Here is a 57,671-nt window from a genome sequence, read left to right as displayed (position 1 = left end):
TCACGCGGTTCCGCCGTTGAGCCGTGCTGTTTCCGTCCGGTTTGGGCCTGGCTTGAAGTTGGTTCGCCGCCCCCGGTTCGTGCTCCCATCAATATGACCGATCAGAATCGGGCGAGCGCGTCTTCCGTTCCTTTCGTCTGTTTGTTGATCCGGTTCGTTTGACCACAGGGTCTGGCCTAGCTGCATGAATACCCAAGAGGCGAAGATCGTCCTCGAGACTGCTTTGATCTGCGCGCAGGAACCGCTGAAGCTCGGCGATTTGCGCAAGCTCTTTGCCGACGGCGTGTCGGCTGACACGGTCCGCACGTTGCTCGAAGATCTGAAACAGGATTGGTCCGGCCGCGGCGTCGAACTGGTGGCGCTGGCAACCGGGTGGCGTTTCCAGAGCAAGCCGGCGATGCGCCATTATCTGGATCGCCTGCATCCCGAGAAACCGCCGAAATATTCGCGCGCGGTGCTCGAAACGCTCGCGATCATTGCCTATCGGCAGCCCGTCACACGCGGCGACATCGAAGAGATTCGCGGCGTCACGGTCAATACGCAGGTGGTCAAGCAGCTCGAGGATCGCGGCTGGATCGAAGTGATCGGACATCGCGACGTGCCGGGGCGCCCGGCGCTGTACGCGACGACCAAGCAGTTCCTCGATGATCTCGGCCTGAAGGCGCTCGACGACCTGCCCGCGCTCGAGGAGCCTGCCGCGAACATCGAGGCCGCGCTGCTCGCGCAGCAGGCGATGGACTTCGACGGCGATGTGCCGGTTGTCGACGATCTGCCGGAAGCAGGCGAAGCAGCGGCCGATGAGCAGTTGAACGACGCCGCGGCCGACGTCGCGGCGACGCAGGAAATGCCGAACCGCGATACGCTGGAAGTTGATCGCGGGCAAACGGAACAGGGCGGCGCCGAAGCAGCGCCGGCCGGCGTGCGGCCCGAGCCGCTGCGCGCGGAATGGAACGAGGAAGATCGCAAGCCGGCCGCCGACGCGGTTGCCGGAGATGGAGCAGATGCGGCCGGCGACATGCCGGACAAGGCTGGTCAGGCCGACGCCTCGCGCTCCCGTCCCGCGGACGGCGAGATGCTGGACGATCCGTCCGATAGCCTTGCCGATGCCGTACGCAGTGCCAGCGCGCCCATCGGCGCCGACGCGCTGCCGGACGACGAAGCAGAACCCGAACAGCGCCGCGCCTGATCGCGGCCGACTTCTTGCCGCGCCCCCGCCGGGCGCGAGACCTGACATTTTGAGGTTGTTTTGACAGATATCCACGATATTGAATCGTCCGCGCCTGCCGTGCAGGCTGCGCGTGCCGACGATGCGCCGGAGCAGGACGCTCCGGCCGCGGGTGGTGACGAGCGTCCCCGCCGCGGTCTGCGACGCGGCCCGCGCAGCCTGATCGCACGTCGCCGCGCGGCGGCCAAGTCGAAGGGCGCCGATGGCGAGCCGCAAGGCGGCGAAGGCGCGGAAGCGCAGCCGGTCGAAGCCGCTGAACCACAACAGCCCGCCCGCGCACCGCGCAAGGAAGGCGCGGCCCGCGGCGCGCGCAAGCCGGCCGGCAAGCGCGAAGGCGCGGCGAAGGGTGCCCAGGGCGCGCTAGGCGGCCAGGGGCGGCGCGGCGGCGCGGCGAAAGCCGAAGGCGGTGCAGCGAAGGCCGACGGCGATGCGCCGCAGGACGATCTGTTCGCCTATGTGACGTCGCCCGCCTTCGACGCGGACAATTCGGCGGCTGGCAGCGGCGTACGTGCGCCGATGCTGCGTCGCGGCCGCGCTCAGCCCGCGAACAAGCGCGTGCTATCGCCGGACGACGATGCGCCGAAGCTTCACAAGGTGCTCGCGGAAGCGGGCATGGGCTCGCGCCGCGAAATGGAAGAGCTGATCGTCGCCGGCCGCGTGTCGGTGAACGGCGAGCCGGCGCATATCGGCCAGCGCATCATGCCGACCGACCAGGTCCGGATCAACGGCAAGCCGGTCAAGCGCAAGCTGCCGAACAAGCCGCCGCGCGTGCTGCTGTACCACAAGCCGACCGGCGAGATCGTCAGCCATGCGGACCCGGAAGGCCGTCCGTCGGTGTTCGACCGCCTGCCGCCGATGAAGACGGCGAAATGGCTCGCGGTCGGCCGTCTCGACTTCAATACCGAAGGTCTGCTGATGCTGACGACTTCGGGCGATCTCGCGAACCGCTTCATGCATCCGCGCTACAGCGTCGAGCGCGAATATGCGGTGCGCGTCGTCGGCGAGCTGTCCGAAGGCATGCGGCAGAAGCTGCTGCACGGCGTCGAGCTCGATGACGGTCCGGCCAACTTCCTGCGCATCCGCGATGGCGGCGGCGAGGGCACGAATCACTGGTATCACGTCGCGCTGGCCGAAGGCCGCAACCGCGAAGTGCGCCGGATGTTCGAGGCGGCCGGCCTGATGGTGAGCCGCCTGATCCGTACGCGTCACGGCCCGATTCCGCTGCCGCGCGGCCTGAAGCGCGGCCGCTGGGAAGAGCTCGACGAGGCGCAGGTGCGCAAGCTGATGGCGACCGTCGGCCTGAAGGCGCCGACCGAGGAAAAGGGCAAGCGCGGTGCGGGTGGCCAGGCCGAGCGCCGCCAGCCGGATCCGATGCAGACCTCGATGGGCTTCATCAGTCGTGAGCCGGTGCTGACCGCGCACGGTCAGCTCGATCAGCCGCGTCGCGGCGGTGGTGGTCGTCGCGGTGGCCCGGGCCTGCCGGGTCTGAGCGGCTACGGCAGCCTGCCGGTTTCGCCGTCGGGTTACGGCAATCGCTCGGGCGGCGGTCGCGATGTCGACGGCAACCGCGCGTCGTATGGCGCCGGCCCGAAGCGTGAAGGCGCTGGCGCCAAGCGCGGCGGCGGCAAGGGCGGCAACCGCAATCCGAACGGCAATCGCGCCGAAGGCGCCGGTAACGGCGGCGGTGGCGGCGCACGCGGCGGTCAGCAGCGTCCGCAGCGCAATCGCTCGCGCGGTCGCTGAGCGCTTCTGGCGTACCGCGGCGTGAAGCCGCGGTGCGCCGACGGAATCGACGTCGTTTCGGTTTCGTCGGCACGTCGCTGACTATATCTATGTCGCGCAGCCGGATTGTTCCGCTCCGTCGGACGGTCCGGTTTTGCATTTTCGGTCGGTAAAGGCGGGCAGGGCGCCGCATTTACCGGCTGGCTTGGCGTTTGCGCCAAAAATCGCTATAATCGCAGAGTCGCTGGGCGTACGGATTCAATGTGCGGCTCAGGTGCGACCACCAGTAAGAAGATGGGCGTTCCGCCCATTTTTTTTTGCTGAAACGGTTAGGCATCTCGGGTAGCGCTTCCTGCGCCGGCTAAGGCGCGCGCCCGCGGGTGAATCGCGAGCGGCGGGCGCGAACACCTGAGAGGACACTGTGCAACTGACGGAACTGATAGAAACCACGGTCACCGGGCTCGGCTACGAGCTGGTGGATCTTGAGCGCACCGGGCGCGGCATGCTTTGCATCTATATCGATCAGCCTGCCGGCATCTCGCTCGAAGATTGCGAAAAGGTCACGCGTCAGCTCCAGCACGTCTTGACGGTCGAAAACATCGATTACGAACGGCTCGAAGTCTCGTCCCCGGGGCTCGACCGCCCGTTGAAGAAGCTGGCCGATTTCGAGCGCTTCGCCGGCAGCGAAGCATCCGTGACCTTGAAAAAGCCGCTGGACGGGCGCAAGACGTACCGGGGCGTTCTGCACGCGCCGAATGGCGAAACGATCGGTTTGGAATTTGAGAGGGAGAAGGGCGAGGCAGCCATGCTGGATTTCACGCTGGCCGATATCGATAAAGCCCGCCTGATTCCGCAAGTTGACTTTAGGAGCCGCAAATAATGAGTCGCGAAGTGTTGATGCTGGTGGATGCGCTGGCGCGCGAGAAAAACGTCGACAAGGATGTGGTGCTGGGCGCCCTCGAGGCTGCGCTCGCGTCCGCTTCCAAGAAGCTGTTCGACGAAGGCGCCGAAATCCGCGTCCATATCGATCGCGAAAGCGGCGAGCACGAAACCTTCCGTCGCTGGCTCGTCGTGCCCGACGAGGCAGGCTTGCAGGAGCCGGATCGCGAGATCCTGCTGTTCGAAGCACGTGACCAGAAGCCCGACGTCGAAGTCGGCGAATTCATCGAGGAGCCGGTGCCGTCGATCGAGTTCGGCCGCATCGGTGCGCAGGCCGCGAAGCAGGTGATCCTGCAGAAGGTGCGCGACGCCGAGCGCGAGCAGATCCTGAACGACTACCTCGAGCGCGGCGAGAAGATCATGACGGGCACGGTGAAGCGCCTCGACAAGGGCAACTTCATCGTCGAATCGGGCCGTGTCGAAGCGCTGCTGCGCCGCGACCAGCTGATCCCGAAGGAAAACCTGCGCGTCGGCGACCGCGTGCGTGCGTACATCGCGAAGGTCGACCGCACCGCGCGCGGCCCGCAGATCGAACTGTCGCGTACGGCGCCCGAATTCCTGATGAAGCTGTTCGAGATGGAAGTGCCGGAAATCGAGCAGGGCCTGCTCGAGATCAAGGCAGCCGCTCGCGATCCGGGCGTGCGCGCGAAGATCGGCGTGATCGCCTACGACAAGCGGATCGATCCGATCGGCACCTGCGTCGGCATCCGCGGCTCGCGCGTGCAGGCCGTGCGCAACGAGCTCGGTGGCGAAAACATCGACATCGTGCTATGGTCCGAGGATCCCGCCCAGTTCGTGATCGGCGCGCTCGCGCCGGCAGCTGTCCAGTCGATCGTCGTCGATGAAGAAAAGCACTCGATGGACGTCGTCGTCGACGAGAACGAGCTGGCTGTCGCGATTGGCCGCAGCGGTCAGAACGTTCGCCTTGCCGGCGAACTGACCGGCTGGCAGATCAACATCATGACGCCGGACGAGTCCGCCCTGAAGCAGGGTGAGGAACGCGACCGCCTGCGTGCGCTGTTCATGGCGCGTCTCGACGTCGACGAAGAAGTTGCCGACATCCTGATCGACGAAGGCTTCACGAGTCTCGAAGAAATCGCTTATGTGCCGCTCAACGAAATGCTCGAAATCGAGGCATTCGACGAGGACACCGTGCATGAGCTGCGCAACCGCGCACGTGACGCATTGCTGACGATGGCGATCGCGAACGAAGAAAAGGTTGAAAATGCCGCGCTGGATTTGAAGGGCCTCGACGGCGTCACGCCGGAGTTGCTCGCGAAGCTGGCCGAACATGGCATGCAGACGCGGGACGATCTCGCGGAGCTGGCTGTGGATGAACTGGTCGACATGACCGGGATGGAAGAGGATGCCGCTAAGGCGTTGATCATGAAAGCACGTGAACATTGGTTCCAGTGAGAAATGACCATGGCGCACTGATTTGATGGCGGCCGTATGGCCTGACCCGATGCTAACCGCAAGGAATCGGTCCTTGCACTAAGAGGAATGAATGGCGAGTAACAACGTAGCCCAATTTGCCGCGGAACTGAAAATGCCTGCTGGTGTGCTGCTCGAGCAGCTGCAGGCAGCGGGCGTCCAGAAAGCGAGTGAAGACGATGCGCTGTCCGAAGCGGACAAGGCGCGTCTGCTCGATCATTTGCGCAAGTCGCATGGCGCAACCGACGGCGACAAGCGCAAGATCACGCTGACCCGCAAGCATACGTCGGAGATCAAGCAATCTGACGCGACGGGCAAGGCTCGCACCATTCAGGTCGAGGTCCGCAAGAAGCGCACGTTCGTCAAGCGCGACGAAGTGAGCGACGGTGCGGAACAGGGTCAGGCGCAGGTCGCCGAAGCGGACGACGACGCAGAACTGAAGCGTCGCGAGGAAGAGGCGCGCCGCGAGGCCGAGCTGCTCGAGAAGCAGGCGCAGGAACTGCGCGAGCGTCAGGAGCGCCTCGAGCGCGAAGAAGCCGAGCGTCGCGCCCGCGAGGAAGCGGCGGAAGCCGAGCGTCGTCGCGCCGAGGAAGAAGCTGCGGCGAAGCGTGCCGCGGCCGAAGCCGCCGCCGCTCAGCAGGCTGCTGCCCAGCAGGCCGCCGAGGCCAAGCAGGAAGCGGCAGGTGCGCAGTCCGCGCAGGACGAAGCACGCGCGGCCGCAGAACGTGCGGCACAGCGCGAAGCGGCGAAGAAGGCCGAAGACGCTGCCCGCGAGGCGGCGGACAAGGCGCGCGCCGAGCAGGAAGAGATCAGCAAGCGTCGCGCGGCGGCAGAAGCCGAAGCACGCGCGATCCGCGAAATGATGAACACGCCGCGCAAGGCAGTGGTCAAGGCAGTCGAACCGCCGAAGCCGGTGGAACCGCCGAAGCCGGCCGAAGCGAAGGGCACGCTGCACAAGCCGGCCAAGCCGGCTGGCGCAGGCACGCAAGCACGTCCGGCCGTGAAGAAGCCGGCAGGTGCAGCGCCGGCGACGACGGCGCCGGCAGGTGCGGGCGACCGCAACAAGAAGCCGGGCGGCGGCAAGGGCGGCTGGCAGGACGACGCAGCGAAGCGCCGCGGCATCAAGACGCGTGGCGATTCGAGCGGCGGTGTCGACCGCGGCTGGCGCGGCGGCCCGAAGGGTCGCGGCCGTCACCAGGACAGCGCATCGTCGTTCCAGGCGCCGACCGAGCCGATCGTGCGTGAAGTGCACGTGCCGGAAACCGTTTCGGTTGCCGATCTCGCGCACAAGATGTCGATCAAGGCGTCGGAAGTCATCAAGGTGATGATGAAGATGGGCCAGATGGTCACCATCAACCAGGTGCTGGACCAGGAAACGGCGATGATCGTCGTCGAGGAACTGGGCCACCGTGCGGTCGCGGCAAAGCTGGACGATCCGGAAGCGCTGCTGGTCGAAGGCGAGACCACGACCGATGCGGAGCAACTGCCGCGTCCGCCGGTCGTCACGGTGATGGGTCACGTCGACCACGGCAAGACCTCGCTGCTCGACCACATTCGCCGCGCGAAGGTTGCAGCGGGTGAAGCGGGCGGCATTACGCAGCATATCGGTGCTTACCACGTCGACACGCCGCGCGGCGTCATCACGTTCCTCGATACGCCGGGTCACGAGGCGTTCACGGCAATGCGTGCACGCGGCGCGAAGGCGACCGACATCGTGGTGCTGGTGGTGGCTGCCGACGACGGCGTGATGCCGCAGACGAAGGAAGCCATCGCTCACGCGAAGGCCGGTGGCGTGCCGATCGTCGTGGCGATCAACAAGATCGACAAGCCGGAAGCGAACCCGGACCGCGTCAAGCAGGAACTGGTCGCCGAAGGCGTCGTGCCGGAAGAATACGGTGGCGATTCGCCGTTCGTGCCGGTATCGGCCAAGACGGGTGCCGGTATCGACGACCTGCTCGAGAACGTGCTGCTGCAAGCCGAAGTGCTGGAGTTGAAGGCACCGGTCGAAGCGCCTGCCAAGGGCATCGTGATCGAAGCGAAGCTCGACAAGGGCAAGGGCCCGGTCGCGACGATCCTGGTGCAGTCCGGTACGCTGAACCGTGGCGACATCGTGCTGGCAGGCACGGCTTATGGCCGCGTGCGTGCAATGCTCGACGAGAACGGCAAGCCGACGAAGGAAGCCGGCCCGTCGATCCCGGTCGAAATCCAGGGTCTGTCGGAAGTGCCGGGTGCGGGCGAGGAAGTGATCGTGCTGCCGGACGAGCGCAAGGCGCGCGAAATCGCGCTGTTCCGTCAGGGCAAGTTCCGCGACGTCAAGCTGGCGAAGCAGCAGGCCGCGAAGCTGGAAAGCATGCTCGAGCAGATGGGCGAAGGCGAAGTTCAGAACCTGCCGCTCATCATCAAGGCAGACGTGCAGGGTTCGCAGGAAGCACTCGTGCAGTCGCTGCTCAAGCTGTCGACCGACGAAGTGCGCGTGCAGATCGTGCACAGCGCGGTCGGCGGCATCAGCGAAAACGACGTCAACCTTGCAACGGCATCGAAGGCGGTCATCATCGGCTTCAACACGCGTGCGGATGCTCAGGCACGCAAGCTGGCCGAGGCGAACGGTATCGACATCCGTTACTACAACATCATCTACGACGCAGTGGATGAGGTGAAGGCGGCGATGTCGGGCATGCTGGCGCCGGAGAAGCGCGAAGTCATCACCGGTATGGTCGAGGTGCGCCAGGTGTTCAAGGTGCCGAAGATCGGTACGGTCGCCGGCTGTATGGTCACCGACGGTATCGTCAAGCGCTCGTCGTCGGTTCGCGTGCTGCGCAACAACGTCGTGATCTTCACGGGCGAACTCGAATCGCTGAAGCGCTTCAAGGACGACGTGAAGGAAGTCAAGCAAGGCTTCGAGTGCGGTATGTCGGTGAAGAACTTCAACGACGTCATCGAAGGCGACCAGTTCGAAGTATTCGAAGTGACCGAAGTCGCACGTACGCTGTAAGCGTCGCGTATCGGCTCATGGGGCGGGGCAGGCTTGGGCCTGTCCCGCCCATTTTCATGGTGGCGTGCCAACGGCGCGCCGCTTTATCCTGATAAACGGATCACGGATCGATCATGTCCAGGAAACGGACTTCCCCCAATCGCAACGTTCAGATTGCCGACCAGATTCAGCGCGATCTGTCCGAACTCATCATGCGCGAGGTCAAAGACCCGCGTATCGGCATCGTGACCATCCAGAGCGTCGAGCTCACGCCGGACTACGCGCACGCGAAGGTCTATTTCACGGCGCTCACCGGCGATCCCGAAAAGACGCAGGAGGCGCTGAACCATGCGTCGGGTCACCTGCACAACCTGCTGTTCAAGCGCCTGCACATTCATACCGTGCCGACGCTGCATTTCCATTACGACCAGACGATCGAGAAAGCGGTGGAAATGTCGCGCCTGATCAAGGAAGCCAACTCGACGCGCGCGAAGGACGACGACGAAGCCGACGCGCCCGCGAAGGACGACTGAGTTCGCGCGCCCTATGACGACTGCAGCAAACCAGCGTCCACGCGTGCCGCGGCGCGCGCTGGACGGCGTCCTTCTGCTCGACAAGCCGGTCGGTCTGTCGAGCAACGATGCATTGATTCGCGCGAAGCGCCTGCTTCTCGCGAAGAAGGCCGGTCATACCGGCACGCTCGATCCGCTGGCCTCGGGCCTGTTGCCGCTGTGCTTCGGCGAGGCGACGAAGTTCTCGCAGGACTTGCTCGAAGCCGACAAGACCTACGAGGCGACGATGCGTCTCGGCGTGCGCACGACTACCGGCGACGCGGAAGGCGACGTGCTCGACACGCGTGCCGTCGAATGCGACCTCGCGGCGGTCGAAGCCGCGCTTGCGCGCTTTACCGGTGCGATCGTGCAAGTGCCGCCGATGTATTCGGCGCTCAAGCGCGACGGCAAGCCGCTGTATGAATACGCACGCGCGGGCCAGACCGTCGAACGGGAAGGCCGCAACGTGACGATCCATGCGCTCGATCTGCTCGCCTGCGAGCTGCCGGACGTGACGTTTCGCGTGACCTGCAGCAAGGGCACCTACGTGCGTACGCTCGCGGAAGATATCGGTGAAGCACTCGGCTGCGGTGCGCATCTGACGATGCTGCGCCGCACGGGTGTCGGCGCGCTGACCCTCGAGCATGCGGTGACGCTCGACACGCTGTCCGACGCCGCCGAAGCGGCACGCGATGCGTGGCTCCAGCCGGTCGACGCACTGCTGTCGACGTTTCCGCTGGTGCGTCTCGACGAAGCCAGCGCGAAGCGCTTCCTGCACGGGCAGCGCCTGCCGCTGTCGGCGCTTGATTCGATCGACGCGGCGGAAGGCGACCGTGTGCGCGTGTACGACGCCCAACGCCTGCTTGGCGTCGCGCGCAAGGCCAATGGCGTGCTCGCGCCCGAACGTCTCGTCGTGACGGCCGAGTGATGCGGCGCGCGCAAGCGCCGCCGTCGGAACGAAAAAAGCCCGGTCGATTTCGACCGGGCTTTTTGCTTGGTGCGTTGCGTTGAACGCGGCGCTCAGTGCGCAGCCGACGCCGCCGCACCCGCGTCGCCGCCGCCCGCGCGTTCGGGCTTCGTGATCCAGATCAGTCCGATCAGCAGCACGAAGATCGCCGCGGAAATATAGAACAGATCGTTCACGCCGAGTTGGGCGGCCTGCTGCGTGGCCATGTTGTTGATCAGGCCGTGTGCCTGGTCCCGCGTAAGTCCGAGGTTGCCCATCTGCGTGACGGCCTGGTTGAACGTCGGGTTATACGGATTGGCCTGCTCGACCAGTTGCGCGTGATGGAAGTTGTTCCGATGATCCCACGCGGTCTGGAAGATCGACGTGCCGATGCCGCCGCACATGATCCGCACGAAGTTCGACAGGCCGGACGCCGCGGGAATGCGGTGGCCGGGCAGGCCGGACAGCGTGATCGACACGAGCGGGATGAAGAAGCCGGCCATCGCGATGCCTTGCACGAGCGTCGGCAGCGTGAGCGACCATTCGTCGACGCCGGTCGTGTAGCGCGAACGCATCCAGAAGCACAGCGCGAACGTGAGGAACGCGGCGGTCGCGATGTAGCGCGGGTCGGTGCGCGGCAGGAACTTGCCGGTCAGCGGCGACAGCAGGATTGCGAACAGCCCGACGGGCGCCATCACGAGGCCCGCATCGGTCGCCGTATAGCCGATCTGGGTCTGCAGCCACAGCGGCAGCAGCACGAGGTTGCCGAAGTAGAGCCCGTAGCCGACCGCGAGCGCGATCGTGCCGCCCGTGAAGTTGCGCATCCGGAACAGCGACAGGTCGACGACCGGATGTTCCGCGGTCAGCTCCCAGATCACGAAGAACGCGAACGAGATGATCGCGATCAGCGCGAGCACGACGATCGTGGTGGACGCGAACCAGTCGAGATCCTTGCCCTTGTCGAGCATGATCTGCAGCGAGCCGACCCACAGCACGAGCAGCCCGAGCCCGACACCGTCGATCGGCGCGCGGCGCACCGTCGATTCGCGCGTGCGGTAGATCGACCACGTGGCAAGCGCGGCGGCGATGCCGACGGGGATGTTCACGTAGAAGATCCACGGCCACGAATAGTTGTCGGAGATCCAGCCGCCGAGGATCGGCCCGGCGACCGGTGCGATCAGCGTCGTCATCGACCACAGCGCGAGCGCCATCGGCGCTTTCGCGCGGGGGTAGCTCGACAGCAGCAGCGATTGCGACAGCGGAATCATCGGCCCGGCGACCGCGCCCTGGAGCACGCGCGACGCGAGCAGGAACGGCAAGGTCGGCGCGAGCCCGCACATCCACGACGAGATGACGAACAGGATGATCGACGCGAGGAACAGGCGAACCTGCCCGAAGCGGTCGGTCAGCCAGCCCGTCAGCGGCACCGAGATCGCGTTCGCGACCGCGAACGACGTGATGACCCACGTACCCTGGTCGGAAGACACGCCGAGGTCGCCCGAGATGGTCGGGATCGCGACGTTCGCGATGGACGTGTCGAGCACGTTCATGAACACCGCGAGCGATACCGCGATCGTCCCGAGCACGAGTTGCCCGCCCTGCAGGGGCGGGTGGGAGACAGGAGCCTGTGCCATGTCGGTAGTTTTCCGGAATCGAGCCGTTACATCATCTTGGCGGTGCCGTTCGGCTTCGCCGCGGCCGGTGCCGCCGCTGCGTTGCCGCCGGCGTTCGCCGCGATGATGCGGGCGATTTCGGCGTCGGCTTCGTCGCCGTACTTTGCGAACACGTCGGTCTCGTAGACCGTGTTCCGCGCGTTTGCGAGCTGCTCGCCGTGCTCGTCCTTGATGTTGACGTCGACCTGCATCGACAGGCCGATGCGCAGCGGGTGCTTCTCGAGATCCTTCGGATCGATTTCGATGCGCACCGGCAGGCGCTGCACGACCTTGATCCAGTTGCCCGTCGCGTTCTGCGCCGGCAGCAGCGAGAACGCCGAGCCCGTACCGGCCGAGAAGCCGACGACCTTGCCGTGGTACACGATCGACGAGCCGTAGATGTCGGCCGTCAGTTCGACCGGCTGGCCGATGCGCATGTGATTGAGCTGCACTTCCTTGAAGTTCGCATCGACCCACACCGCGTTCAGCGGGACGACCGACATCAGCGGGTTGCCCGGCGACACGCGCTGGCCGACTTGCACCGAGCGCTTCGCGACATAGCCGGTGACCGGCGCGGGCAGCACGTTACGTGCGTTCGCGAGGTACGCGTCGCGCACCTTCGCCGCGGCCGCCATCACGTTCGGGTGCGATGCGATCGTCGTGTTCGCGGTCAGCGCGCGGTTCGATGCGAGCTGTTGCTGTGCCGCGTCGACCGACGCCTGTGCGGCGCGCACGGCGTCGCGTGCGTGGGAGATCTCTTCCTGCGACACGGCGCCCGTTTGCGCGACGGCGACGCGGCGGCGCAGGTCGTCCTGCGCCTTCGACAGGTCGGACTGGCGCAGCGCGACTTGCGCACGGTACTGGTCGTCGTTGACGAACAGGCCGCGCACCTGGCGCACTGTCTGCGCGAGGTTCGCTTCGGCCTGCTGCAGCGCGACTTGCGAGTCGGCCGGGTCGAGCACGACGAGCGGATCGCCGGCCTTGACCGTCTGCGTATCGTCGGCCTTCACGGCGATCACGGTACCCGTGACCTGCGGCGTGATCTGCACGACGTTGCCGTTCACGTATGCGTCGTCCGTCTCTTCATGGAAGCGCGCGACGAGGAAGTAGTACAGACCGTACGCGATGGCCGCGATCACGATGACCGCGATCAGCAGCGTCATCATCCGTTTGCGCTTCCCGTTGTTCTGCGGCTGTGCGCTCGCGGCGTTTTGTTGAGGGTCGCTCATGGCGATTTTCTCCGTCCGTTATTTCGAGTGTCTGCGTAGTGTTGGCGCCGGATCAGTTGGCGGCCTGTTTGGTCTGCTTGCCGGTGTCGGGCGCGTCAGGCGCGTCAGGCGCGGCGAGCCGCGTGCCGGTCGCGTCGAACCCGCCGCCGAGCGCCTTGATCAGCGCGAGCTGCATGTCGCGCCGGCGCATCTTCAGGTTGGTCACGGTCTGTTCCGACGCGAGACGGTTGCTGTCCGCGGTCAGCACCTGGAGCTGCGGCGACAGGCCGGCCTTGTAGCGGATCACGGCGAGGTCGTACGCACGCGTCGACGCGTCGAGTGCACGCTGCGCATCGTCCATCTGGCGATCGACCGCGCGGATCGACGCGACCTGCGTCGCGACGTCGTTCAGCGCGTTGATCAGCGTCTGGTTATAGTTCGCGACCGACAGGTCGAAGTCCGCGTAGCGGCCCTTGAGCTGCGCGCGCAACGCGCCGGCATCGAAGATCGGCAGGTGGATGGCCGGGCCGAACTGCGCCTGGCGGCTCGCGAAGTTCAGGAATTTGCCCCAGCCGAATGCGTCGAAGCCGAAGCCGGCCGCGAGGTTCACGTCCGGGAAGAATTCCGCCTTGGCTTCCTTCACGTCGTGCATCGCGGCCTCGACCTGCCAGCGCGCGGCGACGATGTCGGGGCGGCGCGACACGAGGTCGGCCGGCAGGTTGCCGGGCAGCGCCACCTCGGCGGTCGGGTTCATCACCGGCGCGGCGATCTGCAGCCCGCGGTCCGGACCCTTGCCGAGCAGGGCGGCGAGCTGGTAGCGCACCGTCGTGATCTGGCCGTCGAGGTCGGACAGCGACGCCTGGGTCGTCGCGATATTGCCGCGTGCGGTCTGGCGCTCCACGTTGGTGTCGAGGCCGGCCGACACGCGCCCGTCGGTGATCTTGCCGACCGTCTGGCGGTTGCTGATTTCGCGTTGGGCGATGTCGCGCAGCGCATAGAGTTGCGCGAGCGAGTTGTAGGTGCGGGCGACCGACGACGCAAGCGTGATGCGCGCCTGCTGCATGTCGGCTTCGGCGGCCTTTTCCTGCGACACGGCCGTGTGCAGGCGTTCGCGGTTCTTGCCCCACAGGTCGAGATCCCACGACGCACTCGCGAGCGCATTGTTCTCGCTGTACCACTGTCCGCCGTACGGCGGCGGGAACAGCGCATTCGACGAATACAGCTCGCGCGTCCACGAGTAGCTGGCCTCGGCCTTCGGCATCAGGTTGGAGCGCGACGTCTCGATGTACGACGACGCTTTCGCGATACGCGCCTGCGCCTGCGCGATCGACGGGTTGCCCTGGAGCGCCTCGTCGATCAGCTTCGGCAGCTGCGGATCGCCGAACTGGTTGGCCCAGTCGAGCGCCGGCCATTGCCCGCCCTGGGCCGGCAGGCTTTGGGCGGTTTCGAATTGCGACGCGGGCGCGATCTGCTTGTCGCTCTTGATGCCGATGTAGTTCGCGCAGCCCGCCAGCGCCAGCGCGGCGACCGCGGCGGCGACGGCGGCGCGGCACGACCCGGCGCGCACGGACAACGGGGAGGATTTCATCGCGCTGATTTCTGACTCGGAATGAATGATGGACACTGCAAGGATTTCCTTACATTGATCTGTCAAAAGTAATTGTTATGGCAACTATTACGTGACGCTGCCGCCCGCCGTCTCGCAATAGTTGCTGAGAATGCGGCGCAGCATGCTCTTCAGGAACCCGACTTCCTCCGGCGTGAATCCGCCCAGCAATTCGTCCAGCACGCTACGGAACACCGGCGGCAGCCGCTCGGCGAGCGCGCGGCCTTCGTCGGTCAGTTCGAGCCGCACGACCCGCCGGTCCTCGATGCTGCGCACGCGGCACAGCAGGCCGCGCTTCTCGACGCGGTCGAGCAGGCGAGTGACCGCGCTCGCGTCGATCCCGTATTCCCGCGCGAGCTCTGCGGCCGTCGAGCATTTGCCGACCGCGATCATGAACAACATGCTCGCCTGCGTGCCGGTGATGCCGAGCTCTTCCTGCGTACGCTGCGTGACGAGGTTGGTCATGACCGACTTTACGCGCGACATCAAATAGCCGACGCTGTCGTTGATCTGATACGACGAAAGCGGCGAAACGGGCGATTGGGAAGGAGAATCGGACATAAAACCCTGAAGCTGCAATAGTTGACTAGGCAGCAGTATAGGCACAATTGCTTGCCGCGGCAAATGTTAATCCAACGGGCCACGGTGTGCTCCGCGTGCCGGAATGCCCTCGTCGCAGTAATGGTTTTCGGTCGGCGGCCGGGCTTCGAATGGCCGATCCGGCGTGCGAGGCAAGGGGCGCAGGTGCGCCGTTTGTTGCGTTGCAGCGCGCAGTCGGCCGTCGACACTCGCACGTGCTATAATTTGTGGTTTCCAAGCTGCAATGCGCGCGCACGTGTCGAACGAGCGTGCGCGTTTGCGCGTTCAACGATTTCCAGGTTTCTATGACCCGCGCCCTTCGCAATATCGCCATCATCGCTCACGTCGACCACGGCAAGACCACGCTCGTCGACCAACTGCTTCGCCAGTCCGGCACCTTCCGCGAGAACCAGCAGATTGCCGAACGCGTGATGGACTCGAACGACATCGAAAAAGAGCGCGGGATCACGATTCTCGCGAAGAACTGCGCGGTCGAATACGAAGGCACGCATATCAACATCGTCGACACGCCGGGGCACGCGGACTTCGGTGGCGAGGTGGAGCGCGTGCTGTCGATGGTCGACTCGGTGCTGCTGCTGGTCGACGCCGTCGAAGGCCCGATGCCGCAAACGCGCTTCGTCACGAAGAAGGCGCTGGCGCTCGGCCTGAAGCCGATCGTCGTCGTGAACAAGATCGACCGTCCGGGCGCGCGGATCGACTGGGTCATCAACCAGACCTTCGATCTGTTCGACAAGCTCGGCGCAACCGAAGAGCAGCTCGACTTCCCGATCGTCTACGCGTCGGGCCTGAACGGCTACGCGTCGCTCGACCCGGCTGCTCGCGAAGGCGACATGCGCCCGCTGTTCGAGGCGATCCTCGCGCACGTGCCGGTTCGCCCGGCCGATCCGGAAGCGCCGCTGCAGCTCCAGATCACGTCGCTCGACTTTTCGACGTACGTCGGCCGGATCGGCGTCGGCCGCATCACGCGCGGCCGCATCAAGCCCGGTCAGCCGGTCGTGATGCGCTTCGGCCCGGAAGGCGACGTGCTGAACCGCAAGATCAACCAGGTGCTGTCGTTCAAGGGCCTCGAGCGCGTGCAGGTCGACTCGGCCGAAGCGGGCGACATCGTGCTGATCAACGGTATTGAAGACGTCGGCATCGGCGCGACCATCTGCGCGGTCGACACGCCGGAAGCGCTGCCGATGATCACGGTCGACGAACCGACGCTGACGATGAACTTCCTCGTGAACTCGTCGCCGCTGGCCGGCCGCGAAGGCAAGTTCGTGACGAGCCGCCAGATCCGCGATCGCCTGATGAAGGAACTGAACCACAACGTCGCGCTGCGCGTGAAGGACACGGGCGACGAAACAGTGTTCGAAGTGTCGGGCCGCGGTGAGCTGCACCTGACGATTCTCGTCGAGAACATGCGTCGTGAAGGCTACGAGCTGGCCGTGTCGCGTCCGCGCGTCGTGATGCAGGAGATCGACGGCGTGCGCCACGAGCCGTACGAGCTGCTGACCGTCGACGTCGAAGACGAACACCAGGGCGGCGTGATGGAAGAGCTCGGCCGCCGCAAGGGCGAAATGCTCGACATGGCATCGGACGGCCGCGGCCGTACGCGTCTGGAATACAAGATCTCCGCGCGCGGCCTGATCGGCTTCCAGAGCGAATTCCTGACGCTCACGCGCGGCACGGGCCTGATGAGCCACATCTTCGATTCGTACGCACCGGTCAAGGACGGCTCGGTGTTCGAGCGCCGCAACGGCGTGCTGATCTCGCAGGACGACGGCGCAGCGGTCGCGTACGCACTGTGGAAGCTGCAGGATCGCGGCCGCATGTTCGTGAAGCCGGGCGACGCGTTGTATGAGGGCATGATCATCGGCATTCACAGCCGCGACAACGACCTCGTCGTGAACCCGATCAAGGGCAAGCAGCTGACCAACGTGCGCGCGTCGGGTACTGACGAAGCCGTGCGTCTCGTGCCGCCGGTCCAGATGTCGCTCGAATACGCGGTCGAATTCATCGACGACGACGAGCTCGTCGAAGTGACGCCGCAGTCGATCCGTCTGCGCAAGCGCTTCCTGAAGGAGCACGAGCGTCGTCGCGCGAGCCGCGAAGGCGCGGTCGACTGAGCATCGATCGTTTCCGTGCATCACGCAAGAAAGGTCGCCTTCGGCGGCCTTTTTTGCGTCTATGAAATGCGCGACCGCGCAGACTGCAAAACACTGTTCCGGCCGGTCGCGGCAATCCGGCAAAACCCCGTCGCGCCGTGCTTTCAAGCGCATTTCGCCGTGAACTCCGGTAACGGTTCTGTGATATGCTGCGCGCACGCAAGTTTTAGGTCCTTCCAAGCAAGACTTGATTCGCAATCCGCTAAACGGTCAGGCCGTGTCGCGGAAGGTTGAGTAACCCGCTATTTCTCGAGAAGCTCGAAGAAAGGTGAGCGTAAAATGTCAGATGTAATGAAGCAGTTTCAGCTGAACTCCTATCTGTTCGGCGGCAATGCTTCGTACGTTGAAGAACTGTACGATGCATACCTCAACAATCCGGCATCGGTGCCGGAGAACTGGCGCGAGTATTTCGACGCGTTGCAGAACGTTCCTGCAACCGACGGCTCGAATGCCAATGACGTCGCTCACTTCCCGATCGTCGAATCGTTCGCCGAGCGTGCGAAGGCCAATGCCTTCATCCCGCGCGAAAGCACCAGCAATCTCGCGACCGCACGCAAGCAGGTGCACGTCCAGTCGCTGATCAGCGCCTACCGCTTCCTCGGCTCGCAATGGGCCAATCTGGATCCGCTGAAGCGTCGCGAACGTCCCGCCATTCCCGAACTCGAACCGGCTTTCTACGACTTCTCGGAAGGCGACCTCGACCAGACGTACAGCGCAAGCAACCTGTACTTCGGTTTCGACCAGGCTTCGCTGCGCGACATCGTCAAGGGCCTGCGCGACACCTACTGCGGCACGATCGGCGCCGAGTACATGTACATCAGCGATCCGGAGCAGAAGCGCTGGTGGCAGGAGCGCCTGGAGTCGACCCGCGCGACGCCGTCGTTCTCGATCGACAAGAAGAAGCATATCCTGAATCGCCTGACGGCCGCCGAAGGCCTCGAGCGCTACCTGCACACCAAGTACGTCGGCCAGAAGCGCTTCTCGCTCGAAGGCGGCGAAAGCTTCATCGCGGCGATGGACGAAGTCGTCCAGCACGCGGGCAAGCGCGGCGTGCAGGAAATCATCATCGGCATGGCTCACCGCGGCCGTCTGAACGTGCTGGTCAACACGCTGGGCAAGATGCCGGCCGACCTGTTCGCCGAATTCGAAGGCAAGCACGTCGACGACCTGCCGGCCGGTGACGTGAAGTACCACAAGGGCTTCTCGTCGGACGTGTCGACGGAAGGCGGCCCGGTCCACCTGTCGCTCGCGTTCAACCCGTCGCACCTCGAAATCGTGAACCCGGTGGTCGAAGGTTCCGCGAAGGCGCGGATGGACCGTCGCGGCGACGAAGACGGCCTGCAAGTGCTGCCGGTGCAGATCCACGGCGACGCGGCCTTTGCTGGCCAGGGCGTCGTGATGGAAACGCTGAACCTCGCGCAGACGCGCGGTTACGGCACGCACGGCACGCTGCACATCGTCATCAACAACCAGATCGGCTTCACGACGTCCGACCCGCGCGACGCGCGCTCGACGCTGTACTGTACCGACGTCGTCAAGATGATCGAAGCGCCGGTGCTGCACGTGAACGGCGACGATCCGGAAGCTGTCGTCCTCGCGATCCAGATCGCGATCGACTACCGGATGCAGTTCCACAAGGATGTCGTGATCGACATCGTCTGCTTCCGCAAGCTGGGTCACAACGAGCAGGACACGCCGGCGGTCACGCAGCCGCTGATGTACAAGAAGATCGCGCAGCACCCGGGCACCCGTGCGCTGTACGCCGAGAAGCTCGTGCAGCAGGGCGTGATCACCGCGGAAGACGCCGACAACTACGTGAAGGCGTACCGCAAGGCGATGGACGACGGCCACCACACCGTCGATCCGGTCCTGTCGAACTACAAGAGCAAGTACGCGGTCGACTGGGTGCCGTTCCTGAACCGCAAGTGGACGGACGCAGCCGACACGGCCGTGCCGCTCGCCGAACTGAAGCGCCTGGGCGAACGCATCACCACGGTGCCGGAAAACTTCAAGGTTCACCCGCTCGTCGAGCGCGTGATCAACGACCGCCGCAACATGGCGCGCGGCGACCAGCCGCTCGACTGGGGCATGGGCGAACATCTCGCGTTCGCGTCGCTCGTCGCATCGGGCTACTCGGTGCGCCTGACGGGCCAGGACTCGGGCCGCGGCACGTTCACGCACCGTCACGCGGTGCTGCACGACCAGAACCGCGAGCGCTGGAACGACGGCACGTACGTGCCGCTGCAGAACATCGCCGACGGCCAGGCGAAGTTCACGGTGATCGACTCGGTGCTGTCGGAAGAAGCGGTGCTGGGCTTCGAATACGGTTACTCGACCGCCGAGCCGAACACGCTCGTGCTGTGGGAAGCGCAGTTCGGCGACTTCGTCAACGGCGCGCAGGTCGTGATCGACCAGTTCATCTCGTCGGGCGAAGTGAAGTGGGGCCGCGTGTCGGGTCTCACGATGCTGCTGCCGCACGGCTACGAAGGCCAGGGTCCGGAACACTCGTCCACGCGTATCGAGCGTTTCCTGCAACTGTGTGCCGACCACAACATGCAGGTCGTCCAGCCGACGACGCCGGCGCAGATCTTCCACCTGCTGCGTCGCCAGATGATCCGCCTGTTCCGCAAGCCGCTGATCGTCGCGACGCCGAAGTCGCTGCTGCGCCACAAGGAAGCGGTGTCGGACCTGTCCGAACTCGCGAAGGGTTCGTTCCAGCCGGTGCTGGGCGAAACCGACGGCGGCATCGACGCGAAGAAGGTCAAGCGCGTGCTGGCATGCTCGGGCCGCGTGTATTACGACCTCGTCGCGCACCGTCGCGAAGCGAAGGCGAACGACGTCGCGATCATCCGTATCGAGCAGCTGTATCCGTTCGCGCACAAGCAGTTCGAAGCCGAAATGAAGAAGTACGAGAACGCGACTGAAGTGGTCTGGGTGCAGGACGAGCCGCAGAACCAGGGCCCCTGGTTCTACGTCGAGCACCACCTGAAGGAAGGCATGAAGGAAGGGCAGAAGCTGGCATACAGCGGCCGTCCGGCTTCGGCCTCGCCGGCGGTTGGCTACTACGCGAAGCACTACGAGCAGCAGAAGGCCCTCATCGAAGGTGCATTCGGCCGCCTGAAGAGCGCATCGATCGCGAAATAACCGACGGAAGCGAAACGGGAAGGCGCACGGCGCTTTCCCGTCCCTTTGGGCCCGCCGGGCGCGTCGCGCGCCGCACCGGCCGAAGGAATCGCACGAACCTCGTCACACCCCAGATTAAGCATCCAGGAAAATCACATGGCTATCGTAGAAGTCAAAGTCCCCCAGCTTTCGGAGTCGGTGTCGGAAGCCACCATGCTGCAGTGGAAGAAGAAGCCGGGCGAAGCAGTCGCGCAGGACGAAATCCTGATCGAGCTCGAGACCGACAAGGTCGTGCTCGAAGTGCCGGCACCGGCAGCGGGCGTGCTCACGCAAGTGCTGCAGAACGACGGTGACACCGTCGTTGCCGATCAGATCATCGCGACGATCGACACCGAAGCGAAGGCAGGTGCTGCCGAAGCAGCGGCAGGCGCCGCCGAAGTCAAGCCGGCGGCAGCGCCTGCTGCAGCCGCACCGGCAGCCCAGCCGGCTGCCGCAACCGCATCGAGCTCGGCTGCCGCATCGCCGGCCGCAGCGAAGCTGCTGGCCGAGAAGGGCCTGTCGGCAGGCGACGTCGCAGGTTCGGGCCGCGACGGCCGCGTCACGAAGGGCGACGCGCTGGCAGCAGGCAGCGCACCGAAGGCTGCGCCGGCCGCCGCACCGGCGAAGACCGCCGCGGCGAAGCCGTCGCTGCCGGAAGTGAAGGTGCCGGCGTCGGCGACGACGTGGCTGAACGACCGTCCGGAACAGCGCGTGCCGATGTCGCGCCTGCGTGCGCGTATCGCCGAGCGTCTGCTCGAATCGCAGCAGACCAACGCGATCCTGACGACGTTCAACGAAGTGAACATGGCTCCGGTCATGGAGCTGCGCAACAAGTACAAGGACAAGTTCGAGAAGGAACACGGCGTGAAGCTCGGCTTCATGTCGTTCTTCGTGAAGGCCGCCGTGCACGCGCTGAAGAAGTTCCCGCTCGTGAATGCGTCGATCGACGGTAACGACATCGTCTACCACGGCTACTTCGACATCGGTATCGCGGTCGGTTCGCCGCGCGGCCTCGTCGTGCCGATCCTGCGCAACGCGGATCAGCTGAGCCTCGCTGAAATCGAGAAGAAGATCGCCGAATTCGGCCAGAAGGCGAAGGACGGCAAGCTGTCGATCGAAGAAATGACCGGCGGTACGTTCTCGATCTCGAACGGCGGCGTGTTCGGCTCGATGCTGTCGACCCCGATCATCAACCCGCCGCAATCGGCAATCCTCGGCGTGCACGCGACGAAGGAGCGTCCGGTTGTCGAAAACGGCCAGATCGTGATCCGCCCGATCAACTACCTGGCGCTGTCGTACGACCACCGCATCATCGACGGCCGCGAAGCGGTCCTGTCGCTCGTCGCGATGAAGGATGCGCTGGAAGATCCGGCACGCCTGCTGCTCGACCTGTAAGCCGAGTCTCACTGCATTGACCCGTTCCGCACGCTCGCGCACATGCGCGCGCGTGCGGACGCACAAGTAGAAAGGATAGTCATGTCCAAGGAATTTGACGTCGTCGTGATCGGCGCCGGCCCCGGCGGCTACATCGCCGCGATTCGCGCCGCGCAGCTCGGCAAGACGGTTGCCTGTATCGAGAAGTGGAAGAACCCGGCCGGCGCGCTGAAGCTCGGCGGTACGTGCCTGAACGTCGGCTGCATCCCGTCGAAGGCGCTGCTCGCATCGTCGGAAGAGTTCGAGAACACGTCGCATCACCTGGCCGACCACGGCATCACCGTCGACGGCGTGAAGATCGACGTCGCGAAGATGCTCGGCCGCAAGGACGCGATCGTCGAGAAGATGACGAGCGGGATCGAGTTCCTGTTCAAGAAGAACAAGATCACCTGGCTGAAGGGCCATGGCAAGTTCACCGGCAAGACCGACGCCGGCGTGCAGATCGAAGTGAGCGGCGAGGGTGAAACCGAAGTCGTCACCGCGAAGAACGTGATCATCGCGACGGGTTCGAAGGCGCGTCACCTGCCGAACGTCCCGGTCGACAACAAGATCGTGTCGGACAACGAAGGCGCACTGACGTTCGACGCGGTGCCGAAGAAGCTCGCCGTGATCGGCGCAGGCGTGATCGGCCTCGAGCTCGGCTCGGTGTGGCGTCGCCTGGGTGCCGAAGTGACGGTGCTCGAAGCGCTGCCGGCGTTCCTCGGCGCAGCCGACGAAGCGCTCGCCAAGGAAGCGGCGAAGCTGTTCAAGAAGCAGGGCCTCGACATCCATCTCGGCGTGAAGATCGGCGACGTGAAGACGACCGCCGACGGCGTGTCGATCGCCTACACGGACAAGGACGGCAACGCGCAGACGCTCGACGCCGACCGCCTGATCGTGTCGGTCGGCCGCGTGCCGAACACCGACAACCTCGGCCTCGAGGCGATCGGCCTGAAGGCGAACGAGCGCGGCTTCATCGACGTGGACGACCACTGCCGTACGGCCGTGCCGAACGTGTACGCGATCGGCGACGTGGTGCGTGGCCCGATGCTCGCGCACAAGGCGGAAGACGAAGGCGTGCTGGTCGCGGAAGTGATCGACGGCCAGAAGCCGCACATCGACTACAACTGCATTCCGTGGGTGATTTACACGTACCCGGAAATCGCATGGGTCGGCAAGACGGAACAGCAGCTGAAGGCCGAAGGCCGCGAGATCAAGTCGGGCAAGTTCCCGTTCTCGATCAACGGCCGTGCGCTCGGCATGAACGCGCCGGACGGCTTCGTGAAGATGATCGCTGACGCGAAGACGGACGAACTGCTCGGCGTGCACGTGATCGCCGCGAACGCGTCGGACCTGATCGCGGAAGCCGTGGTGGCGATGGAATTCAAGGCGGCGTCGGAAGACATCGCCCGCATCTGCCATCCGCACCCGTCGATGTCGGAAGTGATGCGCGAAGCGGCGCTCGCCGTCGACAAGCGCTCGCTGAACAGCTGAGCGCGGTATAGCGCCGGCCGGCTTTTCGCCGGCGCAGCCGTCTCATGACGAAGGCGGGCGGGTTTTTCCCGCTCGCCTTTGTTTTTTCCGGTTTGCCCTGATGAACGTCACCGAATACTACACGCGCGAATTGACCACGCGCGGCTATCAGTCCGATCCCGCCCAGCGTGCGGCGGTCGATCGTCTGCAGCAATGCTTCGACGAGTGGGTCGCGTACAAGGCGCGTCGCTCGAATGCGTTCAAGAAGCTCATCAACCATCCGGAGCCGCCGCGCGGCGTCTACATGTGGGGCGGCGTCGGCCGCGGCAAGAGCTTCCTGATGGACAGCTTCTACGCGGTGGTGCCCGTGCAGCGCAAGACGCGCCTGCATTTCCACGAATTCATGCGCGAAGTGCACCGCGAACTCGAGGAGCTGAAAGGGCAGGCCGATCCGCTCGACGAACTCGCGCGGCGCATCGCGAAGCGTTACCGGCTGATCTGCTTCGACGAGTTCCACGTGTCGGACATCGCGGACGCGATGATCCTGTACCGCCTGCTCGATCGCCTGTTCAACAACGGCGTGCAGTTCGTGATGACGTCCAACTACGATCCCGACGATCTGTATCCGGATGGCCTGCATCGCGATCGCATGCTGCCGGCCATCGCGCTGATCAAGGACAAGCTCGACGTACGGAACGTCGACGCGGGCGTCGACTATCGTCAGCGCACGCTCGCGCAGGTGAAGATGTATCACACGCCGCTCGGCGCGGACGCCGATCGCGAGCTGCGCCATGCGTTCGCGCAGCTGGCCGCGGTACCGGACGAAAGCCCGATCCTGCATATCGAGAAGCGCGAGCTGAAGGCGTTGCGCAAGGCCGACGGCGTCGTGTGGTTCGACTTCGCGACGCTGTGCGGCGGCCCGCGTTCGCAGAACGACTATCTGGAACTCGCCAGCCGCTTCCATGCGATCGTGCTGTCCGAGGTGCCGCAGATGTCGCCGCGGATGGCGTCCGAGGCACGCCGCTTCACGTGGCTCATCGACGTGCTGTACGACCACAAGGTCAAGCTGCTGATGTCCGCGGCGGTGCCGGCGGAACAGCTGTATGTCGAAGGTCCGATGGCGAACGAGTTCGCGCGCACGGTATCGCGGATCGTCGAAATGCAGTCGAAGGAGTACATCGAAACGCCGCGTCGCATCGTCGATACGTCGCTGACCTGAGCGCCGCCTTCGGCATTTGACGCGCTTCAAACAGCAATTCCGGTCAGATTCTGCTGATCTCGGGGTATTTTCGGACTTGTCTTATATTCGTCGGTGAGGTCAGCCGATATCGTTGTGCCATGGTTCCTAAGGCTGGAGATACCCATGACACCGTATCGCGATCTGACCGATCATGAATGGCGCCGCGTCGTGCCGCTTTTGCCCGAAATGCAGCCGCGCACCGAATTGCGCGGCCGGCCGCTGGCCAATACGCGGGCTGTGCTGAATGGCGTGCTCTGGGTGATATACAGCGGCGCGACATGGTCTGCCATGCCGCGTCGCTACCCGTCGTACCAGACCTGCCATCGCCGCTTCAAGGCGTGGCACGACACGGGCACGCTGATGCAGGTGATGCACGCGCTGTACGGCGACGCAGGCGTGAATCTTTGCAACGAGTTGTCCACACGAATGCGCAAGCACGCGCAGTCGAAAGCGGCGCAGGCGCGTAGCGCAGCACCGACCTATCGTGCGCCGGGCAGCTATGCGTCGAACCCGTTGGAGCACGCGGCGTGATCACGGCGCGCTTCATTGCCATGCACGCCGAAACAAAATCGGCCTGACGACATCGTCGCAGGCCGATTTCTCAGCATCGCGCGCGTTGCGTGCGAGGCGTTATTGTGCGCGAACCCACGTCTGCGAGCGGCCGAGCAGCGAAACGCCGATGTAGCCGCGTACGACGAGCTTCTGGCCGCCGTCTTCCAGCGTCATCTTGCACTTGTAGACTTTCCCGTTCTCCGGATCGAGAATGTTGCCGCCATCCCACTGGTCGCCGTCCTTCTTCATCGCCTTGATGATCGTCATGCCCTTGATGAGCTGATCCTTGCGCTCGTCCGTGCATGCGGTGCAGCGGCGATCGGGCGTGTCGTTCGGGCCGAGGCCTTTGACGACCTTGCCCGACAGCGAACCGTCGCCGTCGTCGGCGATCTGCACGAGTGCCTTCGGCTGATGGGTGTTGTCGTCGATCGTCTGCCACATGCCGATCGGGCTGTCGGCTTGCGCGAACGACGGAGCGGCACAGGCAATCAGTGCGCCGGCAATTGCCAATGCGCGCACGGGGCGGGTCATTTGAATCATTGTCTTCCTCCTTGTTTCACGTCGTGTTCGATTCGCCCGCACGACCGTCTGCATGGGGCGGTGGCATGTTGCGAGCTTTGCCAGAATACGTGAAACCACGCGCTGCGTTTGATAGAGGGGGCTCTAATCCAAACGGTCCGCGGGATGCGGACTGTTCGGTGCCCGATCAGTTGAGCTGGTACGAGAACGCCGCATTCACGCGCGGGCTGCGCGATGCGCTTTCGACAGGCGCATCGCCGACCGGCTTCGCGATGTTCAGGTCGAGGCTGTAGTACCGGCTGTCGGTCAATCTCACGCCGATACCGACCGACGACAGGCGGCTCGGCGACGGCGTGCCGGTATGCAGGTACACACGCGCCATGTCGTACGCGATGTATGGCGTGATGGACTTCAGGTACGTCCAGCCCGGCGTGAAGCCGCGGTTCACCTCCAGCGACATCCCCCAGCCCGAGTCGCCCGACGTTTCACCGGGCTGATAGCCGAGCGCGTAGCGCGTCGAGCCGAACGAGATCTGTTCCGACGTCGGCAGCGAATCGGGGCTGTACTGGCCCGTCAGCGAGACCGACGTGCCGATCTTGAACGGCCATTCGTTGGTCTGCGTGAAGGTCGCGCCGGTACGCACGAAGGTCAGCGAAGTCGGGTCTGCGTACGTGATCGGCACGCCGTCGACCAGGCCGGTCTGCGATTTCGATGCGCCGAGGATGTCGAATGCCTTGGCGACGTTGACGCTCAGCTTGCGCACCTGCTTCGGTTCGACACTCGTGTAGTCGAGTTGCAACTGCATCACGCGAACCTGCGAGCGGTTGTCGAGCACGTTGCCGTTGACCTGGTTCTGGTAGCGGTCTTCGTTGTGCGCAGCGTAGCCCGACACGGTGCCGAGCAGGCTGCGCTGGTTGTTCAGCAGGATCGGATAGGAGGCCGAAAGACCGAGCTTCTCGCTCTTGACGATGCGCTCGACGGTCGACGGCAGGCCCGGGTTGTCGGTCGGCTTGCCGCGGTACGTGCTTGCATCGAGGCGCGTGATCAGCCCGTTGCTGCCGACCGGCACCGAGCCGCTGAACGCGAAGTAGGTCTGCTTGTCGCGTCCGGGCGGCGCCAGCGCGGAAATGCTCAACTGCTCGCCGAACGAAGTCAGGCCGTTTTCGGTTGCGGTGATGAGGCCCTGGACACCCGGGTGATTGAAATCGATGCCGGTGCTGACGTTGAATGGCTTGCGATCGACCGCGAGCTCGAGCGTCGTCGCGCCATCGGTCGTCTGCGGCGGCGGCACGTTGGCCTTCACCGTGACGCCAGGCAGCAGGCCGAACGTGTTCACGTAGCGTTCGAACGTCGCACGGCGCAGCGGGCGGTCCGCCGTAATGTGCGCGGCGATCGCGCGAATCTTCGATTCCATCGCGCCGGGCTTGCCGGTGACCTTGACGTCCGACACGTAGCCTTCGACGACCGTCACGCGCACGACGCCGTTCTCGAACGTCTGTGCGGGAATGAATGCGAACGACAACGCATAGCCGCGATCCTGGTACAGCCTGGTCACGCCGTTGGCCGTTTCGATCAGTTCGCCGATCGTGATGTCCTTGCCGACGAGCGGCGTGAAGCGACGTGAGATCTCGTCGAACGGTATCGATTTCACGCCTTCGACCTGGAACGTCTTGGGCGTCAGGTGGCGCGACAGCAATTCCTGAAGCTGCGGTGCCTGCGGCGCGACCTGGACGGTGACGCTCGGGCCTTGCTTCGGTGCGTTGATCTGGGGAAGGGAGTCGAGCGGGTTGCCCGCCGCGCGCGTTTGCGCCTGTGCCGTGCCTGTCGCCGCGATGGCGAGCAGCATCATCCATCTGTCCAGTCTGGATTTCATTGTTCTTCCTCGTAGGCCTTGCTTGGCATCTTCTTTGTAATGCGGGCGCGCGACATCTGGTGTCGCGCGCCGCGTGCCGCATTGCCGGTTGTGTTTGTACGGCCGCGCCTCCTGCTCCGGCTGCAAGGGCGCGACCGTCCTCCTTACTTGCCGACGCTACCCACCGTGCCCAGCAACCCCGTTACCGGTGCCAGGAGGCCCGCCGCACCGCCCGACGATGCCGAACCCGTCACGCTGCCTGCTGATCCGGTGACAGTATTCAGCAAACCGGTGACGGGCGCGAGAGGGTTTGCACCGCCGGTGCCGCCCGTTGCGCCGCCGAGGGTGCCCGTGACGGTCGACACGAGGTTCGTCACCGGCGCGAGCGGGCTGCTGCCGCCCGAGCCGCCCGTTGCGCCGCCGACCGCACCCGTGAGCGAACCGAGCGGCGTCGAACCGAGCCCCGACAGCAGGCCGCCGAGCGGGTTCGTCGAGCTGGAACCCGATGCCGTGCCGTTCTGGACGTTCGCCGACGAGCCGCCGACGAGGCTCGTGAGCAGGCCGGGGATCGGTGCTGCGCCGTTCGGGCCGTTCGGGTTCACGAGGCCGCCGGCGTTGGTCACGGTATTGCCGACCACGGTGACGAGCTGGCCGACGTCGCCCACGAGCGGTTGATTCGACGTGCCGGCGACCTGCTGGCCTGCCGAACTGATTGCGCCGCCGACCTGGCCGAGCAGGCCCGACACCGGCTGTCCGAGGCCCGTGGTGGTGCCGGCCTGCTGCGTGGCCTGGCCCGCGGTGATCACCAGCGGCGTGATGGCCGAGCTGAGCGGTTGCGTGACCTGCTGCACGGCGCCCGACGACAACGTCGAGCCGATCGTCGTGCCGCCGGCCGCCAGGCCGTTGGCGACCGTGTCGAGCACCGTGCCGAGCGGCGTCGTGACGGGGGCCAGCGGCGACAGCTGACCCGTGCCCAGCGCCTTCACCGTCTGGCTCAGCCCGGACACGGTGTTTCCCGTCGCACCGAGCACATTGCCGAGGCCGGCGACGGTCGTGCCGACCGGATCCTGCGTCGTGCCGATTTGTCCCAGGCCGTTGCTCACGGCATCGGCGGCTGCGCCGACGATCGTGCCGGTACCGGACACGGTGCTGCCGACACCCTTCGTTACGCCGTCGCCGAGGCCCGGCAGGCTGATGTTGCCGATCGTGCTGCCCAGGTCGGTAGCAGTCTGGCCGGTCGTGGTGACGACGCCTTGGGTACCCGCCGGCGAGCCGCTGGTGCCGCTCGTTCCGCTGGTGCCGCTGGTGCCGCTCGTGCCGCTGGAACTGCCGCCGTTGCTGCTCGTCGGCGGCGAGCTGACGCCGCCGCCGCCGCAGGCGGCCAGCAGGCAGGCTGCGGCGAAGGCGGTGAGCGGCACGCGCCATGGGCGCAGGGCGGCGGTCGTGATGGAACGTTGCTGGGACATGATGGACTCCTCGCTGTCTTGTCGATGAATGGATGTCGGATTACTTGCCGTGCGTGCCGCCGAGCAGGCCGCCGATCAGCGACGTGACGGGCGAGAGCGGATTCGAGCCCGAGCCCGAATTCGTGACGGTGCCGGTGCCGCCGCTGAGTGCCGGGACGCCGACCGTGCTGGTGACCGCGGAAACCGCGCCGGTGACGGGGGCAAGCGCGCTGGTGCCGTTCGTCGCGCCGCCGGCTGCGCCGGTGACCGTCGAAACGAGGCTCGTGACGGGCGCGAGCGGGCCGCTGGTGCCACCCGCGGCGCCGCTCAGTGCGCCGGTGACGGTCGAGACGAGGCCCGTGACGGGTGCGAGCGGGCCGCCGCTGGTGCCGCCCGTTGCACCGCCGAGTGCGCCGGTGACGGTGGAGACGAGGCCGGTGACGGGCGCGAGCGGGCCACCGCTGGTACCGCCTGCTGCACCGCCGAGTGCGCCGGTGACGGTGGAGACGAGGCCGGTGACGGGCGCGAGTGGGCCGCCGCTGGTGCCGCCCGTTGTACCGCCGAGTGCGCCAGGGACCGTCGTGAGGAGACCCGTGAGCGGTGCGAGCGGGTTCGTTACGCCGCCGGTACCGCCCGTGAGGAGGCCGCCGACCGTCTTCGCGGTATTGCCCGTCGACGAGACGCCGTTGCCGACGCCGGTCGTGACCGGGTTGCCGCCCGTCGATGCGATCACTGCACCGCCTTGGTTCAGGCCGTTGCCGATCGTGCGGAGCAGCGTGTTGATGGGCGCGCCGAGGCCCGTGGCCGTGCCGACCGTCTGCGTCGTTTGGCCGACCATCGTCGTGATCGGCGTGATGGCCGAGCTGACCGTTTGCGTGACTTGCTGGATCGGGCCCGTCGACAGCGCGCCGGACAGCGTCGTGCCGCCGCCCGATACGGCGTTTCCGACCGTCGTCACGAGGCCGCCGACGGCGCCCGTGACCGGGGCGAGCGGCGACAGCGGGCCGCTGCCAAGGCTCGAGACCAGGGTGCCCGTTTGCGTGACCGCACCGCCGAGCTGGTTTACGACGGCGCCCGTGCTCGCGACCGTGATGCCGACAGGGTCCTTCGCCGCACCGAGCTGCCCGAGACCGTTGCCGACGCCATTGCCGAGCGCGGTTACCGCACCGCCGACGTTCTGCACGATGCCGCCTGCCGCTTGCGTCGTGGCCGGGTTGACGCCCGGCAGCGACTGGCTGGCGACGACGCTGCCGAGGTTCGATACGGTTCCACCGATATCGGTGACGAGGTTGCTGCCGCTTGCGAGGACATTTCCTACCGCGTTCGCCGACACACCGGACGTGCCGCTCGTGCCGCCGCTGGTCGTTCCACTCGTCGTTCCGCTGGTCGAGCCACTCGTCGAGCCACTCGTGCTGCCGCTGGTCGAGCCGCTGGTGCTACCCGACGTGCTGCCGCTCGTCGAACCGGACGTGCCGCCCGAGGTGCCGCCGCCGGAAGTCGCGAGGGAATCGCCGCCGCCCGAGCTCGAGCCGCCGCCGAGCCCCTGGCTGATTGAACCGGAACCGCCGCACGCGGAGAGGGAAAGCATGGCTGCCACGGTGGCCGCGATCATAGTCGCCCGGAACGTGCCATGAGGGATAACCTGAATGTCCATTTCGTCCTCGCATTGAACTTGTGTTGTGTTGAGTAATGCGAGGTCTACTCTGCAACTGTCATGCCATTTCGATGGTCGGCAGTTCGACGATTGCCTTTAAACGGGGTAATTCCTTGTAGGAAAAGGCATTCGCTTAAATTGAAAGATTGTTGAAATTGTTTAAGCGTGGTCGGATGGGGTTGGTTTCCCCCGTTTCGTAACGTAACGTCACAACATTGGCGTTACGGTTGCGGCGTAACGTCGGGTTTATGCGGACGCCGCACGCCGCCTGGACGGGTGTTTTACTGGTGGATTAGGTGTGCACATCTAACCTATCGTAAGTCCTATGTGTAAGACGTTCCGAAACGCCGTACAAGTACGCTGTGCTTACGGAAAAAATTTCGATCCGGTCGTCAAAAAGGGGTTGGAAATGAGACTGATTCAGAGATAAGATTCTGGTCAGATGTAAGCAAATGTACAGATCGGTACACGACGTTCGAGGAGGGCTCCTATCGCGAATGTTAACTTGCATCAAATCGTGACACACGCCCCTCGGGGCGAACTATAAAGAAAGCGCACCTGGTCGTCGTTGCAGCAAACGCGACGAACGACATGGGGCAAAGCGGCCAGATATGCGGGGATGTACGACGTATAAAAGGCCAAAAAAAACGTATATAGGCACGAGGAAACAAAAATGAAAGCACTCATCAAGCGCTTCCTTAAGGAAGAAACCGGGGTCACCGCGATCGAGTATGGGCTGATTGCGGGGTTGATTTCTGTCGTCATCTTGGCGAGCGTTACATCGATCGGGACGGGCCTCGAAGGCATGTTCCAGAAGATTGCGCTTTGCGTATCCCCGGCCTCGGGCTCCTCTGCCCAGTGTTCGCCATAAGTGCCACGGTAAAGCGGTGAGCGAGATGTGTTGATTCGCTCGCCGCTTTCTTGCGCTTGTATCGGCGGTCGATATGAAATCCTTGTTTTTCGCAGGCGCATTCGTGGCCTGGGCGACGCTCGTCGCGATCAGTGATATTCGTTTTCGACGCATTCGGAATTCGCTAGCGGCTGGGGGTTTGGTTGGCGCATTGCTATGTGCGTTTGCTAACGAAAATCCATTCGGCGTTTCACTTGTCCAAGCGCTTGTCGGGGCGTTGTGTGGCTTGATTTGTCTTTTTCCTTTTTTTGCATTTCGATTAATGGGCGCGGCCGATGTCAAGATATTTGCCGTGATGGGCGCATGGTGCGGCGTGCAGGCGTTGTTGGGCATCTGGATTGTGGCCAGTCTTGCTGCGTGCGTGCATGCGCTTGGGGTGATGTTTATCTCCCGCATGTCGGTCGGTGAATTGTTTAGCCGCGGTATGCCGACGATGGTAGTCGGTAATCGTCGCGCGACGCCTTATGCCGCATTTCTCGTGATGCCGGCAGTAGTTTGGCTGGGATATCTTATGGTGCAGAGGGGAATATGAGGGCTCGCCGCTTGCGGTTGCGCGGGTTGGAGCGTCAACGAGGAGCAACGGCAATCGAAGTCGCACTTACTTTTCCGCTGTTCTTCCTGATTTTCTACGCGATCGTCACATTCGGGATGATCTTTGTCATTCAGCAGAGTCTGACGTTTGCTGCATCCGAAGGGGCGCGTGCGGCATTGAATTACACACTGACACCGTGTGACCGGTTAAACGTGAATGCGGGAACGGCCGTGACGCAAGCGCTGAATGGTTCGCCGTGGGGGAAAAACGTTCAGTTCTCGGCGCAGGTTTCAACGTCGACACCGTCCACGAACCCAACAACGGGCGTAACTTGCGATGCATCTGCATTCGTGCCTACGGCTACATCGACATTTAACGTGATGGTTACGGTGACATATTCGTACGCAAAAAATCCGTTGATTCCGTGGCTATTTATATTTACCGCTCCCAAGTTGCAGGGCAGTGCAACAGTGCAAGTCACCCCAAGCATGCTTTGACGCAACGAGTGAGCTCCCTATGAGCCAGCCGGCTCACTGAATTTACGCTCAAGAACCTGCTTCCGGCATTCCAATACCAATATGGCCAACAACCTGACAAAAATCATCGCGGGGCTGCTGATTGCGATCGCTGTTCTGCTCGGAATCTACGCATGGATGCTCGGACGCAGCGCAGCGCATGTCGTTCCAACACAGCAGCAGCCCGTTGCGGCCGACCCGGTGCCGGTCGTGATTGCCGCGCGCATGCTGCCCGTTGGTCAACCAATTGCGGCCGACGCGTTGAAGGTCCGGGCGACCGCGCCCGCGCCAACCGGCGCGTTTGCCGATCCGGCCACATTGGTCGGTCGCGTTCCTGCGAGAGACATCCCTGCATCGACTCCGATCGTCTCGGACGCGCTGGTCTCAGGGCTTGCCGAAGATGTTCAACCGGGGGAGCGCGCGATTGCGGTTCACGTCGACGAGACCAATGCGGTCGGCAACCGATTGCGGCCCGGCAATTTCGTCGACGTGTTCCTGAATCTCAAGCGCGAAGGCAATTCGATGTTCGACGGCGAAGTCTCGCAGACACAAGCGCGGCTCTTGATGTCGAAGGTGCGCGTGTTGTCGTTCGGCGACGCGACGCCGGATCGCGACAGCGGCAACAACAACGGCAATAACGGCCAGCCGGCGAACGTGCGCATCGCGGTGCTCGCGGTACCAACCGCGCAGGTCGATGCGCTGACGCTCGGCGAGGCGAGCGGCCGGCTGACGCTGGCGCTGCGCAATCCCCGCGACGACGAACTTGCGATGCAAACGGTCGCCGTGCGCACGGACAACAAACTGTCGCCGTCGGCACTGGCTGCGACCGGGGTATCGCTGAAACAGCTCTCCGGCACGCCGAGAAATGCCGTGGCTAATGTGAACGTACCGCCGTTGCCGTCGCGTCTACCGCCTGTAGTACGGACGGGTCGCGGCGGCGGAGGAAGCATCGAGGTGATCCGCGGCGGCCGGTCGGAAACGGTTGCGTATTGAACGACATCGATGGCCATCGATATCAGCGACGACAAGTAAAGGCCGTGTGACGGTCTACCAAACAATGAAAAACACACTGATTGCATTCGCGATTGCTATCTGGACTATGACATTCGCGTCGTTCTCGAGCGCGAGCGGCAAGATCGAACTGCCGGTCGGCGCGCAGCGGCAGATTTCGGCTGGTCACGGACTGCAACGCGTGGCGGTCGGCGATCCGGCGATCGCCGACGTGCTGATCATGAAAGGCAGCCGGTCCGGCTCGGTACTACTGACCGGGAAAGCTCCCGGCGCGACGAATGTGATGCTGTGGGAGCGCGGTCACGACGAGCCGACGGTTTGGAGCATCGAGGTCGTCGACGCAGCCGCGCAAGCCGTGCTCGACGATTCCACGCCGCGCGTGAACGCGTATGGCGGAACGGCGGTGTTGCGCGGTGCGTCGGCATCGCTTGACGCTCATGAACGCGCAGTCGCAGTTGCCAAGAACATGGCCGGGAAAGGTACGGTGATCGACCGCTCGACGCTGGCCGGCAAGAACGTCGTGCAGGTCGACGTGCGTGTCGTCGAATTCAGCCGATCGGTGCTCAAGCAGGTCGGGTTCAACTTCTTCAAGCAGAACAATGGTTTCTCGTTCGGCTCGTTTTCGCCGGGCGGTGTGCAGTCGTATAGCGGCGGCTCCGGTCCTGGCTCGGCAGGGTACATTCCGACGCTCGGCTCACCGGTGACGTCGGCATTCAACTTGGTCGTGAATGCTGCCGGGCGCGGCATCTTCGGTGAGTTGTCGCTGCTCGAGGCCAACAATTTTGCCCGCGTGCTGGCGGAACCTACGCTCGTCGCACTGTCCGGTCAAAGCGCGAGCTTCCTCGCGGGCGGTGAAATTCCAGTCCCGTCGCCGCAAGGACTCGGTTCGACCGCAATTCAATGGAAGCAATATGGCGTGGGGCTTACGCTGACGCCCACGGTGCTGAGTCCGCAGCGGATCGCGCTGAAGGTCGCGCCCGAGTCGAGCCAGCTCGACTTCGTGAACAGCGTGACGATCAGCGGTGTCGCGGTGCCGGGAATCACGACGCGTCGCGCGGACACGACGGTCGAGCTCGGCGACGGCGAGAGCTTCGTGATCGGCGGCCTGATCGATCGCCAGACGATGTCGAACGTCAGCAAGGTTCCGCTGCTTGGCGACCTTCCGATCATCGGTACGTTTTTCAAGAATCTGAACTATCAGCAGAACGACAAGGAATTGCTGATCATCGTGACGCCGCACCTCGTTGCGCCGATCGCGAAGGGCGCGGCGTTGCCGGCGACTCCCGGCGAGTTGTCCGAGCAGCGTGACGGGCCGGTCTGGCGATCGTATCTGGGCGGTATTGCGGCGCCGGACGCTGCGCCGGGATTTTCGAAATGAACGCGAAGCATTGCGCGCTCCGGCGCACCGCTAAGCCTTGTGTAATCGGGGGTGTTCGACATGAATGCACGAACCCAATCATTGTGTGAACCCGCCGTGACCGACTATTTCGTCTGCGCATCGCCGAAGGAAGCGCATGTCCGCTGGCTTGCCGATACGCTTGTGCCGGCCGGGGCGGTCGAGGCGACGTCGCTCGAGCCGGGTGCGCTTGGCCAGCGCATCACGGGCGTCAACCCGGCACTCGTATTCATCGATTTCTCGGAAAGTGGGGAAGCGGCGAGCGTCGCCGCCGCGATGGTGCGCGCTGCGCATCCGGGGTTGCCGATCGTCGCGCTGGGCTCGCTCTCACAGCCGGAAAGCACGCTCGCTGCGCTGCGTGCCGGCGTGCGCGATTTCATCGACGTGTCGGCATCGGCTGAGGAAGCACTGCGGACGACGCGTGGACTGCTCGCGCATGTCGGCGAGCCGGCGAGTCGCCACGGGAAGGTCGTTGCGCTGCTCGGCGCGCGTGCCGGCATGGGCGTCAGCACGCTTGCGGCGAATCTCGCTGTCTGGCTGCAAAAGCGCGCGCTCGGCCCGCGCGCGGTCGAGGGGGCGGATGGCAGCAGCGTGCCGCCGGGACGTCAGACCGCATTGGTCGATCTGGGATTGCCGGCCGGAGACGGGGCGCTGTTCCTGAACACACGCTGCGAATTCCATTTCCTCGACGCGGTGCAGAACCTTCGCCGTATCGACCGCACGTTCGTGAACACTGCGTTGACCCGGCACCAGAGCGGCCTCGCGTTGACGACGCTGCCGCCCGATCTCGGCGGCTTTCGCGACGTGTCATATGCATCGTGCATCGGCTTGCTGAACCGCTTTCGCGCGTTCTTCGACCACCAAGTGATCGATCTCGGCGGTTTTTCGAACCGCGAATTCATCACGCAGATCACAGCTTCGGCCGACGAGGCGTGGCTCGTCTGCGATCAGGGCGTCGCGTCGATCGTGTCGGCGGCCGATCTGCTGACCGGGCTGCGCGATTCGGGCATCGATACCGACCGCGTACGACTGGTCGTCAACCAGTACGATCCTGCGCTCGATCTGGTGCCCGGACAAATCGCCGAGCGTCTCGGATTGGCGCTGGTCGGCACGCTGCCCGAGCGCCGCGTTGCGATCGGCCATGCCGCGAACCAGGGCAGGCTCATCGTCGATATGGCCGAGCGCGATCCGTACGTGCGAGCGCTTGAATCGCTGGCTACTCGATTGCCCGGGGTGTCCGGCATGGCGGGCGCGTCGCGGGTCGCGCCGGGCCTGTCCGCACTGAAACGTTTCATTCAACCTTCGTCCAAGCGGTCGTAAGCGATGGCACACGACATTCAATTCGCCGACGGCGCAGCGCCGTTCTCCCAGACGCAGCAATTTCACGACATCAAGAATGCCGCGCACGAGCATCTGCTGACGCGCATCGAGGAACTCGGCGCCGAGTTCGGTCGGTGGTCGCGCCAGGCGATCAACCAGTTCGTCGATCTCGAGATCGACAGCTTCGTGCGCCTGCGCCGCATCCCGCTCAACGAGAACGAGGTGCGCGCGATTGCCGAGGCGCTGACGAAGGAGCTGGCCGGCTTCGGGCCGATCGAGGATCTGCTGGCAGATCCGGCGGTCGAGGACATCCTGATCAACGGCTATCACGACGTGTACGTGTCGCGTCATGGGATTCTGGCGAAGCTGCCCGTACGGTTCACCGACAACGCCCATCTGCTGCGGATCGTGCGCCGTATTCTCGCGCCGATCGGCCGCCGCCTCGACGAGTCGAATCCGATGGTCGATGCGCGGCTGCCCGACGGCGGTCGCGTGAACGTCGTGATCGAGCCGCTGTCGATCGATGGTCCGATCGTTTCGATCCGGAAATTCCGCAAGGATCCGCTGAAGCCGTCCGACCTGCTCGGCAACGGCACGTACAACGAAGAAATCGGCGCACTGCTCGAGGCGGCGGTCGAAGCGCGCTGCAACGTGCTCGTGTCGGGCGGGACGAGCTCCGGCAAGACGTCGCTGCTCAACGCACTGGCGTTCCATATTCCCGAGCCCGAACGTGTCGTGACGATCGAGGACACGGCCGAACTGTCGTTGAACCATCCGCACGTCGTGCGGCTCGAGAGCCGGCCTGGCGGTTTCGACGGCACCGGGGTCGTGACGATCCGCGACCTGCTGCGCAACACGTTACGGATGCGGCCGGACCGGATCATCGTCGGCGAAGTTCGCGGCGGTGAGGTGCTCGAAATGCTGCAGGCGATGAACACCGGCCACGACGGCTCGATGGGCACCGTGCACGCGAGTTCACCGCGCGAATGTCTGTATCGTCTCGAGATGCTGGCAGGCTTCGCGGGCTTTCAGGGCACCGAGTCGAGTCTGCGCCGGCAGATCGCGAACGCGATCGACTTCATCGTGCAGATCGGGCGTCTGTCGAATGGGCGCCGCCGGATCTTGTCGATTACCGAAGTGACCGGTTTGTCCGACAACATCATCGCGACGCAGGAACTCTATCGCTACGAAGCGCGTGTGACGCCGGAAGGCGAGGAGGTCGATCACTGGGAGTCGCTCGGTATCCATCCGCATTCGCCGAAGCTTGCGCGCTTCCGGCAGGCGCTGGTGAACTCCGGCCTGGGTGGTGGTGGTTTCGGCGGTGGCTTTGGTGGCAGCGGATTTGGTCGCGGCGGAGGCTTCAATGTATAGCCCGATGATCTGGGTTCTAGCGATCGCGATGCTGTGCGTCGCGTCGGCACTGATGTTGTGGCGGCACGCGGAAGCACGGCGCGTGAGAACCGATGCGAAGCGCTTCATCGACAGCCGGCTCGAGCCCGGCGTGCGGGCGGCCGCGCAGGCATCTCGGCCCGCGACGGCAGGCGCACCGCATCCCTCGTCACCCTTGAGTGGTGCGCGGGGTGTGTCCGCTACGTTTCGGGCGCACTGGTATGTGGTCGCCGCGGAGTATTGGAACAATCTCATATCTCGCGCGGGAATTGATGGGGCACGCGGGAAATCGATTATCGCGCTGATTGTGCTCGTTGCAATCGTGGTGATTGCCGGCAGCCGTGGCGGTGCGCTTGCGGGTTTCGCGGCGTTTGCATGTGGGGTTTCGATATTCGCGGTTTGGCTGGCGTCGCGAATTCAGCGGCGACGACTCAAAATCGTTCGGCAGATTCCATCGTTTCTGGACGGGATCGTACGTCTCGTGACGCTCGGCAACAGCGTGCCCGCTGCATTTCAGGCCGCATTGCTGACAACCGACGAGCCGCTGCGTGGCTGTCTCGATCACGTATCGCGGATGCTGCGCGGTGGTGTCGAGATCGATCGTGCGATGACGCATATCGCGAAGATATATCGAACCGGGGAATTCGAGCTCGTCGGTTCGGTGCTGCGCTTGTCCGTCAAATATGGCGGCCGCGCCGACGTAATGCTCGAACGGATGGCCGTATTCATGCGCGATCTCGAACAGGCGGAGCGTGAACTGACTGCGATGTCAGCAGAGACGCGGCTGTCGGCGTTCGTGCTCGTCATGTTGCCGATCGCGATCGGCAGTTTCGTCATATTGAACAATCCCAAGTATCTGCAAGGGATGTGGGGCGATCCGAGCGGACGGCTGATTCTCACGCTCGCATTTCTGCTGCAGTTGGCCGGCAGCGCGTGGTTGTATCGAATTGCTCGACTCAGGTAACGGTATGACGGCGACTCAAATTGGAGCGATTGCTTTGGCGTTGGGCGCGCTTGGCGTTCTGCTGTTCGGCATGCTGGCAGTGCTGCGCGCAAGTGCCACGACGCGCGCCGAACGTGCGCTAGTCGACGCGCTGGATCGGCGCATGGCCGTACTCGAGGCAGCCAAAGCCAGCGCTGAAGCGGGCGGCAGCGCTCGTGCGAAACCGGACGCGGGTGGTGGCGAGCGAGTTGCACATTTTCTCGATCGATTGTCGTCCACGGGAATGCGCTGGCTCGACACGGGGTTCGGCAAATACATCGTTGCCGAAGAGGACCGTCGGCTGCTTGAACAGTGTGGATACATCGATGCACGTACGCGCGGACTGTTCCTGAGTGTGCGCATTGTATGCGCGGTCGCGTTGCCGTTGCTGTTTGCGATATTTGCGAGCGGTCAGATGAAGAGTGGCTACTGGATGATCGGCATGTTTGCCGCGTTCGGGTTTGGTTTCATGTTGCCGAAGCTCTATGTACAACGTCGTGCCGCTGCCCGCAGACAGAGCGTTGTCGACGAGTTGCCGTTGCTCGTTGACATGCTGCGCCTGTTGCAGGGCGTCGGGCTGTCGCTCGATCAGAGTCTGCAAGTCGTGACGAACGATTTCCGCGGGATGATGCCGGTGCTGTCGTCGGAAATGGGAATCGCGCAGCGTCAGTTTGCGGCAGGCCGTACGCGCGAGCAGTCGATGCAACGGTTATCGGGTGGATTCGACAACGAGGACTTGCGCGCGATCATTCGGTTGATGGTCCAGGTTGACAAGCACGGTGGTGCGGTGCAGGAACCCCTCAAGCAATTCGGCGACAGGTTGCGCGAGACGCGTCGTGCAATGCTTCGCGAACGGATTGGCCGATTGACCGTGAAAATGACCGGTGTAATGGTACTGACGCTGTTGCCGGCGCTGCTGATCGTGACGGCCGGGCCGGGGATGTTGGCAGTGATGCGTGCGCTGGCGTCGCACTGATGGACAAAGGAAAAGTGATGAAGCGGACCAGCAGGATGGTGCGGTACGCAGGTGTGGCGACAGCAGCGTTGCTGCTAGGCGCTTGCGCGACCAAGGAAAGCGGGTACGGCGTCAACACGCAGACCGAACGCGCTGCGCTCATTCAGGCAGCCGATCAGAAGCAATCGGTGCCGGACACGCCAGCGATGTATCTGAGCCTCATCCAGCGGATGCAGGTACAGGGTCTCTATTATGCGTCGCTCGCGCACATCGACGCATACGATAAAGCGTACGGCGTGTCGCCTGACACGATCCTGCTGCGCGCGGACGCACTGCGGATGACTGACCAGCCGGCTGCCAGCGCGGCGGCGTACACGGAGTTGCTGAAGACGCCGCTCGCGGCTCGCGGTTACAGAGGGCTCGGGCTGATCGCTGGTGCGGCGGGTGATTTCGGACATGCGGTACAGGCGTTGACGCAGGCATCCCAACTCGCACCGACCGATGCGTCACTGCTATCCGATCTCGCTTACGCGAAATTGCGCAATGGCGATGTCGCTGGCGCGCGGGTGCCGCTGCTGAAGGCGGCCGAACTCGATCAGCATAATCCGAAAATCGTCAGCAATCTTGCGCTTTATCTATTCGCGGCGGGGCGCTCGCAGGATGCGCAGATGTTGATGACTCAGCAGCATTTACCCGCGGATATCCGTAAGGATATCGGTATTGACGCCACGAAAGTTGCCGCTGCCGTACGCGCACAGCAGCGTGCGGGAGCTACGCCGCACGTTGTGCAGCGGCGAGACGTTAGCGCGCCGATGGCGAACAACTTTGGCTACGACCAGACCGTGCCGCTGCTGCAACGGTTTGCACAATGAACATACAGGCGGGGAACGACATGAACTATAAAAATCAGCGAAATATGCGCGCAGGTCGGATCGCGATTCTTGGCGCGATCATAGGGGTGGCAATGAGCACCGCTGCTGCATATGGGCAAGAGGTTGTGACACAAGGCGTATCCGACGTCGACAGCTCGACAAGAGCGTGGCTCTCGATGCAGCGCGACAACCGCGCGGCGGCACCGACGCAGCCGATGCTTGGGGACGTTGCGTCACTTGTCTATCAGCGTTATCTGGATTCGTTCAAGAACAAGATTCCGAACTCGATGAGTTCGCAGATTGGTTCCACCAGTGGCGGTATGTCGGGTGGCGGGCAGGCTGCACAATAAGCAACATGACGATGCGTGTAGATCAACCACATGTACGTCCACGGCGCAGCGCGGGCTGGCCCGGAATACGTCGTCAGCGCGGCTCGATTGCGGTCATGGCGGCGATCTGGGTGATGGTCGCGATTGTCGTGCTGGGCGCGATCGATATCGGGAATCTGTATTTGCAGCGGCGGGATCTGCAAAGGATTGCGGATATGGCGGCGCTGGCGGCAGCGCAGGCTGCTGCGCCGACCAATCCGACGGACATGTCTTGTTCCAGTGCGAATCAGGCCGCGCAGAGCGTGGCGCAATTGAATGACTCATACCAGGTCAATACGGTCGCTCCAGTGAATGGCACGGACCAGATCCAGTCGAGCTGCGGCAGATGGGATCCTCCCGCAGCCGCGAGCGGATCGTCGACGTATCAGATCGCCAACGCGAGCATGGCCTGTCCTCAGCCCAGTGCTTCGCCAGGTACTCAATCATGCCCCCAACTCAACGCCGCCCAAGTGACGATGACACGCAAGCTGCGCTACTCGTTCCTGGGGATGCTTTGGTCGACCGTTGCCGGGCCCGTGACCATCTCTGCGACTTCGACGGCCCGTGCAGCGGCGGTCGATGCATTTTCGATCGGTACGTCGCTGGCGATGTTCGGCAGTAACACCGACTGCAATGGGAATGCGATTACGAGCAGTGCGTACAATCCGGGCTTGGTCAATTCGTTGTTGAGTGCGTTGCTCAATACGTCGTTGAGCTTCAATATCGGTACCTATCAGGCGTTGGCGTGTACGCGCATCAAAATCGACGATCTACGTGCGGCGCTCCAGGTGGGGACTGTCGATCAACTGTTGAACGGGACCGCGTCGATCAGCAAGCTGGCTAACCTGATGATCACTGCGCTGGGGCGCAACTCCGTTGCGAATGTACAGGCAAACGTTACCGAAAGCCTGAAGATACTGAACGTGCTCGCTAAGCTCAACGTGCTTGGGCCAATCGCGCTCGGTAACTCGTCGTCGACCCCGGGCTTGTTGTCAATCGGTCTGGCAAACACGCAAAATGCTGCGAATGCAACGGTTAGCTTGCTCGATCTGTTGTTTACTGCAGCGGAAATCGCGAATGCCAACGCAAACAGCCCCGCTGTGAGCGTCAATACCGGTCTCAATCTTCTCGGCCTCGCACAAGCTACGCTGCAAGTGCAAGTGATCCGGCCGCCAGTCATTGCCATCGGGGAAGGCGGGACCGATCCAACGAAGCCGGGTAATCCTTGGCGCACCCTTGCTCATACTGCAGACATCGCGGTCTACCTGAACGTCGGGCTCGGAACATGGGGTTCCTTGGGGGCGCTGCTGCCCGGTCTTCTCGATTTGAGTGTGAGGTTGCCGCTATACCTCGAAGTAGCGCCTGGAACAGCCTGGTTGACATCGACGAGCTGCGCGGCAACGCGGGCCAATAGTCGCGCGAATATCGTTGCTCAGCCTGGCTTGGCGAACGTGTGTATCGGAGACGCGCCGTTGAACAGTCAGGGCGCGATGAACGTTTCCGGTGGCTACTCGTGCGGCTCGCCGCAGGTCGCGACGCTCATGAACGTCGGCGTTCTGAACGCGGTGGGTTTGAAGACATCGGTCACCGCGACGGTTCCGGCCATTTCGGTACCCGCTGTCGCATCCGTTGGCGGTCCTATGGTATTTGACGGCATTACGGGAAACAGCGATGACTATCAAAGCGTCAATTCCAACCAGGTCGGGGAAGTGTTGACGAACGCGCTATCGGGACCCGCGGCTGCGCTTTCCAAGGGAACCGGTCTCACAGTGACGGCGACGCTGTTGGGCGTCCCGATCACCGTTGGTACATCGGTGATCGGGGATCTGCTCGCAATGCTGTCCAAAACAGTACTGAACGGTATTTTTGGCGCTCTCGACCAGCTGCTCGTACCATTGCTGCAGCTATTGGGCGTTCAGGTCGGGATTGCGACTGTCCATAACATGTCGTTGACATGCGCTATTCCACAGATAGTAGGCAATTAAGTGCGTTTTCAACTGAAGTAGCCGGATCACATTGATGAGACCCACCCCCGCAATCGCAGAACTCGACCTCTACGTCTGGGAAGGCAAGGCGGACATCGTCGACCGCGTTGCCCGCTGCATGGCGAGCTTCGACGTCGAAGTGATCCGTGCGGACAACGCGGAGATCTCGCCCGAGCGCGCCGCATTGCGGCCGTCGCTCGCGATCATCAGCGTGACGATGATCGAAACCGGCGCGGCGTTCCTGCGCGACTGGCAGGCCAATATCGGCATGCCGGTCGTCTGGGTCGGCGCGGCGCGCGACCACGACGCATCGCAGTATCCGCCCGACTATTCGCATATCCTGCCGCTCGACTTCACGTGCGCCGAACTGCGCGGAATGGTCGGCAAGCTCGTCACGCAGTTGCGCGCCCATGCGGCCGAAACGCTGCGGCCGTCCGAACTCGTCGCGCACTCCGAGTCGATGCAGGCACTGCTGCACGAAGTCGACACGTTCGCCGACTGCGACACCAACGTGCTGCTGCACGGCGAAACCGGTGTCGGCAAAGAGCGCATCGCGCAACTGCTCCACGAAAAGCACTCGCGTTACCGGCAGGGCGAGTTCGTGCCGGTCAACTGCGGCGCGATTCCGGACGGCCTGTTCGAATCGCTGTTCTTCGGACACGCGAAAGGCTCGTTTACCGGCGCGGTTGTCGCGCATAAAGGCTATTTCGAGCAGGCGGCGGGCGGCACGCTGTTCCTCGACGAAGTTGGCGACCTGCCGTTGTATCAGCAGGTCAAGCTGCTGCGTGTGCTCGAGGACGGCGCGGTGCTGCGCGTCGGCGCGACGACGCCGATCAAGGTCGATTTCCGTCTGGTCGCGGCCAGCAACAAGAAGCTGCCGCAACTCGTGAAGGACGGCCTGTTCCGTGCCGATCTTTACTATCGGCTCGCAGTGATCGAGCTGAGCATTCCGTCACTGGAAGAGCGAGGTGCGGTCGACAAGATCGCGTTGTTCAAGTCGTTCGTCGCGGAGGTGGTGGGCGAGGAGCGGCTCGCGGAACTGTCCGACCTGCCTTACTGGCTCGCGGACGCGGTCGCGGACAGCTATTTCCCCGGCAACGTGCGCGAGCTGCGCAACCTGGCCGAGCGCGTTGGCGTGACGGTGCGGCAGACGGGCGGCTGGGATGCGGCGCGATTGCAGCGGCTGGTCGCGCATGCGCGCAGCTCGGCACAGCCGGTGCCGGTGGAGAGCGCGGCGGAAGTCTTCGTCGATCGCAGCAAATGGGATATGAACGAGCGCAGCCGCGTGATCGCGGCCCTCGACGCAAACGGTTGGCGGCGTCAGGATACGGCGCAGCAATTGGGTATCAGCCGCAAGGTACTGTGGGAAAAGATGCGTAAATATCAGATATTCGACGAGGAGCCCGAGACGCGCGAAAGCGAGTAATTAATGAGATAAAATCGCGCTGAATTACAACGACACGGGCGGGAATCAAAATTGATGAGCCATATGACGGGGTTGGGGCGGGCGTGTGCATTGCTCGCCGTGGTAGGAGGCATGCACGGCGCGTTCGCGCAGGGATTGGCAGGTAACGGGGCGCCGGCAGTACAGCAGGCATCCGCGCCGGTGGCGGCGATTCCGGTGATCGATCAGCAGGGTCAGACGTCGGTGCAGCCGCAGGCAGGCGATACGACCGGGCAGAGCACGGTTGATGAACTGCAGCGCCAGATCCAGGCGCATTCGCTGACGGAAATGCGCACGAGCTATAACGGCAGCTATGGCGCGAGCCAGCTGTTCAGCGTCAAGGACGGGGCGTATTTCGTCGCGCTGTTCCAGCAGAAGGCGTTCTGGCGCGTGATCAAGACTTACGACGAAACGCGGGCGGAAGCGATCTATCGCGATTTCTCGCGTCAGGCCGAACGGCTGGCCGTCAACGAGTTGCGTGCGGCGAAGCTGGAATCGCAGAAGGCGCAAACGGACCGGCAGATCGAAGTCGCGCAGGAGCGCGCACGACGTCTGCAGGCCGACATCTCGATCGCGCGCGAGCAGCAGGCAGCGGTCGCGGATCGCCAGAAGACGGTGCGTAACGAAACGGCGGCATTGCAGGCGCAGCAGGCGGAACTGCAGTCGCAGTTGCGCGCATTGCAGCAGCAGGTGCGTTCGCTGCAGCGCGAGGCCGATGCGGGCTTGCCGACGACGGCACACTGAGCACAAACGGGATTGGCAGGCGCGGAGACATGCCGCGCCGACCGACGAAGCAAAAGGGCAAGCCGATTGGCTTGCCCTTTTGCGTTACTGGCCGTCCGGCACGATTCGCCGGCGGCGCGTGACGATGACCGGCCCGTTGCCGCCGCCGCGTGCGTCGGACGGCGACGTGCTGCTCGATGCGTCGCCGGCGTCGCGCGGTGCGCCATAGCTTTCGCGCGGCTCGCGCGGGGCATAGCCTTCACGGGGCTCGCGCGGCGCGCCGTAACTCTCGCGCGGTTCGCGGGAACCGTAGCCTTCGCGCGGTTCACGCGAACCATAGCCGCCGCCGTCGCCGCGCGACTCGCGGGAGCCGCCGTGCGAGCCGTACGGGCTGTGGCCGCCGCCTTCGCGGCCGCCCGGCCGGCCGCCGGTGCGCGGGCCACGCGGGCCGCCGCCGGGGCGTGCGCCGCCGGTGTCGAGCTGGATCGTGGAAATGGCACGCTTGTAGATGCCTTGCAGACCCACGGGGGTGCGCAGCATCACCAGGTACTGGTCGAACGACTCGATGCAGCCCGTCAGACGAATGCCGTTGACGAGATAGATTTCAACGCGCTTACGTTCCTTGCGCGCCGCATTGATGAAGTCGTTTTGCGGATGGGATTCTGCGGGATTGGCCATTGAGGTGCGGCAGGAGCCTGCGTCAGAGAATATGTTGTGCGTGTGTGGCGTGTTCGCCCACCAAAGTGTTTGGCGGGATTTTACCCTGTTCGTTCCGCCAGCGCGCGGTCGTGATTGTGTCGAACCGTAACCCACTATAGACGTTCCCGCACGTTTTCGCGATTCGGTCGAATGGCTAGGGTCCGTTCGTTACGACAGGTTACGAATCTCGCAGCAGCGTAGCACCTGCCGATGCGTGGCGCGATTAAAGTCGTCGCGCGTGTCGGGCAGGCCGGCAGATCAGGGAGACGGAACATGAAGAAGATGATAGTGGCGGGATGGCTCGGCAGCGCGACGTTGCTCGCGTCCGGCAGTGCGATGGCAGGGCACGTCGACCTGTCGGTCGGTATCGGCGTGCCGGTCTATGCCGAGCCGGCGCCGGTCTATGTGGCGCCGCAGCCGGCGCCGGTCTATGTGGCCCCGCAGCCGGCGGTGGTCGCGTATCCGGATGGCGGATACGCGTATTACGGTGACGACGACGATCGCTACCGGCGCTGGCGCCGGCACCATGAGCGGCACTGGCACCACCATCACGACGATGACGACGACTGAGTCGACTGTGCGCGCCGCCGGAGCGCGGCCGCGATCGTCCGGCCGCGTCCCGCCTGGCTCCCTTAACCCTGCTTCGCGGCCTTGATCCTGGCCATTTCCTCGTCGCGCAGCGCACGGCGCAGGATCTTGCCGACGTTCGTCTGCGGCAGCGCGTCGCGGAATTCGACGAACTTCGGCATCTTGTAGCCGGTGAGATTCTTGCGGCAGTGCGCGAGTACGTCGTCGACGGTCAGTGCGGGGTCGCGTCGCACGACGAATACCTTGATCCGCTCGCCCTGTACTTCGTCAGGGATGCCGATCGCGGCCGCTTCGCTGATGCCGGGATGCATCACGAGCACTTCCTCGATCTCGTTCGGATAGACGTTGAAGCCCGAGACGAGGATCATGTCCTTCTTGCGGTCGATGAGACGGATGAAGCCGCGCTCGTCCATCACGCCGATGTCGCCGGTGCTGAGCCATCGGTCGGCATCGATCACCTTCGCGGTCTCGTCCGGCCGCTGCCAGTAACCGCGCATCACTTGCGGACCATGCACGCAGAGTTCGCCGGGCTCGCCGATGCCGGCCCAGGTGCCGTCCTCGCGTCGAAAGCGCACGAGGGTCGACGGGGCAGGCAGGCCGATCGACCCGCTGAATGCGGCCAGGTCGTTCAGGTTCACGGGGTTCATCGTGACGATCGGCGAGCATTCGGTGAGCCCGTAGCCTTCGACGACCGGCTGCCCCGTCACCTGCTGGAAGCGCTCCGCGACCGCACGCTGCATCGCCATCCCGCCCGCCATCGCGAGCTTGAGCTTCGAGAAGTCGCGCTTGCAGAATTCCTCGTTGTCGAGAAAGGCGTTGTACAGCGTGTTGATGCCGGTGATTCCGGTGAAGGTCTCGTGGCGGATGATCTTCATCACCATGTTCATGTCGCGCGGGTTCGCGATCAGGATGTTGCGCCCGCCGAGCCCCATGAAGATGAACGCGTTCACCGTCAGCGAATAGATGTGATAGAGCGGCAGCGGCGTGAGCACCGTCTCGACGTCGCCGGTGACCTGGTCGGCGATCCACGCTTTCGCTTGCAGCAGGTTGGCGATCAGGTTGCCGTGCGTGAGCATCGCGCCTTTCGCGACGCCGGTGGTGCCGCCCGTGTACTGCAGGAACGCGAGGTCGTCGCGCGTCATCGGCACCGGCTGCGGCTTGCCGCGCATGCCGAGCGCGAGTGCGGAGCGCAGCCGGACCGCCTGCGGCAGCTGGTAGGCCGGCACGAGCTTCTTCACGTGCTTCAGCACGAAATTGATCAGGTGTCCTTTCGCATTGAAGCCGTCGGCGAGCAGGTCGCCGAGCGCGGTGACGATGATGTTCTTCACCTGCGTTTCCGGCAGCGCGTCCTGCAGCGTGCGCGCGAAATTCTCGAACACGACGATCGTCTGCGCGCCGCTGTCCTTCAGCTGATGCGCGAGTTCGCGCGCGGTGTAGAGCGGATTGACGTTGACGACGATCGCGCCGGCCTTCAGCGTGCCGAACAGTGCGACGGGGTACTGGAACGAGTTCGGCAGCATGATCGCGACGCGATCGCCGGGTTTCACGCCCGTGCTTTGCAGATACGACGCGAATGCATCGACTTTCTGCGCGAGCGCGCGGTACTTCATCGACGCGCCTGCACTCACGTAGGCGACGCGCTCGGCAAAGCGGGTCGTGCATTCGTCGAAGAACTGCACGAGCGACGTGTATTGCGTGACGTCGATCTCGTGCGGAACGCCGGGCGGGTACGACGCATACCAGATGCCGTCGGTGTTCGGCGGAAGCTGGGCCGCTGTGGTGGCTGCGGATGAGGACATGATGGTCTCCGGTGTCGCGGCGAGAGCGAGCGCGTCGGCGCTTGTTCCCGCCCGATGTTGTGCAGTCGACGAAAGCCCGCGCGCCGGCACGGCGCCGCATGACATTCGTTCGGCCCGGGCCCGCGCGTGAGCGCTCGCCCGGGCCGCATACGTGGGCGCCGGACCGGCGCGAACGTTTGCACGTCCGCGTGATCCCGCACCCGCAAGTCATCGCTGAAATGCCGCCTGCGCGGCCGTCGGTGCGATCAGTTCGCCGGGTGCAGCGTGGACGAACCGGCGCCCGACGTACTGGGTATCAGCCCGAATGCTTCGCTCGCGCCCGCATCGTCGAGCACCGCCGCGAAGCTCGACAATTGCGCGCTGTCGGGCATCGGCGCCTTCAGCGCGGCGACGATCAGCGACGACAGCCGCGCGATCATCTGCACGTCGTTCATCGTGCGGCCTTGCGAGAATTCGTCGATCAGGCTTTCGGTCTCGGCACCGGCGAGCGCGCCGGACAGTGCGCCGATCGCGAAGTGCAGCCGCCAGCCGAGCTCGGTGCGCGGCAGATGCGGCAGCGCACGCTGGAACGCGTCGAAGAAACGGCCCGCGACGCTTGCGTAGTGGGCGGTCAGGAAGTTGCGCACGAACGGCGACGGGTCGGTGTACGCGCGGCCGATCAGCCGGAGGAACGCGGGGCCGCCGCGGTCGGGGTCGCGCGACGCCTTCAGTGCGGGAATGAACATCGCGCCGAGCACGTGCTCGCAGGTGATGTGCTCGCCGAGCTGCGCATCGAAGCGGTCGAGGATGCCGAGACGTTCCTGGTTGAGCTGGTCGAGCCGGCGCGACAGCATCGCGTGGATCAGCGCTTCCTTGCTGCCGAAGTGATAGTTGACCGCTGCGAGGTTCACCGCCGCACGCGACGTGATCTGCCGCATCGACATCGCCTCGAAGCCATGTTCGATAAACAGATCCTCGGCCGCATCGAGAATGCGCGCCTTCGTCCCGCCGGTCTGCCGCGCGCTGGATGACCGCCCGCCGGACGCCCGTCCCGCAGCGGGTCGCCCCTCCTGACTTACTGCCATGTGCCGCCTCCCACGCCGGTTTCCCGGCCGCGAACTGGTGATTGGTTTATCTGATTCAAACAGCCGTTTTTATTAAGATAAAAAAACGCAGGCGGGGCGGGCAAGCAGGGAATCTGGACAAATTCCTCTAGTTCGATGTGCAGGTGCGGAAAGTCACGCGCGCCGCCCCGGCGGGGCGGGGCGCGCGCGATGGTGCGATGCGATAGTGCGTGGGATCAGGTGGCGGTGGTACGCGTATTGACCGATTGCGTCATGTCGATGCCGCGCCGCTCGCGGCTGAACAGGATCAGCACCGCGATCACGACGGCCACGATGCCGGCGACGAGCGCGAGCGCATAGCCGTAGTTGTTGCCTTGGGAAACCGCGAACGATGCCTGCATCGTCGCGTTCCCGGACGCGAGCAGGTTGCCGAGCTGATAGACGACACCGGGGAAGGTCGCGCGGATCTCGTCGGGCGAAATCTCGTTGAGGTGGACGGGGATCACGCCCCATGCACCCTGCACGGAAATCTGCATCAGGAACGCGCCGGCGGCGAGCGCGACCGGGCCGCTCGAGAACGCCCACAGCGGCAGCACCGGCAGCGCGATCAGCGCCGCGATGAAGATCGCGCGGCGGCGCCCGATGCGCTCCGAGATCGCGCCGAACGACAGGCCGCCGACGATGGCGCCGATGTTCAGCACGATCGTGATCCACGATACGGTGTGCGGATCGAAATGGTGCTGTTCGCGCAGGAAGGTCGGGTAGAGATCCTGCGTGCCGTGCGAGAAGAAGTTGAACGCGGTCATCAGCACGATCGCGTAGATCGTGAGCTTCCAGTTCTGCTGCACCGTGGCCCAGAGGCCCGGCCGCGGCTGCTTTTCCATCTGCTTCCAGGCCGGCGATTCCGGCACGTGCGTGCGCACGTACAGCACGAGCAGCGCGGGCAGTACGCCGACCATGAACATACCGCGCCAGCCGATGTACTGATAGAACAGGCCGAACACGACGGACGCGAGCAGGTATCCGCTCGGATAGCCGGCCTGCAGCAGGCCCGACACGATGCCGCGTGCATGGGTCGGCACGGTTTCCATCGTCAATGCGGAGCCGACACCCCATTCGCCGCCCATCGCGATGCCGAACAGCGCGCGCAGCACCAGCAGCGCGGTCAGGCTCGGCGCGAAGCCGGATGCGAGTTCGAGCACGGAATAGCACGCGATGTTGACCATCAGCGTCGGACGGCGCCCGAAACGATCGGCGAGCCGGCCGAAGATCAGTGCACCGAGCGGGCGCATCGCGAGGGTCAGCGTGAGCGCGAAGGCGACGGCGGGTATCGTCGACGCGAACTCGGCGGCGATGTCCTTCAGCACGAAAACCATCAGGAAAAAATCGAACGCATCGAGCGTCCAGCCGAGATAGGCAGCGATGGTGACGTTGCGTTGTTCGCGGGTCCAGCTCATGTCCGAAGTCTCCTCGTTGGCATAGCGCGCTCACGATGTGCAGACGGATGCCGGCCCGGCTGCGCGCGGCGCGGGCATGGATCGAGTGTAGGTCGCAGCGTCGTGCGATGCGGGGCGCGATAACGTTGAATCGGGAATAATCCCTACGAAATGGACTGTTGCGAAAGCGGGAACGCGGTACGCCGAGCAAGGCGCCCGGCGGCTGTATCATTCCGGAAGGCTTTTTGTATCAGTTATGTAATGTGCGCGCCGCACGTTCGCCCTCGAATCAGGAGTCCGGATGACCGAAGATTTCGCTGCCGCATTGCCCGTGTTCGACACCGCGAGGCTGTGGCTGCGTCCGCGCGTGCTGGCCGATCTCGACGCGAGCATCGCGATGGATCGCGATCCCGAAGTCACACGGCATATCGCGGGGCCGTGGCACGATCCGGTCGAGCATCGCCGCTTCGTCACGCATCGGATCACGCGCGACTATCCGCCGGGCCTCGGCTACTGGTCGATCTTCGACAAGCATGCACCCGACGTGTTCATCGGCTGGATTCTGCTGATTCCCGACTATGCGGACGGCGCGCGCGACGTCGAGATCGGCTGGCGGCTCGTGCGCGCGGCGTGGGGGCGCGGCATCGCGTGCGAGGCCGCGGCGGCCGTCGTGCGCCACGCGTTCGACAACGTGCGGCTGCCTCGTGTGATCGCCGATATCGCCGAGGCAAACACGGGTTCGCTGAACGTCGCGCGCAAGCTCGGCATGCGTCGCGTGAGCGTCGTGCACGACGGGATTCCCTACGTGCGCCATCGTCTCGAGCGCGACGATCTGCGCGCGTAATTGCCGTGTGCCGGCGCGGCCGGTTGTCAGGGATGGTCAATCACGCGCGCATCGACGTCGCGACGTATTAACGGTCCGCAGGATCAGGAGTATCGTTGCCGGAAATCAGCAACATGGGGTACGACCATGGCACTCGGCAACGACGTTCATCTCATTCCCGTCAGGCTCGACGCGCTGCGTCCGACACAGATGACGGTCGGCTATCGCGAAGTGAAAGCGAAGCGCAAGCACTGGAAGACACTCGACAAGCGCGCGCGCAAGGCGGCGATCGACTCGCACTGGTTTCCGGCCGTCCTTGGCCCGGGCGGCGTGCACTACATCACCGACCACCATCATCTCGGCCTCGCGCTGATCGAGGAAGGGGAGTCGCGCATCAATGCGATGCTGCTGAAGGATCTGTCCTGGCTCGACGACACGATCTTCTGGCGGATGATGGAGCACAACCAGTGGGTGCATCCATTCGGCGCGGACGGCACGCGCCGCGACTACGCGAATCTGCCGAAGTCGCTGACGGGGATCGTGGACGATCCGTATCGCAGCCTCGCGGGCGAACTGCGCACGGCGGGCGGGTATGCGAAGGACGCGACGCCGTTCAGCGAATTCCTGTGGGCCGACTATTTGCGCCAGCACGTCACGCTCGACCAGATCCGCAAGAACTTCACGAAGGCGCTCGACGTCGCGCTGCATCGTGCACACGATCAGGACGCGCGCTATCTGCCCGGCTGGTCGGGCGTCATCGCCGCCAAACCCTGACACGCGCACGGCGCCCATCGCCCCATGACGACCGTCCCGATCCGCCCGGATGCCGGCCCGCAGCATCCCGACCATTTCGCTGCAGTCGATGCGGCGCCGCCACCTCCGACGCAGCGCATCGGTCTCGATGCGCTGGCCGGCCTGTCGATCGCGGGCCTGCTGATTCCCGAGGCCGTCGCGTATGCGGGCCTTGCCAACCTGCCCCCGCAGGCCGGTCTGATCGCGCTGCTGTCTGGGCTCGTCGTCTATGCGCTGACGGGCAGCAGCCGTTTTGCGATCGTGTCGTCGACGTCGTCGTCGGCCGCCGTGCTCGCGGCGACGGTGCTGGCCGAGTCGGGGATGGCGCTTGCCGCGCAGCTCGCGCTGGCGGCCGCGCTCGTCGCGATGACGGGCGTGCTGTTCATCCTCGCGGGCGTCGCGCGGCTCGGCGGCATGTCGGACTTCGTTGCACGCCCGGTCCTGCGCGGCTTCACGTTCGGGCTGGCGCTGACGATCGTCATCAAGCAGTTGCCGAAGATTCTCGCGATCCCCGTGCGGCACAGCGATGCGCCGCACGTCGCGCTCGATCTCGTCACCGGCGCGCCGCATGCGAACCTTGCGAGCGTCGCGCTCGGCGCGGCCGCGCTCGCGCTCTTGTTCGTGCTCGGGCGTCGCTCGCGCGTGCCGGCGACGCTCGTCGTGATCGTGCTGTCGATCGGTGCGGGCTACGTGTTCGACTGGCAGCACTACGGGATCGCGATCGTCGGGCACATCGACTTCCGGCACCTCGAATTCGGGTTGCCGCACCTCGACCGCAATGCATGGATGCAGACGGTCGAGCTCGCGTTCGCGTTGATGCTGATCCTGTATGCGGAGTCGTACGGCTCGATCCGCAACTTCGCATTGAAGCACGGCGACAGCGTGTCGCCGAACCGCGACCTCGTCGCAATCGGCTGCGCGAATCTCGTGTCGGGGTTGCTGCACGGGATGCCGGTCGGTGCCGGCTATTCGGCGACCTCCGCGAACGAGGCAGCCGGCGCGCAATCGCGTTTCGCGGCGCTATGGGCCGCCGGCGTGGTCGCGCTGATCGTGTGGCTGCTGCTGCCGCAACTCGCCCGCACGCCGGAGCCCGTGCTCGCGGCGATCGTGATCTTCGCGGTCAGCCATTCGCTGCATCCCGCGGTGTTCCGGCCGTATTGGGTGTGGCATCGCGACCGGCTCGTCGTGATCGCCGCGCTGCTCGCGGTGCTCGTGCTCGGCGTGCTGCACGGGCTGCTCGTGGCAATCGGCGTGAGCCTGCTGCTGACGCTGCGCAAGTTGTCCGAGCCGAACGTCAGCGTGCTCGGCCGGTTGCGCGACGGTCACGACTTCGTCGACGTCGCGAATCATGCGGATGCGAAGCCCGTGCCGGGCGTGCTGATCGTGCGGCCCGAGGCGCAGCTGTTCTTCGCGAACGCAGACCGGATGCTCAATCGCGTGCGTGCGCTGATGAAGGCCGCGCCCGATACGCATACCGTGATGCTGAGCCTCGAGGAAACGCCGGACGTCGACGGCACGACGATCGAGTCGTTGCGCACGTTCGCGGCCGAATGCGCGGCACGCGGGCTGCAATTCGCGATCGTACGGCTCAAGGAGCACGCGTTGCATGCATTGCGCCGTGCGGCCGACGATACGCTGCACGACGATGCGATGTCCGAACTGAGTGTCGACGAGAGTCTGCAGATGCTGCAGACGCGCGGCAACGGCGCGAAGGGCGGCGCGTGACGATGTGGGGCGCATGCTTGCCGCGAGGTGTCGGCCGGTTCCGTCTAGGTGGATAACGCGGCGTCGGCCGGTTCGGCGGCAGCGCGGTTCGCGATGACGTGGCCACTTCGGCGGCCGTCGGCGCGTATGCGCCTGCGTGTGCACTGGGGACTGCCGCGCAGGCGGCCGCGTAGCGCAACTGCTCGGCAGCCGTTGCATCGGGGTAGGCAAGCTGACCGGCGAGCCGGCCGCCGATGCTGGCGTCGCCGCAGCCGACGGTGTCGCAACCTCGGTCGCGAACGCCGGCTGAAACAGCTCGCTATCGCGATGCAGCAGCTGCATGCCGGACGCTCCGCGCGTGATCAGCACGGCCGCATACGGCGCCCAGGTGCGCAATTGCGCGAGCGCGGTGCAGCGGCAGCGGCGGCGAGCGGGCGGGCGGCGCTGGACGTCGCACGCGGCGACGTGTGGCGCCGCCCGGTACAAAGGGCGTGTGGCGCGATCAGCGCGGGCTGCTCCAGCCCTTGTAGTTCTTCACGTTGTCGCGCGTGACGAGCGTCGGCTCGATCAGGATCATCGGATTGGCCGGCTTCTGGCCGTTCATGATCCCGTAGCCGACGTTCACGGCCTGCTGCGCCATCGCCCACGGATCCTGGCTCGCCGACGCCTGCACGAGCGTGTTCGACTTCAGCGCGGCCTCGATGTCGGGCGCGCCGTCGACCGACGTGATCACGACGTTCGCGCGGTTCAGCTGCTTCGCCGCCAGATCGCTGCCGATCGCCTGCGGATCGTTGATCGTGAACACGCCGTCGAGCTTCGGAAAGCGCGTCAGGTAGCCCTGCATCGCGTTCATCCCCCCTTCGCGCGAGCCCTTGCCGTCCTGGTCGCTCGACAGCAGCTTGATGCCGGGATTCTTCGCGAGCACGGCCTTGCAGCCGTTCACGCGGTCGATCACGGCCGACACCTGCGGGCCGTTCTCGATGATCACGTTGCCCTTGCCGTTGAGCTTCTTCGCGAGGTAGTCGCACGACAGTTCGCCGGCCTTCACGTTGTTGGTCTGCACGGTCGCGTTCGCGCCGGCGGCCGCGACGTCCACGGCGACGACCGTGATGCCGGCCGCCTGCGCCTTCTTCACCGCCGGCTCGATCGCCTTCGGGTCGGTCGCGTTCAGCAGGATCATGTCGACGTGCGCGGAGATGAAGTTGTCGATCTGCGTGAACTGCTTGTTCAGGTCGTAGTCGGCCGACACCGCGGTGACCTTCGCGTTCGGGTTGAGCTGCTTTGCGCGTGCTTCGGCGCCTTTCACGATCGTGACGAAGTACGGATTGCCGAGCGAACCGACCGTGACGCCGATCGATTTCAGCGGCTTGTCGGCGGCATGGACGGCGGCAGTACCGAATGCGAGTGCGCAGGCGACGGCGGTCAGGGCGGCTTTGTGCTTGAACATGTCGTTGTGTCTCCGAATGATTCTTTGGCGAACGGGCGCGGGAGGATCGGCCTGCGCCCCGGGGTTGAGTGGTGAGGAAGCGATGTCAGGTGCGGGCGGAGTCGCGCTGGCGATAGCGGTCGAGCGCGACCGCGCCGATGATCACGAGGCCCTTGATGATGTATTGCCAGATATCGGATACGCCGAGCAGCACCAGGCCGTTGGTCAGCACCGCGATGATCAGCGCGCCGATCAGCGTGCCGACGATCGAGCCGACGCCGCCGACGAAGCTCGTGCCGCCGAGGATCACCGCGGCGATCGCGTCGAGTTCGTACGACTGGCCGAGCTGCAGCCCGTTGGCCGCATAGAGGCGTGCGGCCGACATCACCGCGCCGAGGCCGGCGAGCAGGCCCGACGCCGCATACACGAACAGCTGGATCGCGCGCACGTTGATGCCCGACAGCCGTGCGGCTTCCGGATTACCGCCGACCGAATAGATCCGCATCCCGAGCACCGTGCGGCGCAGGATGAACCACGACAGCGCGATCACCGCCCCGGCGATGACGACGAGCCACGGCACGCCGAGGATCGTGCCGTTGCCGATGAACGCGAACGGCAGTTGCGGATTGAAGATGGTCGTGTCGTTGCCGATCAGGCGGGCGACGCCGCGCACGGCCGTCATCGCGCCGAGCGTGACGATGAACGGCGGCAGGCGCAGGAACGAGATCAGGCCGCCGTTGATCGCGCCGAACACGAGGCCGACGACGAGCGCGAACGGTACGCCGAGCCAGCCCCAGCCGGGGATGGTCGACGCGAGCAGCGCGGCGACGGCCGATGCGGCGAGCACCGAGCCGACCGACAGGTCGATGCCGCCCGTCAGGATCACGAAGGTCATGCCGGCGGCGAGCACGATGTTGATCGATGCCTGCTGCGTGACGATCGACAGGTTCTGCAGCGTGAAGAAGCCGTCGGTCATGAAGCCGAAGCCGATGCACAGGACCAGCAGCACCGGCAGCATGCCGGCGGTGCGCATCAGCGACTGCATGCGTGCGCGGTGATCGGCGCCGCGCATCAGCGGCGTACGGTTGGCGACCGGATGGGCCGTCGCGGAAGCGAGGTTCCGCTGCTTGGTCGGGTTGATCATTTCGATACCTTGAATGAAGAGGGAAATGAAGGGGCCGTGGTCAGTGCGCGTCGGCGAGTTCGGCCTGCGAGCCGGTGGCGAGCGCGATGATCGCTTCCTGCGTGATGGGGGTATGCGTGTGGCCGCCGAGTTCGCCGGCGATTTCGCCTTCGCGCATCACGAGCACGCGATCGGCGACGCCGATGATTTCCGGCAGCTCGCTCGAGATCACGATCACGCCGACACCCGCGCGCGCCAGTTCGTTGATGATCCGGTAGATCTCGGATTTCGCGCCGATGTCGACGCCGCGCGTCGGTTCGTCGAGGATCAGCACGCGCGGCTTCGTCTCGAGCAGGCGCGACAGCAGCACTTTCTGCTGGTTGCCGCCCGACAGCGCGCCGACGTTCACGTTCGCGTTCGGCACGCGGATCGACAGCGACGCGATCGCATCGCGCGCACGCGCCGCGCCGCGCGGCAGATCGAGTGCGCCCAGGCGTGCATCGCGGTTGCACACGGAGATGTTGATGTTGTCGCGCACGCTCATGTCGAGGAACAGGCCCTGGCGCTTGCGGTCTTCGGTCAGGTAGACGAGGCCCGCGTCGATCGCGTCGCGCGGCGAATGCGCGCCGAACGTGCGATCGCCGAGCTTCACGTCGCCGCGCGTGCGCGGCTCCGCGCCGAAGATCAGCCGTGCGAGCTCGGTGCGGCCCGCGCCGACGAGCCCCGCGATGCCGAGCACTTCGCCGGCATGCAGATCGAGGCTGCAACCGCGCACGCGCTCGCCGTCGGCGATGTCGCGCACCGACAGCAGCAGGTGGCCGGGGTCGTACGGCGCATGTTCCTTCTTGTAGAAACCGGAGATGTCGCGGCCCACCATCATCGCGACGAGCCGCTCGGCCGACAGCGATGCGCGCTCGAGCGTGCCGACGTATGAACCGTCGCGCAGCACCGACACGCGATCGGACAGTTCGTAGATCTCCGCCATCCGATGGCTGATGTAGATGATCGCGAGGCCTTCCTCGCGCAACTGGCGGATCAGGCCGAACAGATGCTCGGTTTCACGCGACGACAGCGGCGTCGTCGGCTCGTCCATCACGAGGATGCGTGCACGGGTGTGCACGGCGCGCGCGATTTCGACGAGTTGCTGTTCGGCGATCGACAGCGTGCCGACGAGCGTGTCGGGGCCGAACGGGGCGCCGAGGCGCGCGAGCACGTCCTGGCAGCCGCGCGCCATTGCCGCGCGATCGATGGTGCCCCAGCGCCGGTTGCCGCGGCGCAGTTCACGGCCGACGTAGATGTTTTCCGCGACGGTCAGGTTCGGCGCGAGGCACAGTTCCTGGTAGATCACCGCGACGCCGGCATCGCGCGCGGCGAGCGGGCCGTCGATGTCGATGCGCTCGCCGTCGATCAGGATCTCGCCGCCGGCGTCGGCGCGGTATGCGCCGGACAGGATCTTCATCAGCGTCGATTTGCCGGCGCCGTTCTCGCCCATCAGCGAGTGGATCTCGCCCGGGTAGACGGT

46 protein-coding genes and 1 pseudogene are annotated in these 57,671 nt (G+C 64.7%); 31 read left to right on the top strand and 16 right to left on the bottom strand.

The window, feature by feature from the left end; all coding sequences use genetic code 11:
• The first annotated feature begins 184 nt into the window (after positions 1–184).
• The 7 genes from scpB to truB all read left to right on the top strand — a co-directional run bounded on the left by scpB (position 185) and on the right by truB (position 9,770).
• A complete protein-coding gene (gene scpB, locus O1Q03_RS25355; protein ID WP_269506768.1) occupies positions 185–1,186 on the top strand; it encodes an SMC-Scp complex subunit ScpB in 1,002 nt (333 codons plus the stop codon).
• Between the two features lie 60 nt (positions 1,187–1,246).
• Complete coding sequence (gene rluB, locus O1Q03_RS25350) at positions 1,247–2,968, top strand: 23S rRNA pseudouridine(2605) synthase RluB (RefSeq protein ID WP_269506767.1); 1,722 nt, start codon at positions 1,247–1,249, stop codon at positions 2,966–2,968.
• A gap of 400 nt (positions 2,969–3,368) precedes the next feature.
• The gene (gene rimP / locus O1Q03_RS25345; RefSeq protein WP_269506766.1) at positions 3,369–3,827 is read left to right on the top strand and encodes a ribosome maturation factor RimP; all 459 of its coding nucleotides are present in this window, start codon (positions 3,369–3,371) and stop codon (positions 3,825–3,827) included.
• Positions 3,827–5,302, top strand: a complete 1,476-nt coding sequence (gene nusA, locus O1Q03_RS25340) for a transcription termination factor NusA (RefSeq protein WP_269506765.1) — start codon at positions 3,827–3,829, stop codon at positions 5,300–5,302. The genes rimP and nusA overlap by 1 nt, the downstream gene beginning before the upstream one ends.
• A gap of 91 nt (positions 5,303–5,393) precedes the next feature.
• Entirely contained in the window at positions 5,394–8,312 is a 2,919-nt protein-coding gene (gene infB, locus O1Q03_RS25335; protein WP_269506764.1) for a translation initiation factor IF-2, read from the top strand.
• A 113-nt stretch (positions 8,313–8,425) separates the two neighbouring features.
• Positions 8,426–8,824 (top strand): 30S ribosome-binding factor RbfA, encoded by a 399-nt coding sequence (gene rbfA, locus O1Q03_RS25330; RefSeq protein WP_034190142.1) that lies wholly within the window; start codon positions 8,426–8,428, stop codon positions 8,822–8,824.
• Positions 8,825–8,837: 13 nt separating this feature from the next.
• The gene (gene truB / locus O1Q03_RS25325; RefSeq protein WP_269506763.1) at positions 8,838–9,770 is read left to right on the top strand and encodes a tRNA pseudouridine(55) synthase TruB; all 933 of its coding nucleotides are present in this window, start codon (positions 8,838–8,840) and stop codon (positions 9,768–9,770) included.
• A gap of 92 nt (positions 9,771–9,862) precedes the next feature.
• Here the strand turns inward: truB and O1Q03_RS25320 are convergent, their stop codons facing one another.
• The 4 genes from O1Q03_RS25320 to O1Q03_RS25305 all read right to left on the bottom strand — a co-directional run bounded on the left by O1Q03_RS25320 (position 9,863) and on the right by O1Q03_RS25305 (position 14,815).
• Complete coding sequence (locus tag O1Q03_RS25320; protein ID WP_269506762.1) at positions 9,863–11,422, bottom strand: DHA2 family efflux MFS transporter permease subunit; 1,560 nt, start codon at positions 11,420–11,422, stop codon at positions 9,863–9,865.
• 26 nt (positions 11,423–11,448) lie between these two features.
• The gene (locus O1Q03_RS25315; RefSeq protein ID WP_269506761.1) at positions 11,449–12,669 is read right to left on the bottom strand and encodes an HlyD family secretion protein; all 1,221 of its coding nucleotides are present in this window, start codon (positions 12,667–12,669) and stop codon (positions 11,449–11,451) included.
• A gap of 52 nt (positions 12,670–12,721) precedes the next feature.
• Entirely contained in the window at positions 12,722–14,236 is a 1,515-nt protein-coding gene (locus O1Q03_RS25310; protein ID WP_269506760.1) for an efflux transporter outer membrane subunit, read from the bottom strand.
• Positions 14,237–14,323: 87 nt separating this feature from the next.
• Positions 14,324–14,815 (bottom strand): MarR family winged helix-turn-helix transcriptional regulator, encoded by a 492-nt coding sequence (locus O1Q03_RS25305; RefSeq protein WP_269506759.1) that lies wholly within the window; start codon positions 14,813–14,815, stop codon positions 14,324–14,326.
• Positions 14,816–15,138: 323 nt separating this feature from the next.
• On the opposite strand from O1Q03_RS25305, the gene typA reads away from it, so the two are divergent.
• From typA to O1Q03_RS25275, 6 genes are all read left to right on the top strand, one after another.
• Complete coding sequence (gene typA, locus O1Q03_RS25300; protein WP_269506758.1) at positions 15,139–16,965, top strand: translational GTPase TypA; 1,827 nt, start codon at positions 15,139–15,141, stop codon at positions 16,963–16,965.
• A 318-nt stretch (positions 16,966–17,283) separates the two neighbouring features.
• On the top strand, positions 17,284–20,148 hold the full coding sequence (locus O1Q03_RS25295; RefSeq protein ID WP_044846026.1) for a 2-oxoglutarate dehydrogenase E1 component: 2,865 nt from the start codon (positions 17,284–17,286) through the stop codon (positions 20,146–20,148).
• A gap of 135 nt (positions 20,149–20,283) precedes the next feature.
• Positions 20,284–21,561 (top strand): 2-oxoglutarate dehydrogenase complex dihydrolipoyllysine-residue succinyltransferase, encoded by a 1,278-nt coding sequence (gene odhB, locus O1Q03_RS25290; RefSeq protein WP_269506757.1) that lies wholly within the window; start codon positions 20,284–20,286, stop codon positions 21,559–21,561.
• A gap of 81 nt (positions 21,562–21,642) precedes the next feature.
• Positions 21,643–23,073, top strand: a complete 1,431-nt coding sequence (gene lpdA / locus O1Q03_RS25285) for a dihydrolipoyl dehydrogenase (protein ID WP_269506756.1) — start codon at positions 21,643–21,645, stop codon at positions 23,071–23,073.
• Positions 23,074–23,173: 100 nt separating this feature from the next.
• On the top strand, positions 23,174–24,271 hold the full coding sequence (gene zapE, locus O1Q03_RS25280; protein ID WP_269506755.1) for a cell division protein ZapE: 1,098 nt from the start codon (positions 23,174–23,176) through the stop codon (positions 24,269–24,271).
• Positions 24,272–24,415: 144 nt separating this feature from the next.
• Positions 24,416–24,823, top strand: a complete 408-nt coding sequence (locus O1Q03_RS25275; protein ID WP_269506754.1) for a transposase — start codon at positions 24,416–24,418, stop codon at positions 24,821–24,823.
• 99 nt (positions 24,824–24,922) lie between these two features.
• Here O1Q03_RS25275 and O1Q03_RS25270 read toward each other — a convergent pair whose 3' ends face one another.
• From O1Q03_RS25270 to O1Q03_RS25255, 4 genes are all read right to left on the bottom strand, one after another.
• Positions 24,923–25,384, bottom strand: a complete 462-nt coding sequence (locus O1Q03_RS25270) for a DUF2147 domain-containing protein (RefSeq protein ID WP_269506753.1) — start codon at positions 25,382–25,384, stop codon at positions 24,923–24,925.
• A gap of 166 nt (positions 25,385–25,550) precedes the next feature.
• Positions 25,551–27,236: a ShlB/FhaC/HecB family hemolysin secretion/activation protein gene (locus tag O1Q03_RS25265; protein ID WP_269506752.1), complete on the bottom strand. Its 1,686-nt coding sequence runs from the start codon at positions 27,234–27,236 to the stop codon at positions 25,551–25,553.
• Between the two features lie 143 nt (positions 27,237–27,379).
• Complete coding sequence (locus tag O1Q03_RS25260) at positions 27,380–28,681, bottom strand: collagen-like triple helix repeat-containing protein (RefSeq protein WP_269506751.1); 1,302 nt, start codon at positions 28,679–28,681, stop codon at positions 27,380–27,382.
• A 40-nt stretch (positions 28,682–28,721) separates the two neighbouring features.
• Positions 28,722–30,314 (bottom strand): collagen-like triple helix repeat-containing protein, encoded by a 1,593-nt coding sequence (locus O1Q03_RS25255; RefSeq protein WP_269506750.1) that lies wholly within the window; start codon positions 30,312–30,314, stop codon positions 28,722–28,724.
• A gap of 673 nt (positions 30,315–30,987) precedes the next feature.
• Between O1Q03_RS25255 and O1Q03_RS25250 the strand changes: the two genes are divergently transcribed.
• The 14 genes from O1Q03_RS25250 to O1Q03_RS25185 all read left to right on the top strand — a co-directional run bounded on the left by O1Q03_RS25250 (position 30,988) and on the right by O1Q03_RS25185 (position 44,737).
• Positions 30,988–31,185 carry a Flp family type IVb pilin gene (locus tag O1Q03_RS25250; RefSeq protein ID WP_269506749.1) on the top strand — a complete coding sequence of 66 codons (198 nt, stop codon included), beginning with the start codon at positions 30,988–30,990 and terminating at the stop codon, positions 31,183–31,185.
• A 73-nt stretch (positions 31,186–31,258) separates the two neighbouring features.
• Positions 31,259–31,756 carry an A24 family peptidase gene (locus tag O1Q03_RS25245; protein ID WP_269506748.1) on the top strand — a complete coding sequence of 166 codons (498 nt, stop codon included), beginning with the start codon at positions 31,259–31,261 and terminating at the stop codon, positions 31,754–31,756.
• Complete coding sequence (locus O1Q03_RS25240) at positions 31,753–32,253, top strand: TadE/TadG family type IV pilus assembly protein (protein ID WP_269506747.1); 501 nt, start codon at positions 31,753–31,755, stop codon at positions 32,251–32,253. The genes O1Q03_RS25245 and O1Q03_RS25240 overlap by 4 nt, the downstream gene beginning before the upstream one ends.
• A gap of 81 nt (positions 32,254–32,334) precedes the next feature.
• A complete protein-coding gene (gene cpaB / locus O1Q03_RS25235) occupies positions 32,335–33,264 on the top strand; it encodes a Flp pilus assembly protein CpaB (RefSeq protein ID WP_269506746.1) in 930 nt (309 codons plus the stop codon).
• Between the two features lie 64 nt (positions 33,265–33,328).
• Entirely contained in the window at positions 33,329–34,660 is a 1,332-nt protein-coding gene (locus O1Q03_RS25230; RefSeq protein ID WP_269506745.1) for a type II and III secretion system protein family protein, read from the top strand.
• Between the two features lie 60 nt (positions 34,661–34,720).
• Positions 34,721–35,998 (top strand): fimbrial protein, encoded by a 1,278-nt coding sequence (locus O1Q03_RS25225; RefSeq protein ID WP_269506744.1) that lies wholly within the window; start codon positions 34,721–34,723, stop codon positions 35,996–35,998.
• 3 nt (positions 35,999–36,001) lie between these two features.
• The gene (locus O1Q03_RS25220; RefSeq protein ID WP_269506743.1) at positions 36,002–37,369 is read left to right on the top strand and encodes a CpaF family protein; all 1,368 of its coding nucleotides are present in this window, start codon (positions 36,002–36,004) and stop codon (positions 37,367–37,369) included.
• Positions 37,362–38,351 carry a type II secretion system F family protein gene (locus tag O1Q03_RS25215; protein WP_269506742.1) on the top strand — a complete coding sequence of 330 codons (990 nt, stop codon included), beginning with the start codon at positions 37,362–37,364 and terminating at the stop codon, positions 38,349–38,351. The genes O1Q03_RS25220 and O1Q03_RS25215 overlap by 8 nt, the downstream gene beginning before the upstream one ends.
• A gap of 4 nt (positions 38,352–38,355) precedes the next feature.
• Entirely contained in the window at positions 38,356–39,345 is a 990-nt protein-coding gene (locus O1Q03_RS25210; RefSeq protein WP_269506741.1) for a type II secretion system F family protein, read from the top strand.
• A 17-nt stretch (positions 39,346–39,362) separates the two neighbouring features.
• Positions 39,363–40,196 carry a pilus assembly protein gene (locus tag O1Q03_RS25205; RefSeq protein WP_269506793.1) on the top strand — a complete coding sequence of 278 codons (834 nt, stop codon included), beginning with the start codon at positions 39,363–39,365 and terminating at the stop codon, positions 40,194–40,196.
• Between the two features lie 20 nt (positions 40,197–40,216).
• A complete protein-coding gene (locus tag O1Q03_RS25200; protein ID WP_269506740.1) occupies positions 40,217–40,546 on the top strand; it encodes a DUF3613 domain-containing protein in 330 nt (109 codons plus the stop codon).
• A 5-nt stretch (positions 40,547–40,551) separates the two neighbouring features.
• Positions 40,552–42,549, top strand: coding sequence for a pilus assembly protein TadG-related protein (locus tag O1Q03_RS25195; protein WP_442865843.1), 1,998 nt, complete (start codon positions 40,552–40,554; stop codon positions 42,547–42,549).
• Between the two features lie 34 nt (positions 42,550–42,583).
• The gene (locus O1Q03_RS25190) at positions 42,584–43,975 is read left to right on the top strand and encodes a sigma 54-interacting transcriptional regulator (protein ID WP_269506739.1); all 1,392 of its coding nucleotides are present in this window, start codon (positions 42,584–42,586) and stop codon (positions 43,973–43,975) included.
• A 54-nt stretch (positions 43,976–44,029) separates the two neighbouring features.
• Positions 44,030–44,737 carry a DUF2968 domain-containing protein gene (locus O1Q03_RS25185; protein WP_269506738.1) on the top strand — a complete coding sequence of 236 codons (708 nt, stop codon included), beginning with the start codon at positions 44,030–44,032 and terminating at the stop codon, positions 44,735–44,737.
• A gap of 84 nt (positions 44,738–44,821) precedes the next feature.
• Here the strand turns inward: O1Q03_RS25185 and hfq are convergent, their stop codons facing one another.
• Entirely contained in the window at positions 44,822–45,394 is a 573-nt protein-coding gene (gene hfq / locus O1Q03_RS25180; protein ID WP_269506737.1) for an RNA chaperone Hfq, read from the bottom strand.
• Between the two features lie 294 nt (positions 45,395–45,688).
• Between hfq and O1Q03_RS25175 the strand changes: the two genes are divergently transcribed.
• Entirely contained in the window at positions 45,689–45,985 is a 297-nt protein-coding gene (locus O1Q03_RS25175; protein WP_269506736.1) for a hypothetical protein, read from the top strand.
• A 62-nt stretch (positions 45,986–46,047) separates the two neighbouring features.
• Here the strand turns inward: O1Q03_RS25175 and O1Q03_RS25170 are convergent, their stop codons facing one another.
• The 3 genes from O1Q03_RS25170 to O1Q03_RS25160 all read right to left on the bottom strand — a co-directional run bounded on the left by O1Q03_RS25170 (position 46,048) and on the right by O1Q03_RS25160 (position 50,302).
• A complete protein-coding gene (locus tag O1Q03_RS25170) occupies positions 46,048–47,802 on the bottom strand; it encodes an AMP-binding protein (RefSeq protein ID WP_269506735.1) in 1,755 nt (584 codons plus the stop codon).
• 245 nt (positions 47,803–48,047) lie between these two features.
• Positions 48,048–48,866, bottom strand: coding sequence for a TetR/AcrR family transcriptional regulator (locus tag O1Q03_RS25165; protein WP_269506734.1), 819 nt, complete (start codon positions 48,864–48,866; stop codon positions 48,048–48,050).
• A gap of 215 nt (positions 48,867–49,081) precedes the next feature.
• On the bottom strand, positions 49,082–50,302 hold the full coding sequence (locus O1Q03_RS25160; RefSeq protein ID WP_269506733.1) for an MFS transporter: 1,221 nt from the start codon (positions 50,300–50,302) through the stop codon (positions 49,082–49,084).
• A gap of 280 nt (positions 50,303–50,582) precedes the next feature.
• Here O1Q03_RS25160 and O1Q03_RS25155 point away from each other — a divergent pair, with 280 nt between their 5' ends.
• From O1Q03_RS25155 to O1Q03_RS25145, 3 genes are all read left to right on the top strand, one after another.
• Positions 50,583–51,125, top strand: coding sequence for a GNAT family N-acetyltransferase (locus tag O1Q03_RS25155; protein ID WP_269506732.1), 543 nt, complete (start codon positions 50,583–50,585; stop codon positions 51,123–51,125).
• Positions 51,126–51,251: 126 nt separating this feature from the next.
• The gene (locus O1Q03_RS25150; RefSeq protein WP_269506731.1) at positions 51,252–51,878 is read left to right on the top strand and encodes a ParB-like protein; all 627 of its coding nucleotides are present in this window, start codon (positions 51,252–51,254) and stop codon (positions 51,876–51,878) included.
• A gap of 24 nt (positions 51,879–51,902) precedes the next feature.
• Positions 51,903–53,621, top strand: coding sequence for a SulP family inorganic anion transporter (locus tag O1Q03_RS25145; RefSeq protein ID WP_269506730.1), 1,719 nt, complete (start codon positions 51,903–51,905; stop codon positions 53,619–53,621).
• A gap of 100 nt (positions 53,622–53,721) precedes the next feature.
• Here the strand turns inward: O1Q03_RS25145 and O1Q03_RS25140 are convergent.
• The 4 genes and pseudogenes from O1Q03_RS25140 to O1Q03_RS25125 all read right to left on the bottom strand — a co-directional run.
• Positions 53,722–54,008 (bottom strand): annotated as a pseudogene (locus tag O1Q03_RS25140) (PfkB family carbohydrate kinase); the annotation flags it as partial.
• 94 nt (positions 54,009–54,102) lie between these two features.
• On the bottom strand, positions 54,103–55,047 hold the full coding sequence (locus tag O1Q03_RS25135) for an ABC transporter substrate-binding protein (protein ID WP_269506729.1): 945 nt from the start codon (positions 55,045–55,047) through the stop codon (positions 54,103–54,105).
• Positions 55,048–55,132: 85 nt separating this feature from the next.
• Complete coding sequence (locus O1Q03_RS25130) at positions 55,133–56,170, bottom strand: ABC transporter permease subunit (protein ID WP_269506728.1); 1,038 nt, start codon at positions 56,168–56,170, stop codon at positions 55,133–55,135.
• Between the two features lie 40 nt (positions 56,171–56,210).
• A partial coding sequence (locus O1Q03_RS25125) for a sugar ABC transporter ATP-binding protein (RefSeq protein WP_269506727.1) occupies positions 56,211–57,671 on the bottom strand: 1,461 nt, incomplete at its 5' end.

The sequence above is a fragment of the Burkholderia sp. IMCC1007 genome (genome assembly GCF_027257875.1).
In the GTDB taxonomy this organism is placed as follows: domain Bacteria; phylum Pseudomonadota; class Gammaproteobacteria; order Burkholderiales; family Burkholderiaceae; genus Burkholderia.
The sequence above is the reverse complement of the archived record's forward strand: the minus strand, read 5'-3'. Positions and strand labels throughout refer to the sequence as shown.

Bases quoted from the DNA above. Each gene is read 5' to 3' on its own strand.
- O1Q03_RS25130 (WP_269506728.1), bottom strand. From the start codon at position 56,170: ATGATCAACCCGACCAAGCAGCGGAACCTCGCTTCCGCGACGGCCCAT.
- odhB (WP_269506757.1), top strand. From the start codon at position 20,284: ATGGCTATCGTAGAAGTCAAAGTCCCCCAGCTTTCGGAGTCGGTGTCG.
- rbfA (WP_034190142.1), top strand. From the start codon at position 8,426: ATGTCCAGGAAACGGACTTCCCCCAATCGCAACGTTCAGATTGCCGAC.
- O1Q03_RS25165 (WP_269506734.1), bottom strand. From the start codon at position 48,866: ATGGCAGTAAGTCAGGAGGGGCGACCCGCTGCGGGACGGGCGTCCGGC.
- O1Q03_RS25260 (WP_269506751.1), bottom strand. From the start codon at position 28,681: ATGTCCCAGCAACGTTCCATCACGACCGCCGCCCTGCGCCCATGGCGC.
- O1Q03_RS25175 (WP_269506736.1), top strand. From the start codon at position 45,689: ATGAAGAAGATGATAGTGGCGGGATGGCTCGGCAGCGCGACGTTGCTC.
- O1Q03_RS25170 (WP_269506735.1), bottom strand. From the start codon at position 47,802: ATGTCCTCATCCGCAGCCACCACAGCGGCCCAGCTTCCGCCGAACACC.
- O1Q03_RS25200 (WP_269506740.1), top strand. From the start codon at position 40,217: ATGAACTATAAAAATCAGCGAAATATGCGCGCAGGTCGGATCGCGATT.
- nusA (WP_269506765.1), top strand. From the start codon at position 3,827: ATGAGTCGCGAAGTGTTGATGCTGGTGGATGCGCTGGCGCGCGAGAAA.
- O1Q03_RS25160 (WP_269506733.1), bottom strand. From the start codon at position 50,302: ATGAGCTGGACCCGCGAACAACGCAACGTCACCATCGCTGCCTATCTC.
- O1Q03_RS25225 (WP_269506744.1), top strand. From the start codon at position 34,721: ATGAATGCACGAACCCAATCATTGTGTGAACCCGCCGTGACCGACTAT.
- O1Q03_RS25195 (WP_442865843.1), top strand. From the start codon at position 40,552: ATGACGATGCGTGTAGATCAACCACATGTACGTCCACGGCGCAGCGCG.
- scpB (WP_269506768.1), top strand. From the start codon at position 185: ATGAATACCCAAGAGGCGAAGATCGTCCTCGAGACTGCTTTGATCTGC.
- O1Q03_RS25135 (WP_269506729.1), bottom strand. From the start codon at position 55,047: ATGTTCAAGCACAAAGCCGCCCTGACCGCCGTCGCCTGCGCACTCGCA.
- O1Q03_RS25145 (WP_269506730.1), top strand. From the start codon at position 51,903: ATGACGACCGTCCCGATCCGCCCGGATGCCGGCCCGCAGCATCCCGAC.
- O1Q03_RS25250 (WP_269506749.1), top strand. From the start codon at position 30,988: ATGAAAGCACTCATCAAGCGCTTCCTTAAGGAAGAAACCGGGGTCACC.
- O1Q03_RS25230 (WP_269506745.1), top strand. From the start codon at position 33,329: ATGAAAAACACACTGATTGCATTCGCGATTGCTATCTGGACTATGACA.
- O1Q03_RS25305 (WP_269506759.1), bottom strand. From the start codon at position 14,815: ATGTCCGATTCTCCTTCCCAATCGCCCGTTTCGCCGCTTTCGTCGTAT.
- O1Q03_RS25155 (WP_269506732.1), top strand. From the start codon at position 50,583: ATGACCGAAGATTTCGCTGCCGCATTGCCCGTGTTCGACACCGCGAGG.
- typA (WP_269506758.1), top strand. From the start codon at position 15,139: ATGACCCGCGCCCTTCGCAATATCGCCATCATCGCTCACGTCGACCAC.
- O1Q03_RS25320 (WP_269506762.1), bottom strand. From the start codon at position 11,422: ATGGCACAGGCTCCTGTCTCCCACCCGCCCCTGCAGGGCGGGCAACTC.
- O1Q03_RS25215 (WP_269506742.1), top strand. From the start codon at position 37,362: ATGTATAGCCCGATGATCTGGGTTCTAGCGATCGCGATGCTGTGCGTC.
- O1Q03_RS25220 (WP_269506743.1), top strand. From the start codon at position 36,002: ATGGCACACGACATTCAATTCGCCGACGGCGCAGCGCCGTTCTCCCAG.
- O1Q03_RS25240 (WP_269506747.1), top strand. From the start codon at position 31,753: ATGAGGGCTCGCCGCTTGCGGTTGCGCGGGTTGGAGCGTCAACGAGGA.
- O1Q03_RS25245 (WP_269506748.1), top strand. From the start codon at position 31,259: ATGAAATCCTTGTTTTTCGCAGGCGCATTCGTGGCCTGGGCGACGCTC.
- O1Q03_RS25185 (WP_269506738.1), top strand. From the start codon at position 44,030: ATGAGCCATATGACGGGGTTGGGGCGGGCGTGTGCATTGCTCGCCGTG.
- O1Q03_RS25295 (WP_044846026.1), top strand. From the start codon at position 17,284: ATGTCAGATGTAATGAAGCAGTTTCAGCTGAACTCCTATCTGTTCGGC.
- O1Q03_RS25270 (WP_269506753.1), bottom strand. From the start codon at position 25,384: ATGATTCAAATGACCCGCCCCGTGCGCGCATTGGCAATTGCCGGCGCA.
- O1Q03_RS25150 (WP_269506731.1), top strand. From the start codon at position 51,252: ATGGCACTCGGCAACGACGTTCATCTCATTCCCGTCAGGCTCGACGCG.
- O1Q03_RS25315 (WP_269506761.1), bottom strand. From the start codon at position 12,669: ATGAGCGACCCTCAACAAAACGCCGCGAGCGCACAGCCGCAGAACAAC.
- cpaB (WP_269506746.1), top strand. From the start codon at position 32,335: ATGGCCAACAACCTGACAAAAATCATCGCGGGGCTGCTGATTGCGATC.
- truB (WP_269506763.1), top strand. From the start codon at position 8,838: ATGACGACTGCAGCAAACCAGCGTCCACGCGTGCCGCGGCGCGCGCTG.
- O1Q03_RS25255 (WP_269506750.1), bottom strand. From the start codon at position 30,314: ATGGACATTCAGGTTATCCCTCATGGCACGTTCCGGGCGACTATGATC.
- hfq (WP_269506737.1), bottom strand. From the start codon at position 45,394: ATGGCCAATCCCGCAGAATCCCATCCGCAAAACGACTTCATCAATGCG.
- O1Q03_RS25265 (WP_269506752.1), bottom strand. From the start codon at position 27,236: ATGAAATCCAGACTGGACAGATGGATGATGCTGCTCGCCATCGCGGCG.
- O1Q03_RS25310 (WP_269506760.1), bottom strand. From the start codon at position 14,236: ATGAAATCCTCCCCGTTGTCCGTGCGCGCCGGGTCGTGCCGCGCCGCC.
- zapE (WP_269506755.1), top strand. From the start codon at position 23,174: ATGAACGTCACCGAATACTACACGCGCGAATTGACCACGCGCGGCTAT.
- lpdA (WP_269506756.1), top strand. From the start codon at position 21,643: ATGTCCAAGGAATTTGACGTCGTCGTGATCGGCGCCGGCCCCGGCGGC.
- O1Q03_RS25275 (WP_269506754.1), top strand. From the start codon at position 24,416: ATGACACCGTATCGCGATCTGACCGATCATGAATGGCGCCGCGTCGTG.
- infB (WP_269506764.1), top strand. From the start codon at position 5,394: ATGGCGAGTAACAACGTAGCCCAATTTGCCGCGGAACTGAAAATGCCT.
- O1Q03_RS25190 (WP_269506739.1), top strand. From the start codon at position 42,584: ATGAGACCCACCCCCGCAATCGCAGAACTCGACCTCTACGTCTGGGAA.
- O1Q03_RS25210 (WP_269506741.1), top strand. From the start codon at position 38,356: ATGACGGCGACTCAAATTGGAGCGATTGCTTTGGCGTTGGGCGCGCTT.
- O1Q03_RS25205 (WP_269506793.1), top strand. From the start codon at position 39,363: ATGAAGCGGACCAGCAGGATGGTGCGGTACGCAGGTGTGGCGACAGCA.